This window comes from Paenimyroides ummariense (assembly GCF_900115115.1).
GTDB classification, from domain to species: domain Bacteria; phylum Bacteroidota; class Bacteroidia; order Flavobacteriales; family Flavobacteriaceae; genus Flavobacterium; species Flavobacterium ummariense.
The window spans coordinates 1-53,144 of record NZ_FOVI01000022.1 but is presented as its reverse complement, the minus strand read 5'-3'; the positions used below and the strand labels follow the sequence as shown (position 1 = coordinate 53,144).

Annotated in this window: 50 protein-coding genes; 16 read left to right on the top strand and 34 right to left on the bottom strand. The window is 34.0% G+C overall.

Going from position 1 to position 53,144, the window contains the following annotated elements:
- Positions 1-1,341 (top strand): T9SS type B sorting domain-containing protein (locus tag BM253_RS13555; protein WP_143095664.1); only part of this gene is annotated, 1,341 nt, incomplete at its 5' end.
- Positions 1,342-1,485: 144 nt separating this feature from the next.
- Here the strand turns inward: BM253_RS13555 and BM253_RS13550 are convergent.
- The gene (locus tag BM253_RS13550) at positions 1,486-3,129 is read right to left on the bottom strand and encodes an acyl-CoA carboxylase subunit beta (protein WP_091525366.1); all 1,644 of its coding nucleotides are present in this window, start codon (positions 3,127-3,129) and stop codon (positions 1,486-1,488) included.
- A gap of 162 nt (positions 3,130-3,291) precedes the next feature.
- Here BM253_RS13550 and BM253_RS13545 point away from each other — a divergent pair, with 162 nt between their 5' ends.
- Together BM253_RS13545 and BM253_RS13540 are read left to right on the top strand one after the other, a co-directional pair.
- The gene (locus BM253_RS13545) at positions 3,292-3,936 is read left to right on the top strand and encodes a DUF47 domain-containing protein (protein WP_091525364.1); all 645 of its coding nucleotides are present in this window, start codon (positions 3,292-3,294) and stop codon (positions 3,934-3,936) included.
- A 21-nt stretch (positions 3,937-3,957) separates the two neighbouring features.
- The gene (locus BM253_RS13540; protein WP_091525362.1) at positions 3,958-5,067 is read left to right on the top strand and encodes an inorganic phosphate transporter; all 1,110 of its coding nucleotides are present in this window, start codon (positions 3,958-3,960) and stop codon (positions 5,065-5,067) included.
- 292 nt (positions 5,068-5,359) lie between these two features.
- On the opposite strand, the gene BM253_RS13535 is transcribed toward BM253_RS13540, so the two are convergent.
- Positions 5,360-6,598 (bottom strand): ABC transporter permease, encoded by a 1,239-nt coding sequence (locus tag BM253_RS13535; RefSeq protein WP_091525377.1) that lies wholly within the window; start codon positions 6,596-6,598, stop codon positions 5,360-5,362.
- Positions 6,599-6,602: 4 nt separating this feature from the next.
- Between BM253_RS13535 and BM253_RS13530 the strand changes: the two genes are divergently transcribed.
- Both BM253_RS13530 and BM253_RS13525 read left to right on the top strand, forming a co-directional pair.
- On the top strand, positions 6,603-7,907 hold the full coding sequence (locus tag BM253_RS13530; RefSeq protein WP_091525360.1) for an exo-beta-N-acetylmuramidase NamZ family protein: 1,305 nt from the start codon (positions 6,603-6,605) through the stop codon (positions 7,905-7,907).
- Between the two features lie 80 nt (positions 7,908-7,987).
- Entirely contained in the window at positions 7,988-8,203 is a 216-nt protein-coding gene (locus tag BM253_RS13525) for a hypothetical protein (RefSeq protein WP_091525358.1), read from the top strand.
- A gap of 16 nt (positions 8,204-8,219) precedes the next feature.
- On the opposite strand, the gene BM253_RS13520 is transcribed toward BM253_RS13525, so the two are convergent.
- Positions 8,220-8,714 carry a YkgJ family cysteine cluster protein gene (locus BM253_RS13520; protein ID WP_091525356.1) on the bottom strand — a complete coding sequence of 165 codons (495 nt, stop codon included), beginning with the start codon at positions 8,712-8,714 and terminating at the stop codon, positions 8,220-8,222.
- A 103-nt stretch (positions 8,715-8,817) separates the two neighbouring features.
- Here BM253_RS13520 and BM253_RS13515 point away from each other — a divergent pair, with 103 nt between their 5' ends.
- Positions 8,818-9,552, top strand: a complete 735-nt coding sequence (locus BM253_RS13515) for a class I SAM-dependent methyltransferase (RefSeq protein WP_245758502.1) — start codon at positions 8,818-8,820, stop codon at positions 9,550-9,552.
- 128 nt (positions 9,553-9,680) lie between these two features.
- Here the strand turns inward: BM253_RS13515 and BM253_RS13510 are convergent, their stop codons facing one another.
- The 9 genes from BM253_RS13510 to BM253_RS13465 all read right to left on the bottom strand — a co-directional run bounded on the left by BM253_RS13510 (position 9,681) and on the right by BM253_RS13465 (position 17,798).
- The gene (locus tag BM253_RS13510; protein WP_091525354.1) at positions 9,681-10,076 is read right to left on the bottom strand and encodes a DUF2059 domain-containing protein; all 396 of its coding nucleotides are present in this window, start codon (positions 10,074-10,076) and stop codon (positions 9,681-9,683) included.
- A gap of 28 nt (positions 10,077-10,104) precedes the next feature.
- Positions 10,105-10,722, bottom strand: a complete 618-nt coding sequence (locus tag BM253_RS13505; protein WP_091525374.1) for a 7-carboxy-7-deazaguanine synthase QueE — start codon at positions 10,720-10,722, stop codon at positions 10,105-10,107.
- 84 nt (positions 10,723-10,806) lie between these two features.
- A complete protein-coding gene (locus BM253_RS13500; RefSeq protein WP_091525352.1) occupies positions 10,807-12,465 on the bottom strand; it encodes a tetratricopeptide repeat protein in 1,659 nt (552 codons plus the stop codon).
- A 28-nt stretch (positions 12,466-12,493) separates the two neighbouring features.
- A complete protein-coding gene (locus BM253_RS13495) occupies positions 12,494-13,384 on the bottom strand; it encodes a PstS family phosphate ABC transporter substrate-binding protein (RefSeq protein ID WP_143095663.1) in 891 nt (296 codons plus the stop codon).
- Positions 13,385-13,564: 180 nt separating this feature from the next.
- Entirely contained in the window at positions 13,565-14,446 is an 882-nt protein-coding gene (locus BM253_RS13490; protein WP_091525349.1) for an energy transducer TonB, read from the bottom strand.
- 374 nt (positions 14,447-14,820) lie between these two features.
- Positions 14,821-15,705, bottom strand: coding sequence for an energy transducer TonB (locus BM253_RS13480; protein WP_091525346.1), 885 nt, complete (start codon positions 15,703-15,705; stop codon positions 14,821-14,823).
- A gap of 25 nt (positions 15,706-15,730) precedes the next feature.
- Positions 15,731-16,267 (bottom strand): ExbD/TolR family protein, encoded by a 537-nt coding sequence (locus BM253_RS13475; RefSeq protein ID WP_091525344.1) that lies wholly within the window; start codon positions 16,265-16,267, stop codon positions 15,731-15,733.
- A gap of 21 nt (positions 16,268-16,288) precedes the next feature.
- On the bottom strand, positions 16,289-16,915 hold the full coding sequence (locus BM253_RS13470) for an ExbD/TolR family protein (protein WP_091525342.1): 627 nt from the start codon (positions 16,913-16,915) through the stop codon (positions 16,289-16,291).
- Positions 16,916-16,982: 67 nt separating this feature from the next.
- Positions 16,983-17,798, bottom strand: a complete 816-nt coding sequence (locus BM253_RS13465; RefSeq protein ID WP_091525340.1) for a MotA/TolQ/ExbB proton channel family protein — start codon at positions 17,796-17,798, stop codon at positions 16,983-16,985.
- 309 nt (positions 17,799-18,107) lie between these two features.
- Between BM253_RS13465 and BM253_RS13460 the strand changes: the two genes are divergently transcribed.
- A complete protein-coding gene (locus BM253_RS13460; protein ID WP_397334431.1) occupies positions 18,108-19,634 on the top strand; it encodes a helicase HerA-like domain-containing protein in 1,527 nt (508 codons plus the stop codon).
- 18 nt (positions 19,635-19,652) lie between these two features.
- Here the strand turns inward: BM253_RS13460 and BM253_RS13455 are convergent, their stop codons facing one another.
- Positions 19,653-21,014, bottom strand: coding sequence for an FAD-dependent oxidoreductase (locus BM253_RS13455; RefSeq protein ID WP_091525336.1), 1,362 nt, complete (start codon positions 21,012-21,014; stop codon positions 19,653-19,655).
- Positions 21,015-21,166: 152 nt separating this feature from the next.
- Between BM253_RS13455 and BM253_RS17195 the strand changes: the two genes are divergently transcribed.
- Entirely contained in the window at positions 21,167-21,325 is a 159-nt protein-coding gene (locus BM253_RS17195) for a lmo0937 family membrane protein (protein ID WP_124899743.1), read from the top strand.
- 37 nt (positions 21,326-21,362) lie between these two features.
- Here the strand turns inward: BM253_RS17195 and yajC are convergent, their stop codons facing one another.
- The 4 genes from yajC to BM253_RS13435 form a co-directional block, all read right to left on the bottom strand.
- Positions 21,363-21,653, bottom strand: coding sequence for a preprotein translocase subunit YajC (gene yajC, locus BM253_RS13450; RefSeq protein ID WP_091525334.1), 291 nt, complete (start codon positions 21,651-21,653; stop codon positions 21,363-21,365).
- Positions 21,654-21,659: 6 nt separating this feature from the next.
- Positions 21,660-22,148: a DUF1573 domain-containing protein gene (locus BM253_RS13445; RefSeq protein WP_091525332.1), complete on the bottom strand. Its 489-nt coding sequence runs from the start codon at positions 22,146-22,148 to the stop codon at positions 21,660-21,662.
- Positions 22,149-22,150: 2 nt separating this feature from the next.
- Positions 22,151-23,095: a transcription antitermination factor NusB gene (gene nusB / locus BM253_RS13440; protein WP_091525330.1), complete on the bottom strand. Its 945-nt coding sequence runs from the start codon at positions 23,093-23,095 to the stop codon at positions 22,151-22,153.
- 80 nt (positions 23,096-23,175) lie between these two features.
- Positions 23,176-24,276, bottom strand: coding sequence for a Glu/Leu/Phe/Val dehydrogenase dimerization domain-containing protein (locus tag BM253_RS13435; RefSeq protein ID WP_091525327.1), 1,101 nt, complete (start codon positions 24,274-24,276; stop codon positions 23,176-23,178).
- 161 nt (positions 24,277-24,437) lie between these two features.
- On the opposite strand from BM253_RS13435, the gene BM253_RS13430 reads away from it, so the two are divergent.
- The 3 genes from BM253_RS13430 (at position 24,438) to BM253_RS13420 (ending at position 27,311) form a co-directional block, all read left to right on the top strand.
- Positions 24,438-26,195, top strand: coding sequence for an ABC transporter ATP-binding protein (locus BM253_RS13430; protein ID WP_091525325.1), 1,758 nt, complete (start codon positions 24,438-24,440; stop codon positions 26,193-26,195).
- Between the two features lie 68 nt (positions 26,196-26,263).
- The gene (locus tag BM253_RS13425; protein WP_091525323.1) at positions 26,264-26,614 is read left to right on the top strand and encodes a PUR family DNA/RNA-binding protein; all 351 of its coding nucleotides are present in this window, start codon (positions 26,264-26,266) and stop codon (positions 26,612-26,614) included.
- Between the two features lie 55 nt (positions 26,615-26,669).
- The gene (locus BM253_RS13420; protein ID WP_091525321.1) at positions 26,670-27,311 is read left to right on the top strand and encodes a hypothetical protein; all 642 of its coding nucleotides are present in this window, start codon (positions 26,670-26,672) and stop codon (positions 27,309-27,311) included.
- 50 nt (positions 27,312-27,361) lie between these two features.
- On the opposite strand, the gene BM253_RS13415 is transcribed toward BM253_RS13420, so the two are convergent.
- On the bottom strand, positions 27,362-27,871 hold the full coding sequence (locus tag BM253_RS13415; protein WP_091525319.1) for a gamma carbonic anhydrase family protein: 510 nt from the start codon (positions 27,869-27,871) through the stop codon (positions 27,362-27,364).
- Positions 27,872-27,918: 47 nt separating this feature from the next.
- Positions 27,919-28,950 carry a PorP/SprF family type IX secretion system membrane protein gene (locus tag BM253_RS13410; protein ID WP_091525317.1) on the bottom strand — a complete coding sequence of 344 codons (1,032 nt, stop codon included), beginning with the start codon at positions 28,948-28,950 and terminating at the stop codon, positions 27,919-27,921.
- Positions 28,951-29,132: 182 nt separating this feature from the next.
- Here BM253_RS13410 and BM253_RS13405 point away from each other — a divergent pair, with 182 nt between their 5' ends.
- The 3 genes from BM253_RS13405 to BM253_RS13395 are packed head-to-tail and all read left to right on the top strand — an operon-like array spanning position 29,133 to position 32,748.
- Positions 29,133-30,035 (top strand): NifU family protein, encoded by a 903-nt coding sequence (locus tag BM253_RS13405; protein ID WP_091525315.1) that lies wholly within the window; start codon positions 29,133-29,135, stop codon positions 30,033-30,035.
- Between the two features lie 45 nt (positions 30,036-30,080).
- Positions 30,081-32,060, top strand: coding sequence for a thioredoxin domain-containing protein (locus BM253_RS13400; protein WP_091525313.1), 1,980 nt, complete (start codon positions 30,081-30,083; stop codon positions 32,058-32,060).
- Positions 32,061-32,088: 28 nt separating this feature from the next.
- Complete coding sequence (locus tag BM253_RS13395; RefSeq protein WP_143095662.1) at positions 32,089-32,748, top strand: hypothetical protein; 660 nt, start codon at positions 32,089-32,091, stop codon at positions 32,746-32,748.
- Between the two features lie 29 nt (positions 32,749-32,777).
- On the opposite strand, the gene tsaB is transcribed toward BM253_RS13395, so the two are convergent.
- The 15 genes from tsaB to BM253_RS13320 form a co-directional block, all read right to left on the bottom strand.
- The gene (gene tsaB / locus BM253_RS13390) at positions 32,778-33,443 is read right to left on the bottom strand and encodes a tRNA (adenosine(37)-N6)-threonylcarbamoyltransferase complex dimerization subunit type 1 TsaB (RefSeq protein WP_091525309.1); all 666 of its coding nucleotides are present in this window, start codon (positions 33,441-33,443) and stop codon (positions 32,778-32,780) included.
- 4 nt (positions 33,444-33,447) lie between these two features.
- A complete protein-coding gene (locus tag BM253_RS13385) occupies positions 33,448-33,684 on the bottom strand; it encodes a hypothetical protein (protein WP_177205790.1) in 237 nt (78 codons plus the stop codon).
- Entirely contained in the window at positions 33,674-34,216 is a 543-nt protein-coding gene (locus tag BM253_RS13380) for a DUF420 domain-containing protein (RefSeq protein ID WP_091525307.1), read from the bottom strand. Before BM253_RS13380 ends, BM253_RS13385 begins: the two co-directional genes overlap by 11 nt.
- Positions 34,216-34,887: an SCO family protein gene (locus BM253_RS13375; protein WP_091525305.1), complete on the bottom strand. Its 672-nt coding sequence runs from the start codon at positions 34,885-34,887 to the stop codon at positions 34,216-34,218. Before BM253_RS13375 ends, BM253_RS13380 begins: the two co-directional genes overlap by 1 nt.
- 2 nt (positions 34,888-34,889) lie before the next feature.
- The gene (locus tag BM253_RS13370; RefSeq protein WP_091525304.1) at positions 34,890-35,552 is read right to left on the bottom strand and encodes a hypothetical protein; all 663 of its coding nucleotides are present in this window, start codon (positions 35,550-35,552) and stop codon (positions 34,890-34,892) included.
- A gap of 68 nt (positions 35,553-35,620) precedes the next feature.
- On the bottom strand, positions 35,621-35,968 hold the full coding sequence (locus BM253_RS13365; protein WP_091525301.1) for a cytochrome C oxidase subunit IV family protein: 348 nt from the start codon (positions 35,966-35,968) through the stop codon (positions 35,621-35,623).
- Between the two features lie 18 nt (positions 35,969-35,986).
- Positions 35,987-36,979: a cytochrome c oxidase subunit 3 gene (locus BM253_RS13360; protein ID WP_091525299.1), complete on the bottom strand. Its 993-nt coding sequence runs from the start codon at positions 36,977-36,979 to the stop codon at positions 35,987-35,989.
- A 67-nt stretch (positions 36,980-37,046) separates the two neighbouring features.
- The gene (locus tag BM253_RS13355; protein WP_091525297.1) at positions 37,047-37,631 is read right to left on the bottom strand and encodes a cytochrome c oxidase subunit 3; all 585 of its coding nucleotides are present in this window, start codon (positions 37,629-37,631) and stop codon (positions 37,047-37,049) included.
- Positions 37,631-38,572, bottom strand: a complete 942-nt coding sequence (gene cyoE, locus BM253_RS13350) for a heme o synthase (RefSeq protein ID WP_245758501.1) — start codon at positions 38,570-38,572, stop codon at positions 37,631-37,633. Before cyoE ends, BM253_RS13355 begins: the two co-directional genes overlap by 1 nt.
- Before the next feature lie 233 nt (positions 38,573-38,805).
- Positions 38,806-39,567, bottom strand: a complete 762-nt coding sequence (deoC, locus tag BM253_RS13345; RefSeq protein WP_317040965.1) for a deoxyribose-phosphate aldolase — start codon at positions 39,565-39,567, stop codon at positions 38,806-38,808.
- Positions 39,564-39,944 carry a VanZ family protein gene (locus BM253_RS13340; RefSeq protein ID WP_177205789.1) on the bottom strand — a complete coding sequence of 127 codons (381 nt, stop codon included), beginning with the start codon at positions 39,942-39,944 and terminating at the stop codon, positions 39,564-39,566. Before BM253_RS13340 ends, deoC begins: the two co-directional genes overlap by 4 nt.
- Positions 39,937-40,317, bottom strand: coding sequence for a glycine cleavage system protein GcvH (gene gcvH / locus BM253_RS13335; RefSeq protein WP_091525289.1), 381 nt, complete (start codon positions 40,315-40,317; stop codon positions 39,937-39,939). Before gcvH ends, BM253_RS13340 begins: the two co-directional genes overlap by 8 nt.
- 59 nt (positions 40,318-40,376) lie before the next feature.
- Complete coding sequence (gene sov, locus BM253_RS13330; protein WP_245758500.1) at positions 40,377-47,708, bottom strand: T9SS outer membrane translocon Sov/SprA; 7,332 nt, start codon at positions 47,706-47,708, stop codon at positions 40,377-40,379.
- 4 nt (positions 47,709-47,712) lie between these two features.
- On the bottom strand, positions 47,713-48,294 hold the full coding sequence (gene ruvA, locus BM253_RS13325) for a Holliday junction branch migration protein RuvA (protein ID WP_091525287.1): 582 nt from the start codon (positions 48,292-48,294) through the stop codon (positions 47,713-47,715).
- An 81-nt stretch (positions 48,295-48,375) separates the two neighbouring features.
- Positions 48,376-50,661 (bottom strand): NADP-dependent malic enzyme, encoded by a 2,286-nt coding sequence (locus BM253_RS13320; RefSeq protein WP_091525286.1) that lies wholly within the window; start codon positions 50,659-50,661, stop codon positions 48,376-48,378.
- Between the two features lie 230 nt (positions 50,662-50,891).
- On the opposite strand from BM253_RS13320, the gene BM253_RS13315 reads away from it, so the two are divergent.
- Both BM253_RS13315 and BM253_RS13310 read left to right on the top strand, forming a co-directional pair.
- A complete protein-coding gene (locus tag BM253_RS13315; protein WP_091525284.1) occupies positions 50,892-51,893 on the top strand; it encodes an SIR2 family protein in 1,002 nt (333 codons plus the stop codon).
- Complete coding sequence (locus BM253_RS13310) at positions 51,893-52,939, top strand: DUF262 domain-containing protein (protein WP_091525282.1); 1,047 nt, start codon at positions 51,893-51,895, stop codon at positions 52,937-52,939. The genes BM253_RS13315 and BM253_RS13310 overlap by 1 nt, the downstream gene beginning before the upstream one ends.
- Positions 52,940-53,144 lie beyond the last annotated feature (205 nt).

The following is a 53,144-nucleotide window of genomic DNA, read 5'->3' as shown; positions in this document are numbered from 1 at the left end:
AAGGCATTGTTAGCGTGCATGGACAACCCTACGCCAACAACAACCTTTAATTTACACGATAAAGATGCACAAGCATTGGCAGGAGAAGATCCGGCGGATTTTATTGTAAGATATTTCCCAAGTGAACAAAATGCAATAAATAATACCAACCCATTACCATATACATATATAAATGCTACAGAATGGGAACAGGTTATCTGGGTACGTGTAGAAAACAAAGATACAGGCTGTTTTAGTGTTGCTAGTTTCTCACTAAAAATCGAACAGGCAGTATATGCGTTTACACCGGCAAATACCGAATTCTGTGAAACAGATTATGTAAACGACGGTATTTCATTAATAGATTTAACCACTTTAAGTGCAGAGATTATTGGTACGCAGGTAATCCCGGCAGCCAATTTAACAGTAGAGTACCACCGTTGGGATGCAGCAGGAGCAATAGATTCAAAAAGAATTGCAACTCCAAACAATGCACAAGTATTCAACGGAGAAGTAATTATTGCAAAAGTAGTTAATATAGATACTGATCTATTATGTTTTGATGAAGTAAACATCACCATCCGTTTAAAGAACGCACCTGAAGTAAAACCATTAATAGACGGTTTTGTATGTTACGAATACCGTGACCAAATGAGGATAAGCAGTGGGCATTATCTTGATACAGGCGTAACAGGAACCGGATACACCTTTGTATGGACAATAGACGGGCAAGCTATACCACCGGGCGTAGCAGATATATTAGATGGCGGTAGCAGATTGTACGCAAAACGCGGCGGAACCTATACAGTTGTAGTAACAGGACCAAACGGATGTAGCACAACACGTACTGCACGAGTAGATGAGGCGCCAAGTATCACAATTGACGAGGTGAAGGTAACCGATAGCTTTGGTGATACCAATGCCATTGAAGTAATGGCTTACGCAGGACCGGGAGTGGTGTTAGAATACAAGTTGGACGAAGGTTCATGGCAAGATTCAAACATCTTCTTAGATGTAACAGCAGGTGAGCATACCGTTTACGTACGTATAGAAGGCGAACCTTGTATTGCAAGTAAAGTAATCACGGTGATGGATTACCCTAAATTCTTTACACCAAACAACGATGGTTACAACGATACATGGAACATCTGGTCGTTAAAGAACCAACCTGATACCAAGATCTATATCTTTGACCGTTTTGGAAAACTAATCAAACAGTTAAGCCCGGCAGGCGAAGGATGGGATGGAACTTTCAATGGGCAACCATTACCATCAACCGACTACTGGTTCAAAGCAGACTACATAGATCCAAAAACAGGATTAACAAAAGAAGTAAGAGGTCACTTCTCGTTAAAACGATAAACACCTGTTAGATAAAAACAACCAAAAAGAGGAAGCAAGTGCTTCCTCTTTAAATTTTGTAAGATTTTCATGAAATGAAACAATTAAAAAAAGCCTACTTTATAAGTAGACTTTTTAAAATTATGATAGCAAAACTAAAGTTCCTTACACTTGAATAACACCTAAATTAAACTGTTTTTCAATTGGTGCGTGGTTCGCTGCTTCAATTCCCATAGAAATCCATTTGCGGGTATCTAACGGATCAATAATAGCATCGGTCCATAAACGTGCTGCTGCATAATATGGCGATGTTTGTGCATCGTACTTCGCTTTTATTTTATCGAACAATTCTGCTTCTTTTTCCGGAGTTAGCTCCTCGCCTTTTGCTTTTAACGATGATGCTTCGATCTGCAATAAAACTTTTGCTGCCTGTGCACCGCCCATAACTGCTAATTCTGCACTTGGCCAAGCTAAAAAGAAACGAGGATCGTACGCTTTACCGCACATTGCATAATTTCCTGCACCATAAGAATTACCCATAATAACGGTAAATTTAGGCACCACAGAATTACTTACAGCGTTCACCATTTTGGCTCCGTCTTTAATGATACCGCCGTGTTCTGATTTAGACCCCACCATAAAGCCGGTAACATCTTGCAAGAAAACCAAAGGAATTTTCTTTTGATTACAGTTTGCAATGAAACGCGTTGCTTTATCGGCAGAATCAGAATAAATTACACCGCCAAACTGCATTTCGCTCGGTTTGGTTTTCGCTCCGGTAGTTTTCACCACTTTACGCTGATTGGCTACAATACCAACCGCCCAACCGTCAATGCGCGCATAACCGGTAATAATTGTTTGCCCGTAACCTGCTTTATATTCATCAAATTCAGAATCATCAACCAAACGTTTAATGATTTCCATAGTATCATATTGTTCGCCTCGAGATTTTGGTAGAATTCCGTAAATTTCGTTTGGATCTAACGCCGGTTTTTTAGTATCGATACGATTGTATCCTGCTTTATCAAAATCACCCATTTTACCAACAATGTTGCGAATGGTTTCTAAACAATCTTTATCATCTTTCGCTTTATAATCGGTAACACCAGAAATTTCGGTATGCGTTGTTGCTCCACCCAAGGTTTCATTATCAATAGATTCCCCAATTGCAGCCTTAACCAAGTAAGATCCTGCTAAAAAGATCGATCCTGTTTTATCAACAATCAACGCTTCATCGCTCATAATCGGCAAATAAGCTCCACCGGCAACACAACTGCCCATTACGGCTGCAATCTGGGTAATTCCCATAGACGACATAATGGCGTTGTTACGAAAAATACGTCCGAAGTTTTCTTTATCAGGGAAAATTTCATCTTGCATTGGAAGGTAAACTCCGGCAGAATCAACCAAATAAATAATAGGCAAGCGGTTTTTAATAGCGATTTCTTGCGCACGTAAATTCTTTTTTCCTGTAATTGGGAACCACGCACCGGCTTTCACTGTAGCATCGTTTGCTACCACAATAACCTGCTTTCCGTTAACGTAACCGATTTTTACCACAACACCACCCGATGGGCAACCGCCGTGTTCTTTATACATGCCTTCGCCTACGAAAGCACCGATTTCGATTGATTTTGAATCTTTATCGAACAAAAAATCAATACGCTCGCGAGCAGTCATTTTTCCTTGTTCGTGCAGTTTTGCAATTCTTTTTTCGCCACCGCCCAGTTTAACTTTGGCTAATTTTTGTTTTAATTCTGATAATAGTAATTTATTATGATCTTCGTTTTTATTGAAGTTTAAATCCATTTCCTGAAAAATTTCGTTAAGTTCTTTGAATTCTGCTAAAATACAAATATTCCTGCTAATTTACAGAAACCGCTTTTGAAAATATTTTGCATTAAAAAGTAAATTTAATGTTAAGTTAACATTAGAATATTACTTTCGCAGTGCGAAAAAATTAATAAACACATGTCATTAAATTCAATTTTTCAATTTTTAGTTCCAAAGGATAAAACGTTTTACCCTTTATTTGAACAAGCTGCCGGTAAAATTAAATTATTATCGGAAACATTGCACGAAGCGGTAAACTTACCTGCAAACGACAGAGAAAAATTATTACGTGAAGTAGAAGTATTAAAATCGGAAATCGAAGCGATTGCACAAACTACGCGTGTAGAATTAGGAAGAAACTTTATTACCCCTTTTGATAGAGAAGATATTAACAACTTAATGACTGCGGTTGATGAAATTGCCGATCATTTAAGTGATGCAGCATCGCGTATGCGTTTGTATCAAATTGAAAAAGTTACCAAACCGTTACGCAAACTTACCGAAGCTAATTTAGAAGCTTGTACGCAGGTAGCTCAAAGTTTACTTGATTTAAAGGATATGAAAAACCTTAAAGCAATTGCCGAAGGCTGTAAAGTTATTTTACGTTTAGAACGTAAAGCTGATAAAGTTTTTGATAAAGCGGTTGCCGATATTTTTGAAAACGAAACCAATATTATAGAAATTATCAAGTACAAAGAAGTAATGGATGCTTTGGAAACAGCTACCGACAGCTGTCGCCGCGTGGCAAATGTATTGGAAACAATTACTGTTAAATACGCATAATTTTTTAGAAGATAAATTTTTATGGAACTATTTGACTTATTTGCAAACCTTGATGTTAGCGGCGCCTGGTTATTACTTATTATTATAGTTTTAGCATTGGGGTTTGACTACATTAACGGTTTTCACGATGCAGCAAACTCTATTGCTACCATTGTAACAACACGTGTTTTAACTCCGTTTCAGGCTGTTTTATGGGCTGCTGCTTTTAACTTTGCCGCTTACTTTATATCGCTGTATATTATTGGTGAATTTAAAATTGGTAACACCATAGCAAAATCGGTTAACGAACAGTTTATTACACTCGAGGTTATTTTTGCCGGATTAATTGCCGCTATTCTTTGGAATTTGGCAACATGGAAACTAGGAATTCCTTCATCATCATCACACACATTAATTGGTGGTTTTATGGGTGCTGCTATTGCACACGCAGGCGGTATCAATGTAAACGGAGAAGATGTTATTGTTTACGCAAAAGTAATTCCTATCTTTTTGTTTATTTTCGGAGCTCCGTTTTTAGGAATGATACTAGCCTACTTTATAACCGTTGCTATTATGTGGATTTGTAGAAAAGCCAATCCGCACCGTGCAGAAAAATGGTTTAAACGTTTACAGTTGGTATCATCGGCATTATTCAGTTTAGGTCACGGTGGTAACGATGCACAAAAAGTAATGGGTATTATTGGTGCTGCCGTTATTAGCTTTCACATGGGCTTGCCAGATGGTTTGAATCCTTATTTAGAAATACCTAACGCAGACCGTTTTAGTTATTTTGTTGACCACTGGGGTTGGGTTCCATTAGCATCGTTCGTTTTTATTGGTTTAGGAACAATGAGCGGTGGTTGGAAAATCGTTAAAACAATGGGATCTAAAATCACAAAGGTAACTCCGCTTGAAGGTGTTGCTGCAGAAACAGCCGGAGCCGTTGCTTTATACGTTACTGAACACATGGGAATACCGGTTTCTACCACTCATACCATTACAGGATCTATTATTGGTGTAGGTATTACAAAACGTATATCGGCAGTTCGCTGGGGTGTAACAATCTCATTATTATGGGCATGGATTTTAACGATACCTGTATCTGCATTAGTTGCAATGGGCGTTTATCACCTAGTACATTTATTTATTTAAGATTGAATCATTACAAAATAAGAAAAGTCGTTCGTTTAGAGCGACTTTTTTGTTGTTTAGTATTTTTTGATTTGATTATAGTTACGAATTTTATAATTAGAATCATTCAATTTATTTTACAACGCTTGTCATTCCAGACTTGATCCGGACACGAGCTTGCGAACTGGCGAAGCAATCGCATATCTATTTTGATGAGAAGCTGAATCACGTTCAGCTTGACATAGATGTGTAAATTTAAGCTTGATATATTTCGTTTGATAAATTCTATACTTTAAATTTAGATTGATCTCACCTACTGAAACTTAATCGATTTTACCGGAGAAATTTTTGTTGTTAAGTGCGATGGTATCAGCATAATTAAGTAGCTTAAAACCACCAATGCTACATTGATTAAAATGATATAAACCGGAGAAATATATACAGGAGCTACTTTTACATAATATTGTGTAGGATCTAACGTAATAATTCCAAAATACTTCTGAATTAGCAATAAACCTAAACCTATTGCGTTTCCGATTAACAAGCCAATTAAAACAATATACGTTGCATTGTAAACAAAAATCTTACGGATGCTCCAATTACTTGCGCCCAAAGCTTTTAAAATACCAATCATCTGCGTTCGTTCTAAAATAAGTACCAGCAAAGCAACAATCATATTGATTACGGCAACTAAAATCATTAATCCCACTATGATGTAAATATTTAAATCGAACACCTTTAACCAGTCAAAAATATGAAAGTATTTGGTTGTTATGGGTTCGCTGTTTAAAGTCGATGGAATGTGACTGTACACTTTATCAGCAATAGTATCAATCTTTGTAAAATCGTTTACAAAAAGTTCAAAACCGCCAACTTCGTATTTTTGCCATTTGTTTAAACGTTGTATATGCTTTAAATCACCAATTACAAAAGTTTCATCGAACTGCGGAAAACCCGAATCGTAAATTCCCGAAATGGTAAAAGCGCGCACATTTGGCAAACCTTCACCATCGTTCTTTAAAAAATAAGTATCCAGCTTATCACCCACTTTCAATTCTAAACGGTTGGCTAAATAACCCGAAACAATCACTTCATTGGTCATTCCTTCCGTTTTATATTCAGGTAATTTTCCTTCGGTCAAATAATCTTCCAAATAATTCCACTGATAATTTTTATCTACACCTTTAAAAACAATTCCTTCAAACGATTTATCGGTTCTAACAACTCCGGCTTTTGTAGCAAACGGATGCACCGCAGTAACTTCGGGTACTTCTGTAAACTTCGGATAAAAATTCTGTTGGGTTGAAATAGGTTCCAAAGTAACTTCGGACTGATTGTTATCAAAATTAGATATCACCACATGCCCATTGAACGATGTAATTTTATCGCGTATTTTTTGCTGCAAACCCAAGCCCGTTGCAATAGAAACCAGCATCATAACCACACTGATAGCAACCGCAGCAATGGCAATTTTTATAATTGGCGCAGAAACACTATTTTTATACTTTTTAGAAGTTGCTAAACGTTTAGCTATAAAATAAGATAAATTCAAAACAATGAAAGCTATAATTCTTTTCAAAAATACATTTTTATTTTTCTTTGTAACAGTATTTACAGGCTTAAGTTTTGTTTGTAATGCTCAAAGTAAGTCAAAAGTCGAAAGTCAAAAGTCAAAAGATTTTCAAAAATACATAAAGACAGGAGCTGATCAATCAAAGATTTATATTCCTTTATTAAAAGATAAAAGAGTAGGTATTTTGACAAATCAGACGGGAATAACATTCTTAATGGAAAAAGGTCCTTGCCCTAAAGGAGTGGATCCTGTAACATCAGATTGTGCAAGAAAATATGACATCAGCATTGTTGATTTTTTAATTCAAAATAAAATAAACCTTAAAAAAATCTATGCGCCTGAACATGGTTTTCGTGGAACTGCCGATGCCGGTGAATTGATTAAAGACGGAAAAGATACCAAAACCGGTTTGCCTATTATTTCGTTGTACGGAAACAACAAAAAACCGACAAAAGAACAGCTTACCGGTATTGATGTTATGATTTTTGATTTGCAGGATGTAGGCGCGCGATTTTACACCTATATTTCATCGTTACACTATTTAATGGAAGCTTGTGCCGAAAATAATATTCCTTTGATTGTTTTGGATCGACCAAATCCGAAAGGCGCAACGGTTGACGGTCCTGTTCTGGAAATGAAAAACAAAAGTTTTGTAGGTATGCATCCTATTCCTATTTTGCACGGAATGACCATTGGCGAATATGCTCAAATGATTAACGGCGAAAAATGGTTGAACCCTTCGACAGGCTCAGGGCAGGCTCTTCAATGTAAATTAACTGTTATTCCTTGCAAGAATTACAACAAAAGCATGCACTATTCATTGCCTGTTAAACCATCGCCAAATTTACCTAATGATACATCGATAAATCTGTACACCAGTTTGTGTTTTTTTGAAGGAACCAATGTAAGTATGGGGCGCGGAACCGAAAAGCAGTTTCAAATTTACGGATCGCCCTTTTTAAAGAATATGGATTTTACTTTTACACCAAAGCCTAACGAAGGTGCTAAAGATCCGGTTCATAACGGTGTAAAATGTTTTGGCGAAGATTTATCGACACATAAAACAATCGACGGTTTATCATTAGAATGGCTTTTAAAGGCTTACAAAAACACAAGTGATAAAGAAAAGTTCTTTAATAACTTTTTTATCAAACTTGCCGGAACCGATCAACTGCAAAAACAAATTAAAAAAGAACTATCAGAAAAAGAAATCAGAGAAACCTGGAAAAGCGGTATTGAAGATTTTAAAAACACACGTAAAAAGTATTTGCTTTACGCCGATTTTTAACTTCAATTTATCATTACAAACCTAACAAATCACAAGTTTTTTATTATATTTGATTAAAAGTTAAAAAAAGGTAATTTGTTATGAATACAACAAACGCTATAATTGCTATCATTGATCGTTTTCAATCTCTTTATGAGTGGTTTCTTCGCATTTTAGGTCGAGTGGTTGACTTATTTGAACGTTTTAAAGAGTTTATCTTAAATCTGGTTGAATACGTTATAAACACGTTCGATAATGAAGAAGATGCGCACAATTTCTTAAAGAACTATTTAGATAACGAACATAGTTTCATATAAAACTTAAATGCCTTTTTTACAAAGGCATTTTCTTTTTCATTTCTTCAACAACTGCAAACGCTGCCGGACAAATTTCAACATTCTTTAAGGTAAGATTGCTTATTTGCTGAAACTTTTTTCTATCGGTATGCGGAAATTCTCTGCAAGCTTTCGGTCGCACATCATAAATCATACAATAATTCTCGTGATCTAAAAACGTACACGGAACACTTTGCAGCACATAATCATTATCCTCGTCAATTCGTAAATACTGGCTTATAAACTGTTGTGGTTTTTGTCGCAAATGTTTTGCAATACGCTCAATATCTGCCAAAGTAAACAAAGGTCCGGTAGTTTTACAGCAATTAGCACACTTTAAACAATCGGTCTTTTTAAACACATCGTCATGAATAAGCTGCATTTTGTAATCTAAATCTTTAGGCGTTTTTTTCTTTAGCTTATCAAAATACTTCTTGTTTTCTGTGTGCTTATCTTTTGCTAACTTTGGCAATTGTTTTAAATACTGTTCCATTGCAATTTTAAAATACAAAATTACAAAAAATAAATACCTACATTTAAACTTTTAACCATATAGAATTTTCATAGTTTTTATTAAAGATTAAAACTAAGTTACTATGTGGTTACAAAAAAACAATTATATGTTTAAAGATCTTTTTGGCAAAGCAATGCTGGATTATGTTCAAAATAATCAGCCCGAAAATTTAATTACCGAAACAAACATTAGCGAAGCCGATGAAATGGACGTTTCTTATCTTTTTAGATCCTTTAAAGATATGCCTAAATTAGAACAAAAAGCATTAAAACTTGCCAAAGGAAGTGTTTTGGATGTTGGATGCGGTGCTGGAAGTCATGCACTGTATTTACAGGAAAAAGGTTTGAATGTTTTAGCGATTGATATATCTGCAAATGCTGTTGAAACCTGTAAAATTCGTGGTGTTGAAAATGCGATGCAGATTGATATTTTACAAGTTGATGAATCTGAAAAGTTCGATACTATTTTGTTATTGATGAATGGAACCGGAATTTTTGGCAGATTGAAGAATATCGATCAATACCTATCTAAATTAAAAAGTTTACTGACAGATAACGGACAAATTTTAATTGACAGTTCGGACATTATTTATATGTTTGATGAAGACGATGACGGTGGAAAATGGATTCCTATGTACGGCGATTACTATGGCGAACTTACATTTAACATATCATACAAAGGCGAAAATGAAGAACCTTTTAATTGGTTGTATTTAGATTTTAATACGTTGCAAAATGCCTGTATAGCTCAAAATTTAAACTGCGAGTTGATTTTAGAAGGATCTAATTTTGATTATCTGGCTAGAATTACAAAATAAATTACGTAGATTTTTTACCACGAATTTCACAGATTCTCACAAATTTAAAATCCCTTTTAATCTTAAAAATCTGTGTTTGATAAAACTACAGAAACTTGAATAAAAAAGAGAAGCAGCTGCTTCTCTTTTTACATCATATATTTCATTATAATGCCTTGTATTTCGCTTTTAAAATCTTCTGATTTATTGCTTAAAACCGTAGCATAATTTTGTTTGATCATCATGAATTTCTTTGCCAATGGTGTCTGGTAAAACTCAATTAAATTCTCAACCTCGCTTTGTGATAAATTTTGTGAATAATAAGCAATCAAATTCTTTTTCTGCTTGGCAATTAAAGGTTCCATATCCTTTTTAAAACTTTCACGATTGTTCACAGAAAGCTGCTTAGAAATCTCGTCGGCAATATTGTAAAACTCTTGCACTTCACCCGATAATTCAACCAGTTTAATCACATCGGTTTTATTAGCTTGGGCAAAACTGTTCGTTGCGACAAACAGCATCACCAATAACATAATTTTCTTCATAACTTTTTTAAGGTAAAATTAAAATATTTTAAGGAATATCCAAATATTTATGAGTTTGAGTAGAAATTGCCCATTTAGGATTATTCTTTACATAATCAATAACTAAAGGCAGCATTTCTTCCTTCTTACCCCACTCTACCTGCAAATATAATTTAGCATTTTTGTTTACTTTGGCAGCTTGTTCTTCAGCAAATTTAAAATCGTGATGATTGTAAATAATACATTTTAACTCGTTCGCAGCATCGTAAACACTTTGTGTAGGCAGTTTCTTTTTCTTTGGCGACAAACAGATCCAATCCCAAAAACCAGATAGTTCATAAGCTCCTGATGTTTCAATATTGGTTTGAATTCCCTTCTCTTTTAATTTTGAGGTAAGATGATCTAAATTCCACATCAATGGTTCGCCACCTGTAATCACAACCAATTTACCGTTATCTTCGGCTTGCGAAACAATATCGCTTACCAAAATTTTAGGATGCAGGTTTTCGTCCCAACTTTCTTTTACATCACACCAATGGCAACCAACATCGCATCCTGCCAAACGGATAAAATACGCCGCGTGACCGGTATAAAAACCTTCGCCTTGAATGGTGTAAAAAGCTTCCATTAAAGGTAATTTATCAACGATAGTTTCTGTAGTTGTCATTTTAATATTTTCTGCAAAGATACAATAGTTATCGTAAAAATTTTTCATAAAAAAAGAGCAACCGTTAAGTTGCTCTTTCATTATCTATTTAGCGTTTTGCACTTGCTTTCTTGCGTACTCGTTACTAGAATCTAATCGTAGTACTTTTTGGAAAGAACTTGTTGCTTTTGCTTTGTTTGTAGTTTGGTTGTAATTACCAATCATGGTGTAAGCTTCAATTAAAGCATCTTTAAAAGCAGCATCGTTTGCAAATCCTTTCTGAGTTAACAAATCGATAAATCCTTCGTAATCTTTTTCCATTTTAGCTAAAGATGTTGGCGTATTCAAGTTTCTGTTTACGCGCGCGCTGATTAAATAAGCCTCAAAAGTTGGCGTTTTCTTTAATGAGCTGTCTAAATCGGTTTTTGCTTTTTGTAACTGATCGTTAAACATTGGTTTATCGCTTGCCATGTACAAAGCGTTTCCTTTGTAATACATATCGTACACGTAGTAAGGCGATTTTTCGTCTTTAGAAGCTAAATCGAACACAAAATAAGCTTGTTCAAAATGTTCGTCTTTAAACAAATCCATTCCCAATTCGTGTAAAGCAACTCCCAATTTAGGATTTTCTTTAACCGCTTTTGCCATTTCATCGATCGATTTTTTATAAACCGCTTCGTTAAAAGTTCCGTCTTCTTTACGAGAAGCTTCTAATTCTGACAATCCTTTGTATAAATAATCGATTGGCAATAATTGATCTTTTTTATCCTGAACATCAAAATACATGTTGATGTTTTCTTTAGCGTCTAAAAATTTACCGTTTTGGAAATCGGCAATTGCACGGTAACGGTACATAAAGAAGTTATCTCCACGTGTGTACCATTTTGTTCTAACTAAATCTCCTAAAGCCTTGTAATCTTTATTTTTGATTAAGTATGCAGCCAATTCGTTATCAACATCCATACTTTCACCAATCATTCCGTGGTATTTGAAATAGTTTTCTACACCAGGCTGTAAAAGAGCTTTATCGTCTTTAAAACGCGCGTAATCTGCATGGGTTAATGCCAACTGCTTGTAAACATCAGCATAAGCAGGATCTTTAGAAACAATGGTATCATATACTTTAATAGCATCTTCAAACTCATTACCTGCACGTAAAACATCAGCCAGCTTCATTTTAGGCAAATGACTATTTGGAAATCTTTTCGATGTTTCATAATAAACACGGCGTGCATCAACAAAACGTTTTTCTGCAAAGTAAATATCTCCACGGGCAATGTGCGGTTCCGGAGTTTCTAAATTTACGAACAATGCTTTGTTCACAAATTCTAATGCCAAATCGAAATCAGGTTTTGGAGCGAAGGTATAAGCGTGTGCAATATCCAAATAAGTTTGATAATCTTTTGGCCCAATATTTAAAGTTGCTGCATTAAACTTTGATTTCGCTTCTTTATCTTTCTGTGTAAGTAAACCTAATTTACCCAATCCAAGATTGTTAACATCAACATCTTTAACGGCTCTTAACCCTTGTTTAAAGTAATAATTTGCCGAATCTTGATTATTCTCGTTTAAATGAATTACCCCTAAACGATAAAAGTTTTTTCCTTGGTTTGGTTGTGATCTAATAAGCCTATATAATTCTTTTTTTGCAACATCGTAACGACCGTACTTGATTGCCGTATCAATATCATTAGCACTACTCTGTGCGTTTGCACTAAAAATGAATGATAATAAAGCTAAACTTAGGGTAATTTTTTTATTCATAATTTACAATTATATTGAAAAACCTTATTTATTCTACTATGTTAATTTCACGTTTTGGTAAAGTTACCGGCATTAAACCCGATTTTAAAACAATACGCTGTCCTTTGTCTGAAGCTGCGAAACTTGCAAAACCGGTACCTAAACCTGTTTTTCCCTGAACGTCTATAATATTTATTGTTCTTATTAACGGATAAGTATTATCTGCAATGGTACTTTGCGATGGTGCATAATAATTTTTTAACGAATCGTTATAAACCAACATAGAACGCAACTGCTTAATACCTTCTTTTATTTTTTCATCGGGCTGAAGCATCCAATTGATACCAACCACACCAACAGCATTTTTATTTTTATTAATATATGATACAATTTCTCCGACTGTTTTTACATAATAAACATTCTTGCTTAACTCACTTACGCGGGCATCTGTTTTAATTTGATCTACAATGTTTGAATTGGCATCGTGAAAAACAAATATTTTATCGGATTTTTTAGTTCCTTTAAAAATATCAATAACCTGTTTATAATTAATTAATGTATCCGTAGCGTTTTTTTGTGTGATGAACAATACTGCATCTTTTGCAATCGGTGTTATTTTAGGCACCACGCGACCTTTGAAAGCTTCTAGCTCTTTTGCCGTGAACGACTTTGGCATTACTGCCAAACGACCAGAATCTTTATAAACCGAATTTAAAATTTCGTTCTGCGAAAGCATCTTTAATTTTATATCGGCATTGTTGTAATAGGTTTTAAAAACCTGATTAATATCTTCAACTATAGGATAAACCGACGATTCTACATACATTTCTGTTGTTCCTCTGTCGTACGCTTCTTTCACTTCTGCAACCCCATCTTTACTTTCTTTTTTACAAGAAATTAAAAGGCTTAACCCCAACACAGACCAAATTATCTGCTTCATAATTTTAGATATTAATTGATTGCTAAATCTACTAATTTTTTTTTTAATAAACTTTACAAATTTTGCATTTTTAACAAACAAAAATTATTGATGCAGTAAAAATGGTTTTACCTTACGTTAAATTGCAAATAATATGTTTACAAAAAATAAGAAACCCGCTTTTAAATAGCGGGTTTCTTTTTAGTTATTTACTTTAACTTTAATTGGTAAGGTAAATTGAGAGCGAACCGTTCTACCGTTATGTTGTGCTGCTTTCCATTTTGGCATTGACTTTAAAACGCGGATTGCTTCGTTACCCAAACCATGCTTATCTTCAATGATTTTTATGTCTGTAAACGATCCGTCTTTTTCTACAACAAATTTTAGCTTAACTACCATTTCTGTTGCATTACCTCCAACATCCTTAGAAAATTTTCTGATATATGATTCAAAGAATTTTTCAAAACCTTCATTTGGCATAGCTTTCTTTTGAACTAACGTAACTATTTCATTTCCTTTTGAAGTTGTGTTTCCTTCTGTACTATCACCATCGCCAGATTTTATATTTTTTCCGGTATCTATATCACCAGATTCTCTTCCATCTTTATTTAAAGTACCGTCAGTATGTGCTTTGGTATTATTTTGACCTGAATTTATATTATCGTTAAAATCTTTTTGTGCTTTTAGTTTATCATCTATAACATCATTGTCTTTAGCCGCTGTCATTTCTACAAATTTTTTATTTTCCATGACATCTTTTACTGTTGACTTTTCGATAACTTTCTCAACCGATTTCTCAATATCTGCTGGTTTTTCTACAGGTGGTTTCTCAACTATTGGATCAACAATATCTGGAACAACAGGATCATTTTCTAATATATACTCAATTACTCTCGGATTACTTTTAGATGCATACAGATAAGAGCTTCCAAAAATAGAACCTAACAATCCTATGCCAATAGCCAAAGCCGTAAAAGTTGTTTTAGTACTTTCCTGGCGTAATTTGTACGCTCCGTAAAGTTTGTTGCGGTTTTCAAATACAATATTTAACCACTCTTTTCCAAATAAATTTAAACTACTCATAATTAAAATGTTTTTAAGTTAAAGCGTAAAAATCAGACCATATAAAAATGTTTTAACTAAATATACAAAATATAAACACTCATTTACAGATTAACGTAAATATATTTTATTTAGTATATAGTAAAACAAAAATGACAAGAAATTAATCTTGTCTTATATTTATGATTCTAAAAAATCTGAAGATACTGTACACAATGAGCAGTATTCCAAAGAGTAGCCTGCGGTTATACGATAATTCTAACGGAATGCTTTTCCAAAAAATAAACATACATCCCAATACAAAATACAGAATTAGGAACACCAAACCAATAAAGAACAAAAATCGCTGTAAAAGCGATTTTTGTTTAAAATTATTTATAAAGTTTTCTAACATACTAGTTATTTACTCTAACTTTAATAGGTAATGTAAAACTTGAACGCACTTTTTTACCATTGTGCTCTGCTGGTTTCCATTTAGGCATTGATTTCAATACTCTAATGGCTTCTCTACCCATGTTGTGCGGATCTGCTCCTGATACTTGAACATCAGTAAAAGAACCGTCTTTTTCTACAACAAATTTTAAACGAACAGAGATTTCATTTACATTTCCACCAACATCTGGTGCGTTAAACTTACGGATAAAGCTGCTAAAGAAAGCTTGTAAACCTTCGTTAGGTGCAGCTTTTTGCTGTACAAAGCTGTGAACTTTGTTTGAATCTTCTTCAGAAAATTGGTCACCTTTTCCTTTTCCTTTGGAACCAGATTCAGCACCCCCGGTCTGTTCACCTTTTGTTTTAAAATCACCTTTATCATCACCTTTTCTGTCCTCACGACCAGATTGAGTGTCATCGTCAAACTCTTTTTGAGACTTCTGCTCCTCTTTTTTAACTTCTGTATCTTTCTTTACCTCCATTTCGGTAAATTTTTTCTCATCTTGAACAGATTTTGAAGCATCAGCAGGTTCCTCTTTTGGAGGTTCAACAACTGGTTCTTCTTTTATCTCTTCGATGGGCTCTTCAGGCTCTGGAAGTTCAGGTAATTGCACATCTAAAATCTCAACACCTGTTTCATCTTTGTCTTTACCAAATCTTTCACCAAATAGAGATTTATAAGCTACCGATCCACCAAAAGCCAAACCAATACAAACAACTCCTAACAATAATGCTAGTAATGTTGTTTTAGGATTTTCTTGACGTAGTTTGTAGGCTCCGTACGCTTTGTTACGACCTTCAAACACAACGTTAATCCAATCCTTTCCAAATAAATTAATATTAGCCATAGTAGTCTATTTTATTATTTTATGCTTACTGCATTATTGCTTTTTCAGCATCAGTAATATCATTAATTGCATATACCTCGATTCCAGTGATTGCCATTTCATCTAATATATCAATCATATTAGTATAAGTAGCCTCATCTGTAGCCTTAATAATAACAATTTGACCTTCAGCTCCTGTTAAACCTTGAGCTCTTAGATTAGCTATTTTTTGCAAAATAACTTTTCTTATACCGTTTTTACCATAAGTTGAATCAGTAGGTCCTTCAATAGGAGAACTAAACATACCTACATAATATTTTAACATATTATCTTTACCTAAAAGTATGGTCATCGTTTTAGACTCTTTTACATCTATTCGATCCTCTTTTTCAACATCTTTCTTATCCGGCATTTGCAAGTCCATAGACTGCGGTTTAGATAAGGAAGTGGTTAACATAAAGAACGTAATCAATAAGAATGCCAAATCTACCATGGCTGTTAAATCAACCCCGGCATTTTGTTTTTTACTTCTTACTTTTTTACCGCCTTTTCCTTCGTTACCACCAGTATTTAATTCTGCCATTTCTTTTTAAATTTTAGTAGATTAAAAGTCATCAGTTCTTAAACCTGTAACAAGGTAAAAGCGGTTTTGACGTTGTTCTTGTAAAATATCAATTACCTGTTTAACTGTACCAAACTGCTCGTTTGCATCACCTTTAATAGCTACTTTTAAGAAGTTCTTTTTCTCATCAGTAGATTTTCTAATGTAAGATGATTCTCTTGCATTACGTACCCAAGACGCCAATTGATTATTTAAAGAATCTTTATAAGGCACACCTTTGTGAATATCTTTATCCATACGTTCACCTGCAGGTTTCGCTAACAAGCTCTTCATTTCACGAATATCAACTCCAAAATTTTCCATTCCTGCAAAAGCATTCAACTCTGCTTCAGAAAATTCAATATTATATTCCTGCCCCATTCTTCTAAGAACATCCATTCTATCTTCTCTTCCTGCTAAACCTACAAATACATTTTCCTGTCCAACAGTAATAGTTAATATATCTTCTGATGGAATTTTTGTTTCTTTTGTAGATGCAGGCAAATCAACAGGATGAACTTCTGGTGTTTTTGCTGTAGAGGTTAAAACGAAGAATGTTAGCAATAAGAATGATACGTCACACATTGCGGTCATATCTATTCTTGTACTTGATTTTTTCATTTTTGCCATATTCTCTCTTCTTTTTTAACCAGATTTAATCTGGAATTATACACTATTTTACGAACTACAATAAAGATTATTTATTGTGTCTTCTGTAAGATTGTGTAATTGCGAATCCGGCTTCGTCGATAAAATGTGTTAATTTATCGATTTTCGTTGTGAATACGTTATAGAAAACAATAGCTAATGTAGATGTACCAATACCTGTAGCAGTATTCATCAAGGCTTCAGAGATACCTGTTGCTAATGCAGATGAATCAGGAGAACCAGCTGTAGATAAAGCCGAGAATGCTTTAATCATACCTGTTACTGTACCTAATAAACCTACTAATGTACCAATAGACACTAATGTTGCTAAAATGATCATGTTTTTCTCTAACATTGGCATTTCTAACACCGTAGCTTCTTCGATTTCTTTTTGAATAGTTTCAGTTGCTTTGTCAGCATCAAAACCTTCACGTTTAACTTCTTTTAATTTAATTAACGCTGCTTTTACAACATTTGCAACTGAACCTTTTTGTTTGTCAGAAAGTTCAATAGCTTCGTCAATTTGGTTAGCATTAACTAAAGATTGTACTTTAGCTACATAACCTTTAACATCACCTGTACCTGCAGCTTTACTTACTACAATCCATCTTTCGATGCCGAATACAATAGTTGTTGTTAATAATCCAATTAATACAGCAATAACGTAACCACCTTTGTACATCATTCCCATTAAGTCTCCTGGTAATGGATCGCCGTTACGATCGCCGTTCATGAAGTTGTCTGCATTTCCTAATACAAATCTCCAAATTACCCAACCAAAAACTAAACATAGGATAATGGTAATCGCCGCAGCCACGTTTGATAATCCTGAACCACTTGGATTTTTCTCAACTGTTTGTGTCATCTTAATAAAATTTAAATTTAATGTTTACTCAATTTTTAAAATTAGTTTGCTTTCATTGAAGCAAGGCAAATTTACTTTTTTAGTTGAAATAAAAAAATAAAATTTCACCTGTAATAATTCAAGAATTTAAAATTAACGAAAAAGAAACAATTAATTTACTTTTTAATATTTTTTTATCAAATCCTTAATCATTAAACGTTTCACTTTCACTATTATTGTTTTTTAGTCTCAAATATTTCTTAACAATTACATAACCTGCCGTTTTATTGCATTTTTTTAGTTGAAAGAAGTTTATATCTTTATCAAAAAATGAATAATTGTTTAATGGATATCGAAAAATTCAAACTACAAATTAAAGAAGGCTATACTTTTAAGACCGACTTTATCACTATTGGCGGTGCAATGATTGAAAACGCACCCGTTGCAGACCTATTTATAAACATACCTTTAAAAACACTGAACCGCCACGGATTAATTGCGGGTGCTACAGGAACGGGTAAAACTAAAACCATTCAAGTACTATCTGAGCAACTCTCTAACAAAGGAATCCCTGTTTTAATGATGGATATTAAAGGTGATTTCAGCGGAATTGCACAGCAAGGCGTAAAAACTGCTTTTATAGAAGAACGTCATGCTAAAATGAATTTACCTTTTGAGCCTAAAGCGTTTCCTGTAGAATTACTAACTATATCAAAACAAAACGGCGTTCGGCTACGGGCAACCATTTCTGAATTTGGTCCAGTTTTATTATCTCGTATTTTAGATTTGAACGATACGCAAAGCGGTGTAATGTCTTTGATCTTTAAATATTGCGACGATCATCAGCTGCCTTTATTAGATTTGAAGGATCTTAAAAAAGTAATTCAGTTTATAACAAATGAAGGTAAAGAGGCTATTGAAAAAGAATACGGACGTGTTTCTACTGCTTCAACCGGAGCAATTCTGCGTAAACTTATTGAATTGGAACAACAAGATGCTGATTTATTTTTCGGAGAAACATCATTCGATATTAAAGATTTAATGCGAATTGACGAAAATGGTAAAGCATACGTAAACATTCTACGTTTAAACGATATTCAGGACAAACCTAAATTATTCTCGACTTTTATGTTGTGCCTTTTGGCTGAAGTTTACAATACCATGCCGGAACAAGGCGACAGCGGTCAGCCGGAACTGGTTATTTTTATCGATGAAGCACACTTAATCTTTAAAGAAGCCAGCAAAGCACTGTTAGATCAAATTGAAACCATTGTTAAATTGATACGATCTAAAGGAATTGGTCTGTATTTTATCACACAAAATCCAACCGATGTACCCGACGGTGTTTTAGCGCAATTAGGATTGAAGATTCAACATGCGTTGCGTGCTTTTACTGATAAAGATCGGAAAGCGATTAAACTGGCATCGGAAAATTTCCCAACAACCGAATTTTACAAAACCAACGAAATTATTACACAGCTTGGTACGGGAGAAGCTTTGGTTACCGTTTTAAACGAAAAGGGAATTCCTACACCTTTGGCTGTTTGTATGATACTAGCACCAATGAGTAGAATGGATGTTTTATCGCCTACTGAAATTGAAGGGTTGATAGAAAAATCGGACCTTAAAAACAAGTATAATAGTGTGGTTGACCGTGAAAGTGCGTACGAAATTCTGAACCGCAAGCTAACCATAGAAAAAACGACAGAACCTGCAGTTATTAAAGAATCGAAAACCAATACTGCACCAAAGAAAAAAGAAGAAAGTTATTTTACCAAACAGGTTATTAAAGTTTTAACCAGCGCAACGTTTATACGTGGAGCATTTGGTGTACTTACCAAAATATTTAAAAAGTAATATAAAGCAAAAAGCAGACTATATGTCTGCTTTATTTTTATCTAATAAATCTAAAATGTGTTTTTCAACTTCTTTAGTTTGCCAATTTTCATGAATATCGGGTAACTGCATTACTTCTTCCATAACTTTTTTCTGCAAATCGCCAATTGCCAAAGCATCTTCGTACGGATTTAAACTAAAAGTAACGCGATCGTACAACGGCAACCATTTATCGGGATGTTGTTTTGTAAACCAAGCTTCAATTTTTTTCTGCAATAAGAAATCAACATCAGCCGTTTTTATACTCATCTCAATAAAATTTCGATACGATAATTCGGCAATTGCATCGGCATTTGGCTTACGTATCTCTTGATATTTTTCAAAAACCGTTTCAATATCATTTGGAAATTCATCCAATAAATCACTCAAAGCAGTAATATCTTCAAAACCAGCGTTCATTCCTTGTCCGTAAAAAGGAACAATTGCATGGGCCGAATCACCAATTAATGCCACCTTATCTTTATAGGTCCAAGGATAACATTGCATAGTAACCAGCGAAGATGTCGGGTTTGAAAAATAATCTTCTTTAAGGTTTACGATTAAATCTTTTGTGTCAGAAAAATATTCATTAAAAAATGTCGTTAGCTTTTCTTCTGAATTGATTTCTTCAAAGGAATTATCACCTTCAAAAGGCATAAACAACGTACAAGTAAACGATCCGTCATCGTTAGAAAGTGCAATCAACATAAATTCACCACGAGGCCAGATATGAAAAGAATTAGGATCGATTTTATGCGAACCATCTTCGTTTGCTGGAATGGTTAATTCTTTGTAGCCGATATTTAAAAAATATTGTGAATAATTAAACCTGTTCTGGCGTTGCATGCGGTGACGAATTCTCGAAAAAGCTCCATCTGCACCAAAAATCTGATCGAATTGTCTATTTTCAAAAGGTCCGTGTTCGTTTTCACCTATATATAAGGTTGCGGTTTCTAAATTTACGTCCCAAATTCTCTGACCAAATTCAAAATTTACTCCGGCTTTTTCTGCCAGATCAATCATCATTCTGTTTAAACCACCGCGCGAAATAGAATAAATAGCTTCGCCATTGATGCCATATGGCTGAAAAGATAAAGATCCGTCTTTTAAATGAATGGCTCTTTTATCCATTGGAATGGCAATTTTTCTGATTTCATCGCCAATTCCGACTTCATCTAAAGCATGCCACCCGCGAGTTGACATTGCCAAATTTATAGATCTACCTGAAAATTTTACTTTACGGATATCTTCACTTCGATCAAAAATGGTTACGTTGTAGTCTTTCTTTTTAAGATAGATACCCAAAAGCGTGCCTACCAAACCGGCACCTGCAATTGCAATATCTTTATTTTTTGTAAGCATGTTATAGCTTTTTGTTTACTTAAATGTATTTGGATAAAAGTACAAAATTGTGCGGTAGTCACCAAAAATTGCAAAAAAAATATAAAAGTTAAAGTGGTATTAAATTATTTTTTTACTAACTTTAGGATACTAATTTTTAAAAATAGTATGCTATGAGAGATTTAATTTGGCTTATTGCCGTAGTACTGATCATTTTATGGGCTGTGGGATATTTTGGTTTCGCAGATGCCGTAGGAAGTTTTATACACGTTTTATTGGTGTTAGCAGTTATTGCTATCCTATACCGATTAATTACTGGAAACAGACCTTAAAAATAAAAACTCCTAAAGAAATTTAGGAGTTTTTTATTTATGATTTCTCAACTACTGGAGAAGCATTTACTTTTCTGCTTAAATCTAAAGAGATTGCCGCTTTTTCCATTTTAATTTTTCCTGCCATTGTTTCTACAACCATTGTTGTTTCTGCAAGTTCAGAAATTCTTCCGTGGATACCGGCTTTAGTTACAATTTTATCGCCTACTTTTAAGCTTCCTTCAAATTCTTTTTCTTTTTTTACTCTTTGTTGTTGCGGACGTATCATTAAAAAATACATTGCCGCCATTATTAAAACAAAAGGTAAAAACTGTTGAATGTTTTCCATTTTAAATTATTCTGTTACGTTTGCTTTTACAGTTAACACTTCGCTACCTGCTTCGGTATTGGTTGTTAATGTTATGTTTTTACTTTGTAAACCTGCACTGTTTGCAGAGAAAATAACTTTCATTTTTGCCGATTTACCTGGTTTGATTGGTTCCGTTGGTTTTTCTGGAACCGTACAACCGCATGATGCCTTAGCATCGATAATAACTAAATCTACAGTTCCTTCGTTTCTGATTTCAAACTCCACTTCGCCTTTAGATCCCTTTTTTAATTCACCGAAATCATGAGTTGTTTCGTTGAATGCAATTTTAGGAAAACCTGTTTGTGCACTTGTAGAACTTGAAGTTTCTGTAACACCATCAGTTGTTGTTGATGTTGTTGTAGTTTCAGTTGTTGTAGAAGCACCATCTTTGATAAGTGACGAAGCGTCTTCTTTTTTATTACAAGCCATTAAGCTTAATGCAGCGAAACCTGCTGCAAACATTAATTTTTTCATAATTATTCGATTAATCCTCTTCCTATTTTGTTTAATTTATTTTCTTCGCGGTATTCTTTAACTAAAGCGTCTAAAATTCCGTTGATAAATATACTGCTTTTTGGTGTTGAATATTCTTTTGCAAGTTCTAAATATTCGTTAATTGTTACTTTTACAGGAATCGATGGAAATTTTTGCAGCTCGCAAACACCTAAATTCAAAATAATAGTATCAATTTCGGCAATACGATCTAATTCCCAATTACGCGTTTTGTCTTCATATTCCTTAACAAAGACATCTGCATTCAACGCTGTTTTTCTAAACAACTGCTTTGCAAATTCTTTATCTTCATCATCTTTAAAAACTTTGTTCAGTTTAAAATAGCTGGTTTCGTTCTTTAATCCTTCCAACTGTTTTAAAATCGCTGTATTTACAACCGGAATATCATCAATCCAAGAAATTTTATAATCTTCTAAAAACTCGTATATCTTTTCGTTCGGAGCAATAAAATCGGTAAATAACTTAATTAAGAAATCTTTATCTTCTTCAAAAGTATTCACGCCGTTACGCATGTAATGCTTGTATAATTCGCTCGATTTAATTTCTTGCAACAACGTTTTTATGTATTGATCGTTTACATGAAACTGATTGATGTGCAATTCTTTCAGCCAATTATTTAATGTTTCAGATTTACATAAAACCTGCAACGCTAAATTATTGACAAACTTTTTATTGGGATTTTTTTCTTGTGGTGTAGCTAAATGTTTTTGTGCCGATACTTCCAGAAAATCATTCTCTACTTTCTGCAATTCAATTAATGAAGACAACATTAAAAGATACAGTTCGCGGATGTTTTCTAAACTGTTGAAAAGATATTTTTCATAAACATCTAATTGATCGGATTGGTTTTGAGTCATTGCATATAATGCCTGCAATACTTTTGAACGGATATGACGTCTGTTTACCATGCTACTAAGAACTTATTTATAAAGAAAGCGAAAACCTTATTTGATTTTCGCTTTGCAAAATTAAAACAAAATTTTAATTTTTATTTATTTTCTTTTTTTTTCTTTTCGATACGCTGCTCTGCCATTTTCATAGCCGCTTGGTTTGGCGTAATGTTTTGTTCTTTTGCTAAATTTAAAATATCTAACGTAGTGTTGTAGATATTTTCTGTTCTGCGGATAGCTTCGTCTGAACCATATTTAGCAATTTCACCGAAAACATTAATGATTCCACCTGCGTTGATTAAGAAATCCGGAGCATAAACAATTCCTTTTTCCTGTAACATTTTACCGTGAACAGCTTCTTCTGCCAACTGATTGTTTGCAGCACCTGCAATTACTTGTGCCTTTAATTTACTGATAGAATTGTTGTTTACCGTAGCACCCAAAGCACATGGAGCGTAAATATCAACATCTAACGAATATAAATCTTCGCCCATGTAAATAGCCGTGTTGTATTTTTTTGCTACTTCCTCTACTCTGTCTTTGCTAATATCTGTAATGGTAACTAATGCGCCTGCGTTTACCAAGTGTTTTACCAACGTTTCACCCACGTTTCCAATTCCCTGAACCAAAACTCTTTTACCGTTTAAGTCATCAGATCCGTATTTGAATTTCGTAGCAGCTTTCAATCCCATGTAAACACCGTAAGCTGTAACTGGCGATGGATTTCCAGATCCGCCTAAACTTTCTGAAATACCTGTTACGTGTGGCGTAATTGTATGAATTAAATCCATGTCAGGTGTTGTAGTACCAACATCTTCTGCAGTAATATAACGTCCGCTTAATGAATCTACATATTTAGCAAATGCTTTAATTAATTCACGATTTTTATCTTTTTTAGAATCACCGATAATAACCGCTTTTCCACCACCTAAATCTAATCCTGAAATTGCTGATTTATAAGTCATTCCGCGCGATAAACGTAAAACGTCGTTCAAAGCTTCCCATTCAGAAGTATAATTCCACATACGCGTACCTCCTAATGCCGGACCTAATACTGTATTATGTATACCAATAATTGCTTTTAAACCAGTATCTTTGTCGTGGCAAAAAACAACTTGTTCGTGATGATCAAAGGAAATCTGACCAAAAACCGGGTCAACTTTTTTTAACTCGTCTGGAGTATATACGTTTGTTGTCATAATTTTAATAATTTGGATAGATTCAAATATAAAACAATTTATTTTATTATTATTTTTTGATTACATTATTATTAAATCAATAATCATATAATTAATTGTTAAAAAAGTTAACAAAAAAGAAGTTGCGTTTTTTAATATTTAAAAGAAATAGAAGCTAAGTAATGAAAGAACTTCAAAAACTTAATAAATACTTTGTAAAATACAAATACCGATTCCTTTTGGGTATCGTTATTACCATTGCATCGCAAATATTTACTGTTTTTACACCACAGTATATAGGTGATGCTATTACTGTTTTACAGCATTTTTTAAAAGATGAATTAACTGCCGAAGCCACTAAACAAGCCCTGTGGCACAATATGCTTTTAATTGTGGGCACAACATTATTGGCGGGTTTCCTTACTTTTTTAATGCGTCAGACCATTATTGTAATGTCGCGCCACATTGAATTCGATATTAAAAACGAAATTTATGAGCATTACCAAAAACTGAGTTTAGATTTTTACAAACGTCAGCGTACCGGCGATTTGATGAGTCGCATTTCAGAAGATGTTGCAAAAGTGCGACAATATGTTGGTCCTGCTGTTATGTATTCCATAAATACCGTTTTTAGAATGGCAGTAGTAATTGTGCAAATGTATATTATATCGCCAACACTAACTTGGTATTCATTGATTCCTGTACCGTTTTTAGCAATTTTAATGTATAAATTAAGTACCGAAATCAACAACCGAAGTTTTGCTTATCAGCAGAATTTATCAAAATTATCATCGTTTTCACAAGAAATTTTTTCAGGGATACGCGTTATCAAAGCTTATACTTTAGAAGGTAAGCAAAACAAAGCGTACGATGAAGCTACAACCGAAAGTAAAACCAAGTTCATGCGTTTAACCTACACTAACGCATTAATTGGTCCGTTAATGATTTTCCTGATCGGAATAAGTAATTTACTGGTAATTTACATTGGCGCACGTATGTACATCAATGGTACTATTACAGAAATTGGTGTCATTGCGCAGTTTATTTTATACATTAATATGTTAACCTGGCCAATTGCTTCGTTAGGTTGGGTATCGTCTATGGTTCAGGAAGCCGATTCTTCTCAAAAACGTATCAATGAATTTTTAAACGAAGTTCCATCAATCCAATCAACAACATTAGAAAAACACGATTTAAAAGGAAAGATCGAATTCAAAAATGTTCATTTTATTTACGAAGACACAAAAATTCACGCATTAAACAATATATCCTTTACTATCAACGAAGGAGAAACTGTTGCTTTTTTAGGAAAAACCGGATCGGGAAAATCAACTATATTGCAGCTTATTTCACGTTTGTACGATGTTTCTTCCGGGTCGATTTCTATTGATAATATCGATATTAAAGATTTAAATGTTGAAAATTTACGTGATCAGATTGCTGTTGTTCCGCAAGATGCTTTTCTGTTTTCTGATACCATTAAAAACAACATTCAGTTTGGTAAAGAAAATGCATCGCAAGAAGAAATTGAACATTTTGCTAAAATTGCCGATGTTCATAAAAACATTATGCGCTTTGAAAAAGGATACGATACTATTTTGGGCGAACGTGGAATTACCTTGTCGGGCGGACAAAAACAGCGTGTTTCTATTGCCCGAGCTTTAATTAAAGATGCTCCCGTTTTATTGTTAGACGATTGTTTATCTGCCGTTGATACCGAAACCGAAGAGCGTATCTTAAATAATTTAAAAGATATTTCGGCAAAGAAAACTACCATTATTGTAACACATAGAGTATCATCTGCCAAAAATGCCGATAAAATTATTATCTTGAATGACGGTGAAATTATAGAGCAAGGCACTCATAATCAATTACTAAACCAAAAAGGATATTACAACAATTTATATAATAAGCAATTAGCCGAAAAAGATGTAATTTAAATTTTGTTTTTTTAGTTTTTTTTTAGACTTTTGAAGGGATGTAAAAATTTTAACAGAACGAAAGGACTATGAGAGACCATGAAATGCTAGAAAAAGAGGAAATCTTCTCTAAAGTATTAAGAGCCGGCAGAAGAACTTATTTTTTTGATGTAAGATCTACTAAAGCAGACGATTACTATGTAACAATTACCGAAAGTAAAAAATTTACTGAAGAAGACGGATCATTCCACTTCAAAAAGCACAAAATTTACCTTTATAAAGAAGATTTTGTTTCTTTCAAAGAAATCTTAAACGAAATGACTGATTATGTTTTGGAACAAAAAGGTGAAGAGGTTATTTCTGAAAGACATCAAAAAGATTTTAAGAAAGAATTAGTTGCTGAAAAAAGCTACACAAACGTAGAATTCGACGATTTTTAATATATCGTTTTCATTATAATTAATACCGGCGTTTGTCGGTATTTTTTTTAAGCTTATGAAACACCTTTACACTATTATTTTACTTTTAAGTACCCTTTTTACATGGGCACAAAAAAAGTACGAATCCGAAAATATAATCTGGAACGGCACAACTTATCCGTACCGCTACCACCACATGGAACAATATTTCAGATATTATCCCGATAAACGCCCTGTTCCTAATATCGATACTACTATCGTAAATAGAAATTATATTGCAGCGTTTGAAGTAAAAGAAAACAAGTTTTACTTAAACAATATGTATATCAACGGAAGAAATCCTAAAACAAAAGATTTATCGGTATTGGTAGAACTGAACAAAAAAGACGAACCTATGTTTTTAAGTTGGGTAACCGGTTTGTTTGATATTGGTCTGGGTAATGAAAAGTTTTTAGCAAACGATTCTTTAAACCCAATTTATGACAATTACATTGTTTTTGAAGTTCAAAAGGGAAACATTGGTAGAACCGAAACTTTTAACTACAATCAATTAAAGCTTTTTAAAGATTATCAGCATAAACGTTTTAAACAAAGTACAGAATACCAGAAATTAATGCGAAGATTAATTTATAACGGAATGACAGAAGGAGAAGCTTCACTACACATTTACCAGTTTATTTTGTTCTACAGCAAATCGAACTTTTTAAAGAAAGCATAAAAAAATCGTTTCAATTTTGAAACGATTTTTTTAGTATTATTCATCAAAGATTATTGCCAACTGCTGTACAATACATAATTATTACTTATACGGTCAATTTCTCCGGCAAAATCAGAAGCGTTTAATTCTTTTACTCTTTTAGCAGGAATTCCGGCATAAATTCCGTTTGGTAGCAATTCCATATTCTGTATTACAACCGAACCAGCGCCAACAATAACATTGCTGTGTACAACACAATTGTCCATAACAATTGCACCCATGCCAATCAATACATTGTCGTGAATAGTACAACCGTGCACAATAGCATTGTGACCAATAGAAACATTATTACCAATAATTGTTGGATGTTTTTGATACGTACAATGTATTACAGCACCGTCTTGTACATTTACTTTATTGCCCATCTTAATAAAATGAACGTCGCCGCGTACCACTGCATTGTACCAAACACTGCATTGTTCGCCCATTTCAACATCGCCTAACAAGGTTGCATTTTCTGCAATAAAACAGTTGTCGGGAAATTTAGGTTCTTTTCCGTTTATAGATTTAATTAAAGCCATATTATAAAATAAAAAATCCCGATAAAGATCGGGATTTTTTGTTAATATTAAAAGTTAACTGACGGACAGTTACATTTGTAATTACTTTCTTTACATAAGAAGTTAAATCCTAGTGTTAACTGATGGAATCCTCCTTTTGCAAATCCAATTTCTCCAAACTGATGTGAGTAAGTATAACCAACCATGATCTGCTTAAACTTAACACCTAACAATGGTGAAACCGAATGATAGTTTTGTTTTTTAACATCTGAATTATTCTCCATGTATTCAGCTCCTTCAAACATTGTTCTGTAAGAAACACCTGCAAAGAATTGCCCGTTTGCAAATTCTTTATACATTTTTAAATTTACGTCTAACATTTTTTCTTGAGTTTGCTCTGTATATTGGAACAACATCGATGGCTCCCAAGAAAAACCTTGATCTCTGTAAGATCTGTACCCTCTATTCTTCGCAAAAACATATCCTGCAGAAACAATATATTTACGTAAATTATCACTTTCTATCTGTGAATATATTTCACGATCAGAAGTAATTACGTTTTTAACGGTACCGTGTGCATAAAAATCTAAATAATGATATGATGCACCAATATCCACATTAAAATAATTGTATTTTAATTCAGCTCCGTTAACGGATGGATCAAATACTCCATTACCCCATTCAGATTGATCTAATTGAGAATTAACCATTCCCCCGCTGATACCAAACGAAAGTTTATTCAAATCATAATCACTTCGTGAGAAAGTAATATGGTGCGCATAGGTTACTTTTGCTCCTGCTTGCTTATGGTATCCATTTCTATCATTAAATGCTACAAAACCAATACCTGATCTTTCAGAAATCGATGTATTAAAGCTGGCGGTTTGTAAAGCTGGCGCATCTTTTTCACCAAACCATTGTTGACGAGCCGTTAATCGAACTTTTGCACAATTTGCTATACCTGCCATTGAAGGGTGTATAAGGTAATAGTTATCTGTTAAATAATCTTGATACACTGCAATTCCTTCTTGCGCGTTACTTACTTGCGACACAAATAATGAAGATATAACAACTACTAAGGATTTAGTAAATATATTCATAAATTCTTTTTTTCTCTTTAGAAATGGTTAACAAATATATATAAAAAGTATAATATTTAATATCATGACATTAAAATATTCTAGAAAAATCACGAATTCAAATATGTTAATTTTACGTTTAATTTCCAAATATAAATATTCAATTGATATTTCTTTGTTAATTTTGAAAAAAATCTTAAAAAATGTTTAAAATAAATATAAAAGAAACCCAAAACCCAGCTATAGTTAAGTTTGAATTCCCTGATTTTATTAGCTATGGATCTAATTTTGAGTTCAAAAACATCGATGAAACCGCAAATTCTCCTTTAGCACGACAATTATTTTACCTTCCTTTTGTAAAATCGGTTTATATTTCAGGAAATTTCGTAGCAGTTGAGCGTTTTTCTATTGTAGAATGGGCAGATGTGCAAGACGATGTTAAAAAGCAAATCGAAGATTTTGTTACCAATGGCGGAAAGGTTTTAATTGAAACGGAAACTCAAACAACTAAAAAAATTCCGGTTACGGTTTATGGAGAAACTACTCCTAACCCGGCAGTTTTAAAATTTGTTGCAAACAAATCGCTTACCAAAACGGCAGTTGAGTTTAAAAACATCGACGAAGCAAAACCATCGCCTTTAGCGGTAGAATTGTTCAAACTTCCTTATGTGAAAGAAGTTTTTATTGATGAGAATTATGTTTCAATCACTAAATTCGAAAGTTATTCTTGGGATGAAATAACGATTGAAGTCCGTACTTTTATTAAACAATTCATTGAAAACGGTGGAACAGTTATAGACGAATCATTAATTGTTGAAACCAAGGCTCATGAACAACAACAAGATCAATACTTTGACAATTTAGATGTTACATCGCAACAAATCATCAATATTTTAGAAGAATATGTTAAACCGGCAGTTCAATCAGACGGTGGAAACATCACTTTTGAAAATTACGACGACCATACCAAACGCGTTACCGTAACGCTGAAAGGAGCTTGTAGCGGTTGTCCGTCATCAACATTTACGTTGAAAAACGGCATCGAAAACATGTTACGCCAAATGCTACACAACAACGATATTGTTGTTGAAGCTTTAAACGGTTAAAAAATAAGGTTGAGTTTTCTCAACCTTTTCATTTATAAAAATTCTATGCGCAATCAGTTAATCAATTCGTACTCTCCGTATTTGCTTCAGCACGCAGAAAATCCGGTGCATTGGCAACCTTGGAACAATGAAAACGTTCATGTAGCAGAAAGCAAAAACAAGTTGCTCATTATAAGCATTGGTTACGCAGCCTGCCATTGGTGTCATGTTATGGAAAAAGAGTGTTTTGAAGATGATAAAGTAGCAGCTGTCATGAATGCTTACTTTACGAGTTTTAAGATCGATCGCGAAGAATTACCAGCTGTTGACGCTTATTATATGCAGGCTTTGCAGCTTATGACCAAACAGGGTGGCTGGCCGTTGAACATTGTGGCGTTACCGAATGGTTTACCGGTTTGGGGCGCAACTTATGTTCCTAAAAATCAATGGATCGATATTTTACAACAATTGAATGTATTGTTTGAAGAAGATCCTGAAAAGATGTACGATTATGCAGACAAACTTCAAAACGGGATTGCGTTAGCGAATGATACCTTACAGATTTATCCTAAAGAAACAACTGATTTCAACCTTGATCCGTTGCTTGATAATTGGAAAAAAAGTTTCGATTTGGAATTGGGAGGATATCAACGTGCGCCTAAATTCATGATGCCTACCAATTTGAATTTTCTTTATCAATATGGTTTGATTCACAAGGATACTTTTTTGACCGAGTATGTAGAATTAACGCTTACCAAAATGGCTTACGGCGGTTTGTTCGATGTTATTGAAGGAGGATTTTCGCGATACAGCGTAGATCACAAATGGCATATTCCACATTTTGAAAAAATGTTGTATGACAACGCACAACTTTTAACCACTTATACGAACGCTTACATTGCAACAAAAAATGAACTTTTTAAAGAAGTAGTTGAAAAAACTGTGAGCTTTATATTGAATAATTGGCAGGATTCTTCGGGTGGATTTTATACCGCTTACGATGCCGACAGCTTAAACAATAACAATAAATTAGAAGAGGGTGCGTATTATTTTTGGACGAAAACGGAACTTGAAGAGTTAATCAGCAAAGATGAATGGTATTTGTTTAGAGATGTATTCTCTATTAATCAAGATGGATTTTGGGAAGAAGCAAATGCGTATGTTTTATTTCATAAAGAAGATTTAAAAACCATTGCTAAAAAGCATAATTTCGATTTAGATCAACTTCAGATTCTAAAAACAAAATGGGAAAATCTTCTTTTGAAAAATCGTGAACAGCGAATAAAACCATTGCTTGATGATAAGATAATTATCTCATGGAACGCTCAGCTTTTGAGTGGATTTTTAAGTGCTCGAAAAATCATTTCTTCAACAGAATTAAATACTGCAATTGAAAATTTAACAACATTTTTACAGTTTAAAGCATATAAAAATGATAATTTAGGGCGCGTTTATAAAAACAACCAAAATTACATTTCAGGGAATTTAGAAGATTACGCATTCACAATTAAATCTTTTTTAGAATTATTCAATGAAACGCAAGATCTGCAACATTTAAAATTTGCACAAAATCTTACTTTTCAAGCACTTGATTTATTCTTTGACACAAAACAAGGTTTCTTTAAATCTTCTGAAAATGAAACAATTGGTACAGTTTTTGAAATCGAAGACAATGTAATACCTTCTGCAAATGCAATAATGGCAAGAAATTTATTTTATGTAGGCTTTCTATTTAAAAACGACTATTTCATGCAGCTGTCACAAGAAATGACCAATCGAATTTTAGGTCAGATTAATTACGCGAGCGCCTATTCAGAATGGTTAACAAACAACTTAATTTTTAAAGATGATTTTGAATATATCGTTTTAAAAGATGTTTCAAAAGAAGAATTAACAATTATCAATCAAAAAAATGCGTTTAAAATAGTTTTAGACAATTCGTTAAACATACCTATTTTAATCGACTATAAAAATCAAGACAAAAAATTTCAAATCTGTAATATCAACAGTTGCAGATTATTAACAAATGAAATTAAAAATATTTAAGTAACAACAAATTCATAAAACAATAAAAATGAAAAAAGTAATTTTTATACTTTCCTTTGGTATTTTTTCCGTAACAACTAATGCTCAGATGACATTACAAAGTGGAGGTGAAGGAACACTAACATTCAGAAAAAGTGCCGATTTTAATGATGCTGCAATAGCTGGATCAAGGTATCTAACTGAACAATACCAAAATACTAAAGTAAATAAAGGAACACAAAATTTTCTGATTCGTTATAACGCTTATAACGACATAATGGAATATAAAAATGGTAGCGATATTTTAGAATTAGTAAAAGATAAGAATACTCATTTTGAATTCCAAGATGGATCAGTTTATGAATTATTCAAATACGAATTTAATAAAAAAGCAGTTGAGCGTTACCACAGAGTTTTAGTAAGTAACAAAAACGCAACGATATCTAAATATCAAAGCATTAAATTGATACCTGCAACTAAAGCAGCAAATAGTTATGAAAGTGACAAACAAGCTACTTATAAAGAAAACGAAGAAGTTTATTTTATAACTTACAACAATCAAACATTTGAGTTTGATGGAAAACAAAAATCTTTAGAGAAAATTATTTCTGGTAAGAGCGATGCAATCAAAGCTTTTTATAAGGAAAATAAGATTAAAGAAAACGATAGTGATATGATTAAGTTAGGAAATTTCTTAGCGACTATCTAATAACAAAAAAGACTCCAAATTTGGAGTCTTTATTTTTTTGTAGTAAGCATAAAATCTTTCAAATAGTAAGGCTCAAAATAAGCGACGTCTTCAAAAGTATTTTCTATGTATTTTTTATAAGATAATCTATTCATTTCGTTTGCCGACGGATAGATAACATCCTCATGAAAAATAAACTTGGCATCTGTTAAAACAGTTTTGCATTTTAATGATCCATCTCCAACCAAATGAATATCTTCAATTATATTAGCAAAGGCGGTTTCATCAACAATTAAGGCTTCGGCTGTTGATAATACATTAAAATCTTTATCGAACATTTGGGTAAAAACTTCCATTCTTCTAGCATCAATCATTGGAACGATCATTCCAGAATCAATCGATATCTTTTCAGCCAAAACAGCCAATGTATCAACCGCAATTAAAGGAATATTCAACGCATAACAAAGTCCTTTTGCTGCCGAAACTCCAATTCGTAAGCCTGTGTAAGATCCCGGGCCTTTACTAACAGCTACAGCATTTAAATCTGCAAATGAAATACTTTCTGATGCTAAAATTTCTTTTACAAACAAATTGAGTTTTTCCGCATGATTAAATTGCTCTTCACTCAACTCTTTAAGCGCAACTGTTTGTCCGTTTTTACTTAAACTTACCGAACAGTTTTTTGTAGCTGTTTCAATATTTAAAATATAAACCATCAAGCTAAGCTTTATTCTTCTTTTTACCTTTCATTATTCTGTAAATAACAATTCCGCCAACCAACAACAATAAATAAGGGAATGCCATTAAATAGACAATTCCATCGTTTACTGCCGCAGCCTGATTTCCGGTTTCTTCGGTTTCTAATGCTGCACGACACATGGCACATTGAGCGAATCCTTCAATAGAAAAAAGAACAAAGAAAATAGAAAATAAATAGTATGTTTTTTTAGTGAACATAATATGGAGAGATCATTAAATAAACAATAACGCCGGTTACAGCAACATACAACCACATTGGATACGTAATGCGCGCCAGTTTTTTATGACGTTGGTACGATCCCGAAATTCCGCGAACAAATGTTACCAATACAAACGGAATAATGATGATTGATAATAAAATGTGGGTTATCAATATAAAAAAGTAGATGTAACGAATGGCGCCTTCGCCACCAAATTTGGTTTCAACCGATGTCATGTGATATGCAACATACATAGCCAAAAAGGCTACCGAACATGCTATACAAATCTTAATTAAACGTTCGTGTAATACTTGATTTCCTTTTTTGATTGCACTAACTGCCCAAAACAACAATATTGCCGTTAAACCATTAATTGTGGCGTAAATGGGCGGTAAAAAAGAAAGTGGTTTAACATCGTATCCTAAATCATGCAGATTTACACTAAATAATATGGCTACAACAACTGGTATTGCTATTGATAAAATCCAAATCCAGATGCTGTATTTTTTTTCAGTTTGTATATGATCCATTATTCTTTAATTAATTGTTGAATATCTTCGCGAAGCATTTGCACACCTTCTTCTGTAGTTCCATCGTAATAAATTATCGGATAATCCATGTTTTCCATATTACGTGAACGGATTTTTCCTTTTTTATCGATCAAAGCAAACAAGCCTGAATGTTCAAAACCACCCGGAGCATCATCGTTTTTACCAACATACATATTGAATTTTTTAGCAAGACCGAAGATAGCATCTTCAGATCCTGTTAAAAAATGCCAGTTATTCATAGTTACTTTCAAAAATTTGGCGTGCTCTTTTAAATGCTCTGGTGTATCGGTTTCGGGATCAATCGTGATAGATGCAATTGCAAAGCGATCATCTTTACCAAATTCGTCTTGAAGTTTCACCATATTTTCATTCATAACCGGACAAATGGTAGGACATGTGCTGAAGAAAAATTCAACCAGATACACCTTTCCTTCATAATCGGCATTCGTAATGGTTTCGTTATTTTGATTGGTGAACGAAAAAGCAGGTGCTTTACCAATTTCTTTCAGTTCGCGACGGTGTGCTACATTTAAACGATCGCTTTCTACTACCGAAGCACTTTTAAAGCGATCTACAATTTTTGGAACAAAATAGATTCCGAAAATCAAAACGATCAGCGAAATCCAGATGTACGAATAATTTTTTTTCATTACTAATTTGTTATGTTGTCTTTATTGTTGTTCTTTTTAAGTGCCAAACGATATTCTGCCAGAATCACTTTTACATCGTCTGACATTTCGTTGTGAAGATCGGCTGCTGAAATGGTATTATATCCTTCACGATACTCGTCTTCCCCTTTTTTGTTCTTGCCTTTTCTACCACGCAGATTTAGTTCTTTATCGATGATATATACGTTTGATGTACCGACTTTAGAATCTAATCCACCAACCAAATTCAGCTTTTTAAAATACTCTTGAATTTCCTTTTCATCTGCCATTACATAATGCCAATGTTTTAAATCGATATTCACACTTAACTGCCGATTTAAATCTATTATTGCTTCTTCGGTTCCTTTAGGTGCTATCATAACAACCTGAAAATCTACAAAGTCTTTGTTTTTATCGTATATTTTATGAGCTAAATTGGTAATATTACCTTCTACATACTTAATATCGTTTCCTACAAAACCAAGAATAGTAATTTTATTTTTTAATTGAGTTTCGTTGCCGGAAAGTGGTTTCCAATTTATAGGAAGTTCTGGAATTTTTTCTGTAACAACGGGTAATTTAATAAACGAGTTTACACCTGAGGCAAAAAACAGGTAAGCAACAACAGGCACAACAAAAAGAGCGACCAAAAGCAGTACTTTTTTCATTCTAAAAAGTTTTTACAAAAATAAAAAAAGGCGGTGTAATTACCGCCTTTTTAACTCTTATTTATAGATTAAAATATCCATCTCATTGATGATGTTTTAAATACATCGTGAATATATTCTCCTTCAATTAACAACAAACAAGCCAAGTAAGCTATTAAGAATACCATTGGTGCAACAATTGACCAGCGGAATGATGCTTTTTCGCCTTCTAAGTGCATAAACGCCCACATAATGTAGTAAGCTTTTACGATTGTTAAGATGATAAATATCCAGTTTAAGTAACTTAAGCTAAATAATTCGTTATGAAATAAAGCATCTGGTTTTAAAATACCCAAGATAACTTCAACTATAGTAAGTACAGATAAATAAATGAATACCTGCCAAATTCTTTTTGTATTTGATGCGTGTGCTCCCATTTTTTTAATTTTTATAGATTATACTAAATAGAAGAATGTAAATACAAACACCCATACTAAATCTACAAAGTGCCAGTATAATCCAACTTTTTCAACCATTTCGTAAGTTCTTCTTTTTTCGTAAGTACCTAACAACACATTAAAGAAAATAATGATGTTTAACAATACCCCAACAGAAACGTGGAATCCGTGGAAACCTGTAATGAAGAAGAATAAATCTCCAAAACTTTTGTGACCGTATTCGTTACGAACCAAGTTTGCACCTTCTACCACAAATTTAAAATCGTTAGCACGTTTTAAAGTTTCTTCGCGGTTTAACGTAATTTTCTCATGCTTATTACCCGGAACAGTATATTGCGTTCTAATTAAAACATCTGGATTTTTCTCTAACCCGGCTTTTACTTGGTTTAAAGAAACAGAAGTATTGCTACCACCTGTCATTCCCCAAACACCTTTACTTCTTGTTAAAGCAGCGTCTTCTCTTGCCATTGTAGTATCAGCAAAATCTGCCAAAGCTAAACGTTTACCGTCTTTATCAACAAACTGCAGTATTTCGCCACCTCTTGTTTCAACAGCACCGTAAGTACCTGTTATAAAGTTTTTCCACTCCCAAGCCTGTGATCCAACGAAAACAAGACCACCAACAATGGTTAATAACATATAAGTTGCCACTTTCTTTTTCTTCATCTGATGACCAGCATCTACTGCCAATACCATTGTTACCGATGAAAAGATCAAGATAAATGTCATTAATGCTACGTAATACATTGGCGCATCAACACCATGCATAAACGGAAAGTGATTAAAAACCTCATCGGCAATTGGCCAAGAGTCCATAAATTTAAATCTTGTAAATCCATACGCCGCAAGAAATCCTGCAAAAGTTAATGAATCAGACAAGATAAAAAACCACATCATCATTTTCCCATAGCTCGCTCCAAGAGGATGGATATCTTCTCCACCTTCCCAGATTTTTTCTTTAGTCGCTGCTGTAGTAACTGTCGCTCCCATAAAAAGTTTAAGTTGTTAAAAAGTTCCCAAATTTACATCTTTTTTCTTTTAAAGAAAAGTAAAAAGACTATTTGTAAAAAGTAAAAAATAAAAACAAATACAACCATAAGAAACCTAAAAAGTGCCAAAACATTGCACTTAACTCAATTCCAAGGGTTTGAGATGCATTATATTTTTGTTTATAATGATTATAAATTACAATTAATAACGAAATTAATCCACCTGCCAAATGGGCAATATGTACTAAAACCACCACATATAAAAATGATGTTGTTATGGTACTTTGACTACCCGTGAAAAAATATCCAGCCTTGATAACCTGATTAAACCCCTCAAACTGTAATGCTACGAATGCTAAACCTAAAATCAAGGTTGCACCCAACATAATGCTTGTTAAAGATCGGTTATTTTTTTCGATTGCTTTTTTAGCTATATGAAATGTAACACTGCTTAAAACAATTACCAGAGTGCTCCATAAAAAAGCTTGTGGTAAATCGAAATCTTTCAGCCAGTCCGGACGGTTTTTACTGATTACATAAGCACTTGTTAAGCCCGCAAAAATCATTACGATGCTTCCCATTGCAAAAATAAGCATGGTTTTATATGCTTTACCTTTCTGCATTTGTTCTCTGTTAATCTCTTCAATATTCATTATCGCAGGAATTTATCTAAAATAAAAATTATCTGAATTAAAGTAATATAGGTTACGCTTATCAACATTAATGTTTTCGCAGCTTTATCAGTTTGTTTTCTATACAACTGCACGCCGCCATACAACATCCATAAACCTGCTGCCAATACCAAAACTGCTGCAATTGGCGATAAATACAATCTGCCGGTGTAACTCACAGGTCCTTCTCCAGAAGAAAACAATCTAACTATATGACCTAACGCTGGTAATAAAGATGCAATGATTAACCAAACACAATATAGAATAACCTGTAATGCGGTTTTTTTATCTTTTTTACGGGTTGGCAATAAATAAAATCCGCCTTTTTCGTAATCGTTGAATAAGAACCAACCTAATGCCCAGAAATGAGGAAACTGCCAAAAGAACTGAATTAAGAAAAGAGTTCCGGCTTCGATACCAAACTGATCGGTATGTGCCACCCAACCCAACATAAAAGGAATGGCTCCAGGAAAAGCTCCCACAAAGACAGCCAATGGTGTTAACGGTTTTAAAGGCGTGTAAACGCTTGTATATAAAAAGATGGAAATAGCACCGAACATTGCCGTTTTAGGACTTACAACGTACAAAATGATCAACCCAACAACCGTTAAAGCAGAAGCCAAAACAAATGCATTGTTTTTCGACATTCTTCCAGATGAAATTGGTCGGTTTTTGGTTCGATCCATTTTAGCATCCAGATCCTTTTCAATGATTTGATTAAATGCGTTTGATGCACCCACCATACAATATCCGCCCACAGCCAACATCATCAGTTTTATAAAATCGATTTGCTGCCAGTCTTCCACCGCCAAAAGATATCCTGCCAAAGTAGAAAAAACCACACTGAAGGCTAACCCTGCTTTGGTTATGCTTTTAAATTCTGATAGCGCTGAAACTTTTATTGTTGATGAAGGTGTTTCCAAAATGACTTATTTGCTGATGAAATTTGGTTTGCAAATATACTTTAAAAAAAATCTTAAAACTAACTATTTACGCTTTTAAAGTGTTAAACAAAACCGAAAAAGGTTTGGCTAAAACCATTTATTCATCTTAATATTCACAACGGACTAAAGTCCGTTGCTATTCATATCCTAAAAAATCAGTCTTTCGTATTCAAAAGGACGATCATCCTTTTCACATTGTAAACAAATTGCAATTACGATTTTAATGCGTCTTCAATAATTTCTTTTTGTGCCGAAGTACCAATACGCTTTACGCCCATTTCCAGATAAAACAGAACTTCTTCCAACGTTTTTATACCGCCCGATGCTTTTACAGATAAAGGTGTGGCGTTTTCTAACATCAAGGTAATGGAGTTTGGAGTTGCTCCGTTTGATTGATCGCTGGCTGTTTTAAAAAATCCTGTAGATGATTTCACGAACACGTTTCCGTAATCAGTTTCTTTAAAATTTCGAATAACTACATTTTTGATTAAAGCCGTAATCTGAATAATTTCTTTGTTTGATAAGGCTGCGGTTTCAATAATCCATTTTACTGTTTTATGATGTTGCAAACCCAATTGGGTACATTCTTTCACCTGATTTTGAACCAAAGCAAACGCTCCGTTTTTAAACGCCTGATAATCGATCACAAAATCCAGATCATCTGCTCCGTTATCAATAGCCAATTGTGCTTGCAATAATTTTTCTTGTAAACTTGCCATTCCTTCAGGAAAATCAATAACAGTTCCCACCAAAACTTTGCTTTTATTTTTTACAAAATACTGTTTAGCAGTTGCGACATATTCCGGACGAATCATGACGCATTTGTATTTATGTTTTACGGCATTTTGCAACAATTCCTCAACAAGGGCATCGTTTTCTAGTTTAGAAATATTTGCCTGTTCAGGTGTTTTAAGATAGGTAGCGTCTAAAAAATCGTTTACATTCTTCATGGTACTAAAATAAAAAAACCTCACGAATTGTGAGGTTTAAATTTTGTATATATTAAATAAACGGTGGTTCCAAATAAAACGCCCAAGGTGTTACACAATACATCTAACCATTCAAACGAACGCTGTGTTGGTAGTATATCTTGTAAAAACTCGACCATCAATCCAAATAAAATCAAACCAAAAACAATTAAGGTAAGATTTAATTTAAAAGTGGATGCCTTCTTATTCAGCAACGCCCAAGACCATAAAAAAGACGATGTTGTGTAAAATATAAAATGAACAACTTTATCTAAATTAGGAATGCTTATTTTTTGAACTTCGTTAATGTTTGATAAATTTATCAAACAGAAAATCAATATTAAAACATTCCAGCTTATGGCAATAAGCTTTTTATTAAGCACCAATTAATTCTTTATATTGATCAGCTGTTAATAAAGCATCAACTTGAGCAGTATCGGCAACTTTAACTTTAATCATCCAACCTGCAGCATAAGGATCGGTGTTAACCAATTCTGGTTCTGTTTCCAAGTTTTCGTTAAATTCTACCACTTCGCCAGAAACAGGTAAAAATAAATCAGATACAGTTTTAACGGCTTCAACCGTTCCAAAAACCTCATCCTGCTCTAATGTTTGGTCAAGTGTTTCTACTTCTACGTAAACAATATCTCCTAATTCTTTTTGTGCAAAATCTGTAATTCCTACAGTTGCAATTTCTCCTTCTAAACTAACCCACTCGTGGTCTTTTGTGTACTTTAAATTAGCTGGTATATTCATGGTGTTAATATTTTAAGGCAAATGTATAACTTTATTGATAATTGAAAAATTTTTAGGGTTTAATTTCCAAATTTATATTGCAATGTAATTCCCGAACGTAAATTGGTAATTGGGTAACTGGTTGAAATTACCGCTTTACTAAACATGTGTTCGTAATAAAAACGAGCGGTAAAATTCTTGCTTAAATCATATTCGGCAGTTACTCTAATATTTTTAATATCCTGCCCTGCCCCAATTTGGTTGTTGTTATAATCTAAATATCGAATAAGTGTTTGGTTGCGTCGCCATGAAAATTCGGTTGCAAAACGCATATCGCTAATAATTCTACCACCATTGGCAACGCCTTCAAAATTGGTAGTAAAACCAACGTCTTTAATAATAAATCCTAATTTAAAACTGTATTCGCTTCCTTGAACTTCCGTTAACAAGTTATTATCAAAACTCATAGACAGTATTCTGTCCTTATTAACTCCAAATCCAAAATCAATTCCTGATTTCGTTAAGAAATCAACACGAATTAATGGACTAAATTGTTCATCCATAGTAACATTACTAACTACATTTTTAGTAGGATAATTTCCACCTGCATTCAACGCATTCGGATTTTCCAAATACTCATAATTTGTCTGGAAATTGTTTACTGCATAACCTGAAGTATATTTATGTGACAAGGTTACTCTGGTAAAATGGTTTTTAAACCAACCCAATTTTGTTAAACCACGATATTCGATTTTCCAATTAGGCAAAGGAATATTTCGCATAAATCCATTATCTTGTTTTGATATATCTCTGCCCGAATAAGCCGCCAAAAATGCAGGCATTAATACTTCTTGATTGGTTCTACTATAACCTACCGGGTATCCATACTCATCGATATTTGCAGGATCAGATAAATCGATACCACGTGCTGCAGCCAAACGATTTGCTACTACAATACGGTTTGCTTTAAACTGTTCAAAAGCAGCCGAACCGTTTACATCACTTCTACCAAAAGCAGTTCCAATCATGATGTTCGATGTTTGAAACATTCCGTATTCGTAAGGCGAACGCGAATTGTACATGCCATCGGTAACATCGTATTGTTCAGACATGTTGGTACTGTATTGTTTTATGGCATCAATTGTAATTAACAAGTCTGCAAAAGGACGTGCTTCGGCTCTAAACTGTAAATTTTCGGTGTGCATACGGCTGAATTCCTGATTAAATTCAGGGTATTGTGTTAACCAACCTTTACGCGCAGCCTCATATCGAACATCTTCTTGTGAACCAAATACATAACCCAGGGTAGGTCTCGAAGTTCCAAAGAAACCTAAACCACCCAAATAACCAGGCAATACTGTACCGTTTGATTGTTCGTAGGTTACACTTGCCGTTTTAACCATGGTCACCACATTAATAAGTGCATCTAAAACCGGCGAACCTTGATCTTCCTGTTCTTTTTTCTCTTTATCGGTTAACTCTTTATTACGCTCAACTTTTTGTCCCGGTTGTGGCTTTTGGCTAGCTAATGCTGTTGGTTTTTTATTTTTTTGCTTACTTGTTACCAAGCCTAAATACTTATACAACACCTCCATTTGTACGTTGGTATTTAAACTATGTCTGTTGGCATTTTGTATGGTGTTACCCAATTGGTAATTTACGCCGTTGTAATCAACATTTGAAAAAGCATCTGTTGCACGTTGCCAGCTGTAATCGCCCGTGTAAGAATAATCACTATTAAGAAATGCCAAAAACGGAACTTTATCAAAAGGTAATTTGTAGTTTAACTGTAATGTTTGCATGCGTAAATTAGGCGTTCCCGGATCAAAATAACCATCCCATATTCCCAAAGAGTTATCTACAAATCGGTTTTCATCCATAAAATTACGCACCACATTATTATTTGATGCCGTGTAATTAAGGGTTAAACTTTTTGTAAGATTAAAATTAAGACCGTAATTGTAATTAAAGAAATAATTTCTGCGGTACAATGGTTGAATTTCGATACCTTCCACATCGATCATTCTGTACTTTTGCTGGTTGTACTGTCGCAATACATCCGAATTAAAAGTAACACTTGTTGGCAGCAGATTTAAATTAAAATCACTGAACAATTTTAAATAGCGGTTCTTTTTAAGATTTTCTGCTTTTTTAAATGGTTCGATATTCCAAGGTTTGAACGAATATGCATAATTTAAAGACGAACGTGCCTGTTGATCTAACAGTTGTTCAATTTCGAAATTATGTTGTTCTACCTGATTGAACGAATGCGAAAGCGTTAAATTCTCAACATCGTAAAAACGCTGTTTTTGGTTTGGACTGCGTTGCTTGTTTACCCCAATAAAGTTGATACTTGTACGTTTGGTATATTCAATGGCACGATCTTTAATTTGTTTGCGTTCATCGGCACTTTGTGCTTCATCCATTTTTGCTTGTAGGCGAACATCCGGATCGTTAGGATCGTACTCTGGTGTAATTTTTTCTTCGGCAATAGAATAACTGAACGGAATATTCAAATTCCATTTTTTAGGCAATACCTGATGTGCATTTACTGCCGTTGTAACATTGTAATTAAAAACATCTTCCCTACTGCGTTCTTGCGGACCTTGTTCTAACGCGCCAAAGCCCATTGTTTGTTTGTTAACCGTTGCCGTTACCGCTGCAAAATCTGCAATTTTAGCATCAACCGTTGCAACAGCTGCCCAACCGCCTTTATTGGTCATATCAGACATACGCAATTCGTTAAACCAAACTTCCCCACGAATATCTCTTGGCGATTGTGGCGAATCTTGATACAGAATTCTTGTATTGTTTCGAACCCCGATCATAATGGTTCTTAACATACCAAAGTTTGGATTTCCTTTGATACCAATACGCAGTTTATTGATTTTGCTTGCCAATTCCGGTGCCAGTTCATCTTCGTTTTTAAAATAAATAAAACTCGGATCTTGATTTTGATCACGGTTACGCATCAACTTTAACTTAGTAAGCAATTCTAACTGTAATTCAATTTCGTTGGCTAACGGCCAAACCTCTTCTGAAATAGTTGTACCCCATTCTGTTAACTTCAACGGAATTTCTACCTGATAGAAGTTGTTTGTAAAATCGTTACCAAAACGAATGAATGCTACCATTTCATCATCTTTCAACCTTGAAGCATCTGTCGCACTTTCTAATGCTTCGGCGTGTAAAAACATACGCAGTTTTTTGTACTGGCGCATATCAATATTACCTACATTTTTAAATACCGCTCTGGAATCATCTGGTTCTAAACCATCGGGAGTCACCGTAGAATTTGCCTTATACACACGTAGCGATAACGCCTGCTCGTTTTGGTTAATAATAGTGTTATTTTGATTTACGCGTTCGCGGGTAATTCCCGGAGGCAATACATACGGAATTGGCGTACGTGAATAGTTGTTTAATATATTCAGTGTGGTAACATCGAAACCGGTGTTGGTTCCTTGCACTACTACATTAGGATCTTCAACCAAATTATCGGTATATCTTCTCCAATCGCTTCGAACCAAATTCAAAGTCGCAAAACGCAACGTTACTTCTTCAGAGAAACCTGTTAAGAACATACGCATAAAACGTACCGACTGTAAATCTGAAATGGCTCCCACAGCGTATTCCTGACTTGCAATAATTGGCACTTTATACTGCACCCATTTAACCGGAGTTGTATTTCCGTTTAAAAATTTCTCAGTAGTTGTACGAATATCTACCACATAATTTTCACCAATTACCGGATTGGCATTTACATTAACCTCATACTGATAATACGCATTAATGGTGTTCATGGTATTATCGTTATCGATATCTTCTACGTCGGGTAAATTGCTGTTTCCTCTGTTTGTGTCCGAAAACTGAATTGGCGTGTTGCCTTGCAAACCGTTGTAATTTTTATAGCGCGAAATGATATCGCCCTGTGCCGTTAGGAAAAATTCGTAGTTATCTGCCGCAGGATCTGCTAAACCAGAAAATTGCGTAAACTTCGCTTTTTCTTCCTCATCGTTCAATCCGTCTAAACCAACATCCTGATAAATACGGTTGTTTGCATCGGTATCAAACGCATAAATTAAAGCAGTTGATGCCGGAACTTTACCCCAAACCGAACTAATCGTTGGTGCATTTGTTCCCGGTGTAGGCAATCCGTTTTCGTATTGCTTCATACCATCTTGCAAAATATCTTCTGAAATGTATCCTAAATTGAAATAAACCTTACCTGTATTTGCTGTACTTGTAACATCGCCGGTATTACCTGTATAAGGATCCATCATCCAAAATTCAATGTATTCCACGTTTGCCTGTTCAAAATTGGTTGATGCGATAGAACGCATAATACCTGCCCAGTTTTGCTGTGGATTTGGTAATTCGTTATTTGCTAAAAACTGCGGATTAAAATTGTAAGGTCCGCGTTCTTTTGGATAATACGTTAAGTTTAATGGATTTACCGTTAACAGTTCGCCTTGTGCCACATCCATGGTAGGGAATAATTCTTCTTTATTGATACGGCGGGTTTTGTTCGATGAAATCATAGCATCGGTAACACTGTCGGGGCGACGGTATGGACTATAAAAAATTTGATCGATGTTATACCACGACATTTTTGCACGACGATAGCCAGATTGTAAATCGGTAAAATTCTCGCCGAAACCTACAGGCACAGATGATAGAAACCACATGGTAGGATTCAGCACATCAATGTTACTTTGCGTTCCTTCGAAATTTTCAATAAAAGAAGTTGCTTCTCCGTTAAGTTGATCCATTTTCGATGCACCCGGTTTTAAATACGCAAATTCTCCTTTAAAAGTTAAGGTTGACATTACATCGGTATCTATATTTGGCAACTTGTTTACCCAACGTGTTAAGAAAGGTACATCGGTAGAATAGTTCATATTGAAACCGTAAATAGTGTTATTTACCGATTCTTCGCCATAGTTTGATTTTACGGTTAAAGGTTGTTCTGTTAAGCGTAAATAGGTTGCACCTAAAATTAATTTGTCGTTTACCTGATGATCAACATGTACCCCGAAAAAGTTTCTGCGAGTTTGAGAAAACATTGAATTTTCTTCTACAGAAATTTCAATAGGTGTATTGCTTTCACGTAAACCCGGATCTAAAATATTAACCATTCCACGTTGGTAATCAACGGTATAATCGGCACCTTCCATCAATGTTCTACCACCTGCGGTAACTACAACCGATCCTTGTGCTATGTTAAATCCATTAATAGGAATACCATCGCCACTTGAACTGCTGGCTTTTCCTTTTAACTGGAACTTATTTTTCTCACTGTCTTGCATCGCTTTTATGTAAGTATTGCGATACAGATTTTTATAAACGTATTTTTTCTGGTTAGGGTTGTAACTTGCGTCAACATCATAGTTTTCGCCTGTTCCGTTAGAAAGCTTTTTAAACAAGTGTTCCCCAAAAGGTTCAACCGTTGTAAAAATAATTCGTCCACGTTCCTGATCAACAGTAATACCTTCGAACTTATTCATATTCTGCAGTGCCGAATTACTATTGTTATTACCATAGCCACCGCCACCGCCTTGATTATTGTTATTGTTTGACGGATTGTTACTTGTTGGGCTGTTTGCTATATAATCGAACCAACCGTCACCGCCCGCTTGCGGATCATCGGTAGCATTCAATCGATCTAAATTAAATACATTCAATAAAGGCGTATTTGCCACATCTTCCGGTAAAGTTGTTCCTGCAACCGGCGAAATATAATTTAACGGCGAAGGATCGGTGTACATGATGTTAAAACGGAAACCTTCTTTTTCGATAAAACTTGTATTTGGAATTTGATACATGTTTTTCATCATTAAATCCCAAACAGGTTCATCAACCGATGCCAGGGTGCTTTTCAGCATCTTTAAAACCAAACCTTGTGTTGTTGGGATATCCTGATTGTTTCCGTCTTGACCAATTACGGTAGCATCTACTCCATCGGTTCCAAATTCCCCAACTTTATAAACTTTTCCACCAATGGTATATTCAAACGCTACAGCCAAAACCTCATCGTTATTCAACGCTTGCTGTAACGTAATGTATCCTAATTGCGGATGAAACTTAAACTCGTTTTCTAATAATTTTCGGGCATTTTCTAATTTCACATAATCGCGACCTTCTGTTACAGGAATATTAAATCCTGCTTGTGCCGTGTTGATCTGACGGATGCCTTCATTTAAAAAGTTAGTACCAATAGCTCCCGGATTGAATTGGTTGTTCTTATTATCAACCGGTGCATTTACTTGTGAAGTACCAAAGAATGTAGGATTCGCCGTTAGATCCAACCCAATGATACGATCGGTACTTGCGTTGCTTAATCGTGCCTCACCTAAATCTTGAAGCGCGATAATGTTACGCATGTTATTGTTTGTTTGCCCAACACGGTTTTGGCGGTTGGTTACCCAAACTTCTACACGGGTAATACGCACACGGCTGTCGATATACGGATAATTTCTTAAGGCATTATCGTACTGGTATCTAAAGTATTGCGATAAAAAGAAATTTCGGTTTTGCTCATAATCCAAAGCAAACATTTCGAAGTTTTGCACTGTTCCGCCACCTTCTGCAACAATAGTTTTACGTTCTGATGTTTGTTTAGAAACCACACCGGTAATTGTTGTACGCCCGAACTGCAACTTGGTTTTTACACCAAAAAGATTTTGTGCCCCACGAACTAACGAGTTATTTACCGGCATGCTTACGTTACCCACTTCGATCCCCTGAAGAATAGCATCTTCGTCTGGTTCGTAGTTCAACTTAAGCATTTGTCTTTGAAAATCTAATGTTGACTGGTTGTTAAAGTTAATGTCGGTATTTAAACGCGTTCCTACTTTTCCCTGTAAACTTAAGTTGATGCGCTGGTTAAAATCTAACGCAAACGTACGGCGGTTTCTTGGCGATATAATTGGGTTATCTTGCTTTGTAAAGCGAATACCCAAATCTAATTCTACGTTACCGCTTGGTTTTACATCAATAGTATTACCGCCAAAAATGGTTTCAAAAAGTTTAGAATTTACATAATATCCCGGTAATAAATCTTTCTTTTCATCTTCGGTTAATCGGTCTTCGGCTGCAGCTAATCTTTTAGAATAGTATTCGCGCATGGCAGCTTTCAGCAAAATATCCTCGTACTGCTTACGGGTTAAAACCATAGGATATTCCAAGTTGTAATCGTTATTGGTAACGGTGTACAAGTATTTGTCTGAAACCGGATCGTAGGTGTACATTTTCATGATACTATCTACATCTTTCAAAGAAATAGCTCCGCGAATAATTACGCTTTCTTCTTCGGTTTCTTCAATTTGTGCCAAAGCAGGCGCAGCGTTACCCAAAAAGATAACGACTAAAAAGTATTTTAAATAAATGTATATACGTGAAGATGCTCTCAAAATGCTACAACCCTTTTAATGCCAACTTAATAATCTGCTCTACAGTAACTTCCGGATTTTGCTCAACGATTTTCTTCACTACTTTTTCGGTAGCTTTTCGTACAAAACCAAGAACTTCTAAAGCAGATAACGCTTCTTCTGCATTTGTATTGTTTACAGGAGCAGATAAATCTTCTAAACCATACAATTTCAGCACTTTTTCCTGTAAATCTAATATAACGCGTTGTGCGGTTTTTAGTCCGATACCTTTGATTGACTGTATTGTTTTTACATCGTTTGATCCAATTGCCTGTATTAAATCATTTGGAGAAACGTACGACAACATGTTTCGAGCCGTATTTCCGCCAATTCCAGAAACAGAAATCAACAGCTTAAAAAGCTCGCGTTCTGTTTTTTCGATAAATCCGTATAAAATATGTGCGTCTTCTTTAATTTGAAGGTAAGTGTGGATCTGAATTGCTTCCGAATCTTTAATTAAAGAATAAGAATGCAACGAAATATGAACCTGATAGCCAATTCCGTTGCAATCTATTATAATATCTGTAGGAGTTTTTTCTACCAAACGACCTTTTAAAAACGCAATCATTTTTTTACTTTAAATTTTCATCAAAAATAGAAAATTTTATTAATAAATTAACGCTTATTGGCTTTGGTATCTTTTATAAAACTATATATTCTTTTTTCGTGCGATTTTTTCCTGGGCATCAATAACCGCAACCGCCGTCATATTCACCATTTCATCTACACTTGCACCTAACTGAAATACGTGTACAGGTGCATCTAACCCTAATAAAATAGGTCCGATTGATGTTGCTCCGTTTAATTCTTTCAACATTTTATAAGTGGTATTTGCAGCATCTAAATTGGCAAAAACCAACGTGTTTACCTTTTTACCGACTAATTTTGAAAACGGAAATTTCTCTTTTAACATTTGCTGGTTCAAAGCAAAATCCATTTGAATTTCACCGTCAACAATCATCTCCGGATGTTGTTCATGCAACAACTCAACTGCTGTACGCATTTTTCTTGGAGTTTCTTCTTTTGATGATCCAAAGTTTCCGAAAGAAATCATTGCCACCACCGGATCCATTCCAAACATTTTAACCACATGACTGGTCATTAAAGCAATTTTTGCTGTTTCTTCTGCTGCTGGATTTGGGTTTACAGAAGTATCAGACAAAAACATTGGTCCGTGATTGGTAAGCATTAAATTAGTTGCCGCTACTTTTGATACGCCGTTTGCACGCGGAATTAAATCTAAAACCGGTTTTAACGATGTTGGATAACTGCGTGAGTAACCCGAAAGCATCGCATCGGCTTCGCCTTTCAACACCATCATTGATGCAAAATAACTGCGATCTCGCATTAATTTTTGAGCATCGATTAAAGTTACACCTCTGCGTTTTCTTGAATTCCAGAAGAATTCTGCATAACGTTCTCTACGATCGGCTTCTTCTTTGGTTTTAGGGTCAATTATCATTACATCGGCATCAAAACCAATTTCTTCTTTTAACTCTAAAATAATTTCTTTATTTCCTAATAAAATTGGTTCGGCAATACCTTCTTCGTAAGCAATCTGTGCTGCTTTTAGTACATTTAACTGATCGGCTTCGGTATAAACTACTTTTTTAGGATCTAACTTCGCACGATTCATTAACAAACGTACCAATTTATTATCGGATCCCATACGATCAGAAAGTTCGTTACGATATGCTTCCCAATTGGTAATTGGTTCTGTAGCCACGCCCGATTCCATAGCTGCTTTTGCAACTGCCGGTGGAATTTCGGTCATTAAACGTGGATCAAACGGTTTAGGAATAATATAATCTTTACCGAAGCTTAATTTCTTTGCACCGTAAGCTATGTTTACTTGTTCAGGCACTGTTTCTTTTGCCAATTTAGCCAAAGCGTAAACGGCAGCCAGCTTCATTTCTTCGTTAATTTTTGTAGCGCGAACATCTAACGCTCCACGGAAAATAAATGGGAAACCTAAAACGTTGTTTACCTGGTTAGGAAAATCTGATCTACCTGTCCCCATAATGATATCTTTACGAGTAGCCATTGCCAAATCGTATGCAATTTCAGGGTTTGGATTTGCCATTGCCAAAACAATAGGATCCGGAGCCATGGTGTTCAACATTTCTGGCGATAGCACGTTTGCGGCAGATAATCCAATGAACACATCGGCATCTTTCATGGCATCTTCCAACGTATGAATGTCGCGCTTGGTTGCCCAAACCGCTTTAGAAGGATCTAAATTTTCACGATCGGCACGAATAACACCTTTACTGTCTAACATTACAATGTTTTCTTTTGTTGCACCAACCGAAATATACATTTGAGTACACGAATTTGCTGCGGCACCTGCACCACTTACAACAATTTTAACGTCTTTAATATCTTTTTTCTGTAATTCGCACGCATTGATTAATGCCGCACCGGAAATAATTGCCGTTCCGTGCTGGTCGTCGTGCATTACAGGAATATTCATTTCTTCTTTTAAACGACGTTCAATTTCAAAACACTCGGGAGCTTTAATATCTTCTAAGTTGATTCCACCAAAAGTAGGTTCTAACGCCTTTACAATTTTTACAAAATCATCGATATTCTTTGTGTCTACTTCAATATCAAAAACGTCGATATCGGCAAATATCTTAAACAACAAACCTTTACCTTCCATTACCGGTTTTGATGCCTGCGCGCCAATATCGCCCAAACCTAAAACAGCCGTTCCGTTACTAATTACAGCCACCAAGTTTCCTTTAGCAGTGTATTTGTAAGCGTTTTCAGGATTTTTTTCGATTTCTAAACAAGGTTCTGCAACTCCGGGTGAATAAGCCAATGCCAAATCGCGTTGTGTACTTGTAGGTTTTGTTGGTACTACGGCAATTTTACCGGGTTTTGGTTTTGCGTGATATAATAAAGCTTCTCTTCTTTTTGAATCTTTGTGCATGATTTCGTTTTTTGATAAGTAACAAATATAACAAGCTTAAAATTAAGAACGAAAAAGTTTTCATTACTTTTTTTGAGGAATGCTATTATTAATTATTATAAACACACACACCAATATATTGAGATTTATAAAATAAAAGAGATTAGACTTTTTTTTAACATTTGAATTTAAATAGTATATTGCGATGATAAACGTTAGCGAAAATTTTAACAAATCCTGCAAATTAATAAATGAGTAAAAATTACTATATACTTTTAGGTAATGGATTTACAATTGATTTAATTAACTTTCTTTCAAAGAAGAAAGAGAGAGAAATTAATGTAAAAAATCTATTTTCTAATGGAGAACTTGTGCCTTGGCCAGGTAATGATAAACCTGGTTTTCTTTCCTATCGATATTGTCCAAATCTATGGACACTTGGGGCTAGACCAAATATGTCAGATGAAGAAGCTATAAATCTTATTGAAGATATTATTACTTGTGCAAATATCTTACACAGAAATAATAAAAAATCAAGCAATATTTACATCAAAGCATATAAAGAATTAGTAACATACTTACATGCTCTTTTCACATACTATAATAATATTTTAGATATAGATTCTGAAGATTTCTCAGATTGGGCATGGTTCAAGTTCATAAATAAATTGTATAATTCACCTGATGTAGAAAAAATACATATAGTTACTTTCAACTATGATATTTGGTTGGAAAGAATATTAAAGAAACACAACATTGAATTTGATGTTTCTAATCTAGAAGATCGCCAAAAGAAAGTTATCGTATATAAACCACATGGCTCAATTAGTTTTTCTTATAATATAAAAAAAGAAAAAGAAGCATTTGAAATAAGATATAATAGCGATTCTAATGATGGTAATATGGATGAGTTTACATTAAACTATGAAAATATAGACACATTAAATTCTGTAAATGCTATTATTCCACCTGCCGGTGATTCTAGTAGATTAGACTTCAAATGGGCTAAAGAAATCAGAGATAAAGCTAAAGAAATAGCTCAGAGTTTAGATAAAGAAGATGAATTATTAATCTGTGGGCTCTCTTATTGGCATGTAGATAGACTTGAAATAGATTCAATTTTAACAAGCATTAATCCCGAAATTGAAGAGGTTAAAGTCATTAATCCCTTTACACCAAAAGTTTTTAATGCTATTATAACAACACTTTTTGATAAAGTTATTTTTTACAGTAACTCAAATCCTTTATTATAATGAATATTTTAAATAGAAATAGTACTACAATAAATATTGCGAATTTTTGGGAAAATTATCAATTGAATAAGTATAATTTTGAACCAGATTACCAAAGAAAAAGTGATGTTTGGAGTCCATCTAAAAAATCATTTTTAATCGATACAATTTTAAAAAATTTCCCTATTCCTCCTATTTTTCTCCATCAGCATATTGATGAAGAAACTGGTAAAACCATGTATGATGTTATTGACGGAAAACAAAGATTAGGAGCAATTTTAAGCTTTATTAAAAATGAAATTAGAACTCCAGAGGATTTCCATTCTGATGGTTTTGGTATTCAAGAGTTATCTGATATTTCTTTTAAAGATTTAGATGAAAGTAATCTATCAGATTGGAAAAAAGCATTTTGGAGATATGATATAACTATTGAATACATTGATACAAATCAAGTTGATGTTGTCAATAATATTTTTGATAGACTTAATAGAAATGGAGAACCACTGACAAAACAAGAATTAAGAAATGCCAAATATAATTCTAGTGGATTCTATAAGTTGATAAAAAAGCTTGCATTAACTGATGTCCTGCAGCCTGTATTAAACAAATTACAACGTAATAGATTAGAAGATGAAGAATATATAACAGAACTACTTATCACTTCAATAAATAAAGAAGTTATAGCAGGTGATAAACCTGAAATGCTTGATCAAAAAATAGAAGAATATTCAAATTCATCTACAGATACATTACAAGAGTTTGAAAATGATTTTATCAAATATTCAGAATTTATTAGAAAATTAAATTTAAATCTTGAAAATTTAAAAATAGATGGAGTCAGTCACTTTTATGCTCTATGGGGATTTGCAATTGAAAAACTTAAAAATAATACTATTGATCAAATTGATTTTAACAATTTAAATCAAACCTTAGAAGATTTTTACACAAAATATTTAGGAAAATCACAAGAAGAACTGATTCAACAATATAAGACGACAATGTCAGCTGGGACTAAAAGTACAGCTAGAAGAAAACGAAGAATTGAAAGTTTATTACAATACTGCTAAAAAAAATTCCACTAACATCATATCGTCAAAACAACTTGTTAAAGGAGAAATATAAAGTTCTCCTTTTTTTAATTATAATTTCTAACAATTCAAAAAAGCGATATTCCCACTCCGATAACTATGGTTTTTCAAAATAAAAAATGTTAAAATTCTCACTGTTTTTTTTACGAATAATTTAATAATTTTACGTTGGAACAAACAAATA

Excerpts from the sequence above, each read along its gene's own strand:
- BM253_RS13550 (WP_091525366.1), bottom strand. The coding sequence starts at position 3,129 with ATGGATTTAAACTTCAATAAAAACGAAGATCATAATAAATTACTATTA.
- BM253_RS13545 (WP_091525364.1), top strand. The coding sequence starts at position 3,292 with ATGTCATTAAATTCAATTTTTCAATTTTTAGTTCCAAAGGATAAAACG.
- BM253_RS13540 (WP_091525362.1), top strand. The coding sequence starts at position 3,958 with ATGGAACTATTTGACTTATTTGCAAACCTTGATGTTAGCGGCGCCTGG.
- BM253_RS13530 (WP_091525360.1), top strand. The coding sequence starts at position 6,603 with ATGAAAGCTATAATTCTTTTCAAAAATACATTTTTATTTTTCTTTGTA.
- BM253_RS13525 (WP_091525358.1), top strand. The coding sequence starts at position 7,988 with ATGAATACAACAAACGCTATAATTGCTATCATTGATCGTTTTCAATCT.
- BM253_RS13520 (WP_091525356.1), bottom strand. The coding sequence starts at position 8,714 with ATGGAACAGTATTTAAAACAATTGCCAAAGTTAGCAAAAGATAAGCAC.
- BM253_RS13515 (WP_245758502.1), top strand. The coding sequence starts at position 8,818 with ATGTGGTTACAAAAAAACAATTATATGTTTAAAGATCTTTTTGGCAAA.
- BM253_RS13510 (WP_091525354.1), bottom strand. The coding sequence starts at position 10,076 with ATGAAGAAAATTATGTTATTGGTGATGCTGTTTGTCGCAACGAACAGT.
- BM253_RS13505 (WP_091525374.1), bottom strand. The coding sequence starts at position 10,722 with ATGACAACTACAGAAACTATCGTTGATAAATTACCTTTAATGGAAGCT.
- BM253_RS13500 (WP_091525352.1), bottom strand. The coding sequence starts at position 12,465 with ATGAATAAAAAAATTACCCTAAGTTTAGCTTTATTATCATTCATTTTT.
- BM253_RS13495 (WP_143095663.1), bottom strand. The coding sequence starts at position 13,384 with ATGAAGCAGATAATTTGGTCTGTGTTGGGGTTAAGCCTTTTAATTTCT.
- BM253_RS13490 (WP_091525349.1), bottom strand. The coding sequence starts at position 14,446 with ATGAGTAGTTTAAATTTATTTGGAAAAGAGTGGTTAAATATTGTATTT.
- BM253_RS13480 (WP_091525346.1), bottom strand. The coding sequence starts at position 15,705 with ATGGCTAATATTAATTTATTTGGAAAGGATTGGATTAACGTTGTGTTT.
- BM253_RS13475 (WP_091525344.1), bottom strand. The coding sequence starts at position 16,267 with ATGGCAGAATTAAATACTGGTGGTAACGAAGGAAAAGGCGGTAAAAAA.
- BM253_RS13470 (WP_091525342.1), bottom strand. The coding sequence starts at position 16,915 with ATGGCAAAAATGAAAAAATCAAGTACAAGAATAGATATGACCGCAATG.
- BM253_RS13465 (WP_091525340.1), bottom strand. The coding sequence starts at position 17,798 with ATGACACAAACAGTTGAGAAAAATCCAAGTGGTTCAGGATTATCAAAC.
- BM253_RS13460 (WP_397334431.1), top strand. The coding sequence starts at position 18,108 with ATGAATAATTGTTTAATGGATATCGAAAAATTCAAACTACAAATTAAA.
- BM253_RS13455 (WP_091525336.1), bottom strand. The coding sequence starts at position 21,014 with ATGCTTACAAAAAATAAAGATATTGCAATTGCAGGTGCCGGTTTGGTA.
- BM253_RS17195 (WP_124899743.1), top strand. The coding sequence starts at position 21,167 with ATGAGAGATTTAATTTGGCTTATTGCCGTAGTACTGATCATTTTATGG.
- yajC (WP_091525334.1), bottom strand. The coding sequence starts at position 21,653 with ATGGAAAACATTCAACAGTTTTTACCTTTTGTTTTAATAATGGCGGCA.
- BM253_RS13445 (WP_091525332.1), bottom strand. The coding sequence starts at position 22,148 with ATGAAAAAATTAATGTTTGCAGCAGGTTTCGCTGCATTAAGCTTAATG.
- nusB (WP_091525330.1), bottom strand. The coding sequence starts at position 23,095 with ATGGTAAACAGACGTCATATCCGTTCAAAAGTATTGCAGGCATTATAT.
- BM253_RS13435 (WP_091525327.1), bottom strand. The coding sequence starts at position 24,276 with ATGACAACAAACGTATATACTCCAGACGAGTTAAAAAAAGTTGACCCG.
- BM253_RS13430 (WP_091525325.1), top strand. The coding sequence starts at position 24,438 with ATGAAAGAACTTCAAAAACTTAATAAATACTTTGTAAAATACAAATAC.
- BM253_RS13425 (WP_091525323.1), top strand. The coding sequence starts at position 26,264 with ATGAGAGACCATGAAATGCTAGAAAAAGAGGAAATCTTCTCTAAAGTA.
- BM253_RS13420 (WP_091525321.1), top strand. The coding sequence starts at position 26,670 with ATGAAACACCTTTACACTATTATTTTACTTTTAAGTACCCTTTTTACA.
- BM253_RS13415 (WP_091525319.1), bottom strand. The coding sequence starts at position 27,871 with ATGGCTTTAATTAAATCTATAAACGGAAAAGAACCTAAATTTCCCGAC.
- BM253_RS13410 (WP_091525317.1), bottom strand. The coding sequence starts at position 28,950 with ATGAATATATTTACTAAATCCTTAGTAGTTGTTATATCTTCATTATTT.
- BM253_RS13405 (WP_091525315.1), top strand. The coding sequence starts at position 29,133 with ATGTTTAAAATAAATATAAAAGAAACCCAAAACCCAGCTATAGTTAAG.
- BM253_RS13400 (WP_091525313.1), top strand. The coding sequence starts at position 30,081 with ATGCGCAATCAGTTAATCAATTCGTACTCTCCGTATTTGCTTCAGCAC.
- BM253_RS13395 (WP_143095662.1), top strand. The coding sequence starts at position 32,089 with ATGAAAAAAGTAATTTTTATACTTTCCTTTGGTATTTTTTCCGTAACA.
- tsaB (WP_091525309.1), bottom strand. The coding sequence starts at position 33,443 with ATGGTTTATATTTTAAATATTGAAACAGCTACAAAAAACTGTTCGGTA.
- BM253_RS13385 (WP_177205790.1), bottom strand. The coding sequence starts at position 33,684 with ATGTTCACTAAAAAAACATACTATTTATTTTCTATTTTCTTTGTTCTT.
- BM253_RS13380 (WP_091525307.1), bottom strand. The coding sequence starts at position 34,216 with ATGGATCATATACAAACTGAAAAAAAATACAGCATCTGGATTTGGATT.
- BM253_RS13375 (WP_091525305.1), bottom strand. The coding sequence starts at position 34,887 with ATGAAAAAAAATTATTCGTACATCTGGATTTCGCTGATCGTTTTGATT.
- BM253_RS13370 (WP_091525304.1), bottom strand. The coding sequence starts at position 35,552 with ATGAAAAAAGTACTGCTTTTGGTCGCTCTTTTTGTTGTGCCTGTTGTT.
- BM253_RS13365 (WP_091525301.1), bottom strand. The coding sequence starts at position 35,968 with ATGGGAGCACACGCATCAAATACAAAAAGAATTTGGCAGGTATTCATT.
- BM253_RS13360 (WP_091525299.1), bottom strand. The coding sequence starts at position 36,979 with ATGGGAGCGACAGTTACTACAGCAGCGACTAAAGAAAAAATCTGGGAA.
- BM253_RS13355 (WP_091525297.1), bottom strand. The coding sequence starts at position 37,631 with ATGAATATTGAAGAGATTAACAGAGAACAAATGCAGAAAGGTAAAGCA.
- gcvH (WP_091525289.1), bottom strand. The coding sequence starts at position 40,317 with ATGAATATACCAGCTAATTTAAAGTACACAAAAGACCACGAGTGGGTT.
- ruvA (WP_091525287.1), bottom strand. The coding sequence starts at position 48,294 with ATGATTGCGTTTTTAAAAGGTCGTTTGGTAGAAAAAACTCCTACAGAT.
- BM253_RS13320 (WP_091525286.1), bottom strand. The coding sequence starts at position 50,661 with ATGCACAAAGATTCAAAAAGAAGAGAAGCTTTATTATATCACGCAAAA.
- BM253_RS13315 (WP_091525284.1), top strand. The coding sequence starts at position 50,892 with ATGAGTAAAAATTACTATATACTTTTAGGTAATGGATTTACAATTGAT.
- BM253_RS13310 (WP_091525282.1), top strand. The coding sequence starts at position 51,893 with ATGAATATTTTAAATAGAAATAGTACTACAATAAATATTGCGAATTTT.